General features: G+C 36.7%; 34 protein-coding genes, 7 pseudogenes and 1 other annotated feature (1 of these 42 running past the window's edge). Of the genes and pseudogenes, 11 read left to right on the top strand and 30 right to left on the bottom strand.

All coding sequences use genetic code 11. The annotated features are described in order from the left end of the window. Positions 1 to 1,143: 1,143 nt before the first annotated feature. Both GRQ40_RS02805 and GRQ40_RS02800 read right to left on the bottom strand, forming a co-directional pair. Complete coding sequence (locus tag GRQ40_RS02805) at positions 1,144 to 1,614, bottom strand: CBO0543 family protein (protein ID WP_159719334.1); 471 nt, start codon at positions 1,612 to 1,614, stop codon at positions 1,144 to 1,146. Between the two features lie 45 nt (positions 1,615 to 1,659). Then, entirely contained in the window at positions 1,660 to 2,133 is a 474-nt protein-coding gene (locus tag GRQ40_RS02800) for a hypothetical protein (protein WP_338079025.1), read from the bottom strand. A 355-nt stretch (positions 2,134 to 2,488) separates the two neighbouring features. On the opposite strand from GRQ40_RS02800, the gene GRQ40_RS02795 reads away from it, so the two are divergent. Beyond that, positions 2,489 to 2,956: a hypothetical protein gene (locus GRQ40_RS02795; RefSeq protein ID WP_066146731.1), complete on the top strand. Its 468-nt coding sequence runs from the start codon at positions 2,489 to 2,491 to the stop codon at positions 2,954 to 2,956. 505 nt (positions 2,957 to 3,461) lie between these two features. Here GRQ40_RS02795 and GRQ40_RS02790 read toward each other — a convergent pair. The 6 genes and pseudogenes from GRQ40_RS02790 to GRQ40_RS02765 form a co-directional block, all read right to left on the bottom strand. Continuing rightward, positions 3,462 to 3,794, bottom strand: coding sequence for a DUF3147 family protein (locus tag GRQ40_RS02790; RefSeq protein WP_044741762.1), 333 nt, complete (start codon positions 3,792 to 3,794; stop codon positions 3,462 to 3,464). Next, on the bottom strand, positions 3,782 to 4,207 hold the full coding sequence (locus tag GRQ40_RS02785; protein WP_044741763.1) for a MarR family winged helix-turn-helix transcriptional regulator: 426 nt from the start codon (positions 4,205 to 4,207) through the stop codon (positions 3,782 to 3,784). Before GRQ40_RS02785 ends, GRQ40_RS02790 begins: the two co-directional genes overlap by 13 nt. A gap of 185 nt (positions 4,208 to 4,392) precedes the next feature. Then, entirely contained in the window at positions 4,393 to 5,847 is a 1,455-nt protein-coding gene (locus GRQ40_RS02780) for a protein adenylyltransferase SelO (protein WP_066146724.1), read from the bottom strand. A gap of 274 nt (positions 5,848 to 6,121) precedes the next feature. Then, positions 6,122 to 6,589 (bottom strand): annotated as a pseudogene (locus GRQ40_RS02775) (RNA-guided endonuclease InsQ/TnpB family protein); the annotation flags it as partial. 184 nt (positions 6,590 to 6,773) lie between these two features. Beyond that, positions 6,774 to 6,956 (bottom strand): hypothetical protein, encoded by a 183-nt coding sequence (locus GRQ40_RS02770; protein WP_159719332.1) that lies wholly within the window; start codon positions 6,954 to 6,956, stop codon positions 6,774 to 6,776. A 384-nt stretch (positions 6,957 to 7,340) separates the two neighbouring features. Further along, complete coding sequence (locus GRQ40_RS02765) at positions 7,341 to 7,925, bottom strand: DedA family protein (RefSeq protein WP_159719331.1); 585 nt, start codon at positions 7,923 to 7,925, stop codon at positions 7,341 to 7,343. A 637-nt stretch (positions 7,926 to 8,562) separates the two neighbouring features. Here GRQ40_RS02765 and GRQ40_RS02760 point away from each other — a divergent pair. The 3 genes and pseudogenes from GRQ40_RS02760 to istB all read left to right on the top strand — a co-directional run bounded on the left by GRQ40_RS02760 (position 8,563) and on the right by istB (position 12,723). Then, positions 8,563 to 9,442: pseudogene (locus tag GRQ40_RS02760) on the top strand (IS982 family transposase). 1,257 nt (positions 9,443 to 10,699) lie between these two features. Then, positions 10,700 to 11,962, top strand: a complete 1,263-nt coding sequence (gene istA, locus GRQ40_RS02755) for an IS21 family transposase (RefSeq protein ID WP_066329642.1) — start codon at positions 10,700 to 10,702, stop codon at positions 11,960 to 11,962. Further along, positions 11,959 to 12,723 carry an IS21-like element helper ATPase IstB gene (istB, locus tag GRQ40_RS02750; RefSeq protein WP_066329639.1) on the top strand — a complete coding sequence of 255 codons (765 nt, stop codon included), beginning with the start codon at positions 11,959 to 11,961 and terminating at the stop codon, positions 12,721 to 12,723. Before istA ends, istB begins: the two co-directional genes overlap by 4 nt. Before the next feature lie 74 nt (positions 12,724 to 12,797). On the opposite strand, the pseudogene GRQ40_RS18425 reads toward istB, so the two are convergent. After that, a pseudogene (locus GRQ40_RS18425) lies at positions 12,798 to 13,004 on the bottom strand (transposase); the annotation flags it as partial. 114 nt (positions 13,005 to 13,118) lie between these two features. Between GRQ40_RS18425 and GRQ40_RS02745 the strand changes: the two are divergent. The 3 genes and pseudogenes from GRQ40_RS02745 to GRQ40_RS02735 all read left to right on the top strand — a co-directional run. Continuing rightward, positions 13,119 to 13,556, top strand: a pseudogene (locus GRQ40_RS02745) (transposase); the annotation flags it as partial. Positions 13,557 to 13,925: 369 nt separating this feature from the next. Next, positions 13,926 to 14,175 (top strand) — a binding site (T-box leader). A 68-nt stretch (positions 14,176 to 14,243) separates the two neighbouring features. Next, positions 14,244 to 15,470, top strand: coding sequence for an MFS transporter (locus GRQ40_RS02740; protein WP_201295976.1), 1,227 nt, complete (start codon positions 14,244 to 14,246; stop codon positions 15,468 to 15,470). Between the two features lie 296 nt (positions 15,471 to 15,766). After that, complete coding sequence (locus GRQ40_RS02735; protein ID WP_159719330.1) at positions 15,767 to 17,002, top strand: ISL3 family transposase; 1,236 nt, start codon at positions 15,767 to 15,769, stop codon at positions 17,000 to 17,002. 597 nt (positions 17,003 to 17,599) lie between these two features. Here GRQ40_RS02735 and GRQ40_RS02730 read toward each other — a convergent pair. From GRQ40_RS02730 to GRQ40_RS02670, 13 genes and pseudogenes are all read right to left on the bottom strand, one after another. Next, positions 17,600 to 18,361: a thioesterase II family protein gene (locus GRQ40_RS02730; RefSeq protein ID WP_159719329.1), complete on the bottom strand. Its 762-nt coding sequence runs from the start codon at positions 18,359 to 18,361 to the stop codon at positions 17,600 to 17,602. A gap of 40 nt (positions 18,362 to 18,401) precedes the next feature. Further along, positions 18,402 to 19,124 (bottom strand): 4'-phosphopantetheinyl transferase family protein, encoded by a 723-nt coding sequence (locus GRQ40_RS02725; protein WP_159719328.1) that lies wholly within the window; start codon positions 19,122 to 19,124, stop codon positions 18,402 to 18,404. Between the two features lie 243 nt (positions 19,125 to 19,367). Beyond that, positions 19,368 to 22,148, bottom strand: coding sequence for an amino acid adenylation domain-containing protein (locus GRQ40_RS02720; RefSeq protein ID WP_159719327.1), 2,781 nt, complete (start codon positions 22,146 to 22,148; stop codon positions 19,368 to 19,370). A gap of 16 nt (positions 22,149 to 22,164) precedes the next feature. After that, a complete protein-coding gene (locus tag GRQ40_RS02715) occupies positions 22,165 to 23,289 on the bottom strand; it encodes an acyl-CoA dehydrogenase family protein (RefSeq protein ID WP_159719326.1) in 1,125 nt (374 codons plus the stop codon). Next, the gene (locus tag GRQ40_RS02710) at positions 23,270 to 24,451 is read right to left on the bottom strand and encodes an acyl-CoA dehydrogenase family protein (RefSeq protein WP_080862884.1); all 1,182 of its coding nucleotides are present in this window, start codon (positions 24,449 to 24,451) and stop codon (positions 23,270 to 23,272) included. Before GRQ40_RS02710 ends, GRQ40_RS02715 begins: the two co-directional genes overlap by 20 nt. 69 nt (positions 24,452 to 24,520) lie before the next feature. Beyond that, a complete protein-coding gene (locus GRQ40_RS02705; protein ID WP_159719325.1) occupies positions 24,521 to 26,272 on the bottom strand; it encodes a M20/M25/M40 family metallo-hydrolase in 1,752 nt (583 codons plus the stop codon). Between the two features lie 54 nt (positions 26,273 to 26,326). Beyond that, positions 26,327 to 28,927 carry a condensation domain-containing protein gene (locus tag GRQ40_RS02700; protein ID WP_159719324.1) on the bottom strand — a complete coding sequence of 867 codons (2,601 nt, stop codon included), beginning with the start codon at positions 28,925 to 28,927 and terminating at the stop codon, positions 26,327 to 26,329. 61 nt (positions 28,928 to 28,988) lie between these two features. Beyond that, positions 28,989 to 32,864, bottom strand: coding sequence for a condensation domain-containing protein (locus tag GRQ40_RS02695; RefSeq protein ID WP_159719323.1), 3,876 nt, complete (start codon positions 32,862 to 32,864; stop codon positions 28,989 to 28,991). Between the two features lie 135 nt (positions 32,865 to 32,999). Next, positions 33,000 to 33,879, bottom strand: a pseudogene (locus tag GRQ40_RS02690) (IS982 family transposase). Positions 33,880 to 34,333: 454 nt separating this feature from the next. Further along, positions 34,334 to 34,652 (bottom strand): annotated as a pseudogene (locus tag GRQ40_RS18420) (IS110 family transposase); the annotation flags it as partial. Positions 34,653 to 34,756: 104 nt separating this feature from the next. Next, positions 34,757 to 35,377 carry a phosphopantetheine-binding protein gene (locus tag GRQ40_RS02680; protein ID WP_080860002.1) on the bottom strand — a complete coding sequence of 207 codons (621 nt, stop codon included), beginning with the start codon at positions 35,375 to 35,377 and terminating at the stop codon, positions 34,757 to 34,759. 67 nt (positions 35,378 to 35,444) lie between these two features. Beyond that, positions 35,445 to 40,010, bottom strand: coding sequence for a non-ribosomal peptide synthetase (locus GRQ40_RS02675; RefSeq protein WP_159719322.1), 4,566 nt, complete (start codon positions 40,008 to 40,010; stop codon positions 35,445 to 35,447). Continuing rightward, the gene (locus tag GRQ40_RS02670; RefSeq protein ID WP_159719321.1) at positions 40,007 to 43,213 is read right to left on the bottom strand and encodes a non-ribosomal peptide synthetase; all 3,207 of its coding nucleotides are present in this window, start codon (positions 43,211 to 43,213) and stop codon (positions 40,007 to 40,009) included. Before GRQ40_RS02670 ends, GRQ40_RS02675 begins: the two co-directional genes overlap by 4 nt. Before the next feature lie 761 nt (positions 43,214 to 43,974). On the opposite strand from GRQ40_RS02670, the pseudogene GRQ40_RS02665 reads away from it, so the two are divergent. Continuing rightward, positions 43,975 to 44,830, top strand: a pseudogene (locus tag GRQ40_RS02665) (IS982 family transposase). A gap of 374 nt (positions 44,831 to 45,204) precedes the next feature. Next, complete coding sequence (locus GRQ40_RS02660; RefSeq protein ID WP_159719320.1) at positions 45,205 to 46,341, top strand: IS110 family RNA-guided transposase; 1,137 nt, start codon at positions 45,205 to 45,207, stop codon at positions 46,339 to 46,341. A gap of 1,370 nt (positions 46,342 to 47,711) precedes the next feature. On the opposite strand, the gene rlmD is transcribed toward GRQ40_RS02660, so the two are convergent. The 5 genes from rlmD to GRQ40_RS02635 form a co-directional block, all read right to left on the bottom strand. Next, positions 47,712 to 49,094, bottom strand: a complete 1,383-nt coding sequence (rlmD, locus tag GRQ40_RS02655) for a 23S rRNA (uracil(1939)-C(5))-methyltransferase RlmD (protein ID WP_159719319.1) — start codon at positions 49,092 to 49,094, stop codon at positions 47,712 to 47,714. Positions 49,095 to 49,105: 11 nt separating this feature from the next. After that, positions 49,106 to 49,972 (bottom strand): DNA-3-methyladenine glycosylase family protein, encoded by an 867-nt coding sequence (locus GRQ40_RS02650; protein WP_159719318.1) that lies wholly within the window; start codon positions 49,970 to 49,972, stop codon positions 49,106 to 49,108. Positions 49,973 to 50,028: 56 nt separating this feature from the next. Then, positions 50,029 to 50,799 carry a delta-lactam-biosynthetic de-N-acetylase gene (pdaA, locus tag GRQ40_RS02645; RefSeq protein WP_370514197.1) on the bottom strand — a complete coding sequence of 257 codons (771 nt, stop codon included), beginning with the start codon at positions 50,797 to 50,799 and terminating at the stop codon, positions 50,029 to 50,031. Positions 50,800 to 51,111: 312 nt separating this feature from the next. Continuing rightward, a complete protein-coding gene (locus tag GRQ40_RS02640; protein WP_066146708.1) occupies positions 51,112 to 52,659 on the bottom strand; it encodes a fumarate hydratase in 1,548 nt (515 codons plus the stop codon). A gap of 128 nt (positions 52,660 to 52,787) precedes the next feature. Beyond that, positions 52,788 to 52,970 (bottom strand): SE1561 family protein, encoded by a 183-nt coding sequence (locus GRQ40_RS02635; protein WP_066146705.1) that lies wholly within the window; start codon positions 52,968 to 52,970, stop codon positions 52,788 to 52,790. A gap of 102 nt (positions 52,971 to 53,072) precedes the next feature. Here GRQ40_RS02635 and yfkAB point away from each other — a divergent pair, with 102 nt between their 5' ends. Then, positions 53,073 to 54,197, top strand: a complete 1,125-nt coding sequence (gene yfkAB / locus GRQ40_RS02630; protein ID WP_159719316.1) for a radical SAM/CxCxxxxC motif protein YfkAB — start codon at positions 53,073 to 53,075, stop codon at positions 54,195 to 54,197. A 68-nt stretch (positions 54,198 to 54,265) separates the two neighbouring features. Further along, positions 54,266 to 54,469, top strand: a complete 204-nt coding sequence (locus tag GRQ40_RS18910; RefSeq protein WP_370514196.1) for a hypothetical protein — start codon at positions 54,266 to 54,268, stop codon at positions 54,467 to 54,469. A 45-nt stretch (positions 54,470 to 54,514) separates the two neighbouring features. Here GRQ40_RS18910 and GRQ40_RS02625 read toward each other — a convergent pair whose 3' ends face one another. From GRQ40_RS02625 to cax, 3 genes are all read right to left on the bottom strand, one after another. Next, positions 54,515 to 55,024 carry a DoxX family protein gene (locus GRQ40_RS02625; RefSeq protein ID WP_066146697.1) on the bottom strand — a complete coding sequence of 170 codons (510 nt, stop codon included), beginning with the start codon at positions 55,022 to 55,024 and terminating at the stop codon, positions 54,515 to 54,517. Between the two features lie 710 nt (positions 55,025 to 55,734). After that, the gene (locus tag GRQ40_RS02620) at positions 55,735 to 56,523 is read right to left on the bottom strand and encodes a YfkD famly protein (RefSeq protein ID WP_066146694.1); all 789 of its coding nucleotides are present in this window, start codon (positions 56,521 to 56,523) and stop codon (positions 55,735 to 55,737) included. Between the two features lie 229 nt (positions 56,524 to 56,752). Then, a protein-coding gene (gene cax, locus GRQ40_RS02615; RefSeq protein WP_066146691.1) for a calcium/proton exchanger crosses the window boundary here: on the bottom strand, positions 56,753 to 57,671 show its 3' portion. It continues 134 nt past the right edge of the window; the window shows 919 of its 1,053 coding nt (coding positions 135-1,053); the start codon falls outside the window, past its right edge; it ends in the stop codon at positions 56,753 to 56,755.

Genomic DNA, 57,671 nt, shown 5'->3' with positions numbered 1-57,671 from the left:
CAATTTATATGCTTAGGCTCCCGATCACATCATGTATTGAAAATATACGGCAATATAATGGCGCTTGTATTCCTTTGATCGAATACCAATAGACGAATGTTCACCAAGATATAGGTGATAACAAAAAGCTTACGGAACACGAATGATCCAATCAGTATTTGTTGCTACGCCAGCAAAATTTTATCGAACAGAATAGAATCTTTGATTCTCTGTTATCGTCATTTTCCCATATCTATTTAATATATTAGATGAAAAAAGTGAAATACCTTTTCTTTTTTACTCTTTCCTAACTTCATCGGTTTCCTTTGCGATTCTAGCAGTCTGATCATCAACACGCATCATTCTCTTTCCGTCCACAGTATTCTAGCAGACTTACATTTTCATAAGGTTTCAAATTGCTTTCATTTATGATACAGATTTTTATCACGATGTAAAAAACAATCCAGTTTTCGGAAAAATAGATCCCATATAGAGGCCCATAACTAAAAATTTCATCAACAACAGAAAAATGAAAATCACACTTTGCAGAATTCTCTCTACCTCCTTCCTATAAATTAAATAAATGGAATCAGGTGTGTTGATGATCCAATACCCCCCATTGACATTGCTTGATTCCCCGCTTTTCTGCTGTAGTCGGCAAGCTAGATTGCATGCCCTCCTCGAACAAGAACGCTGGCGTCTAGCTCATTCATTCCATGTTTTTAGTAAAATAACGGATTATTAACACTTGTAAAATGGAATATTTTTAGGATACCGTATCGTTTTTCGTCCAATGACTGGATCGAATCATAAACCGTTTCCTGAGCTATAGATAGCTCTGAAAGCAGCGTTGCTTTGAGCTTTTTGTAGCGTGTGACAAAAACTCTTCCGGTGATTTGTCTCCAGTTGCCAAAAAATCATTTATTTGATCTCCAATATACCGATGACATGATAAGGCATGATGATCGATATCACTTGCTCCCTCAACCTTTGATCCCATATGTGCGAGCGTTGATCATCCGCTTTCGCCGGTCGAAAGACAAGTCAGTGACTTGTTTTCCGACCACGAGCTTTAGCAGATACCGTTTATTCATCAGATGTATATAGAACGAGGGCAATAAATGTAGCCATTTTCTCTAGCGCTATGAGTCTTCAATATGTATATCATGATTTTGGTGAGATCATGTCAGCTTTGCTTAGCCTGCGGAAGAAAGAAACTTGAAGAAGAAGCATTCCATATAAAAAAGGATAGGAGATCGCTGAATACCATAAATTCCAATGATGATGATATAAAAAACCGACACGTACCGCTAACCACTCATAAAAAGTGGAAAAAATGCTCCAGCCCAACAGATATAAGCTTTTTTTCTTCCATGTTCCATCGTAAGGATACCAGTTAATAATGAGCATGGAAGCGGCAGGATATATTCCGAATAAAACCAATAACGTTTTGGCTTCGATCATAAAAGGATAGAAAAAACCATACAGATCATATTTTTCGGCAAATCGGTCGACGATCTCTGAAGTAAACAACGCAAATAAAATGCAGCTATAATATTCAATGCGCATTAATTTCTTTTTCATCATAATCGCAATAAGATTAAATACAATAATGGAAAAATAAGGAATCCACAATCAAAACCACTCCTACCATTTATTCTGCATTCTTTCTTATATTCTTTATGGTTTGTAGCTTTCCACTCTGCATATCCATTGATAATATTTTAAAATCAGTATGAGCAAAAAAGGATAGCTCAATGCAGAATAGATTAAATTCCACCAGCCGTAACGCAAATAGCCCCACGGTTCCGGCAATAAAGCACTCGCTTCGTATAAAACGATCAGAATCCAAAAACTTATAAAACAAACAACGCGTTTGGATAACGAATCTCTAAAAGGATACCAGCTTAAGAAGAGCATATTGACAGCTGGGATCAGCACTACTCTTGCAGGAAATGACTCCCATTTAATCTCTTTTGTAAAATACCAATACGCTTCGTATTTGGTGCTTAAATACAAATCGACAATATTCTGAAGCGCAATCGTAAAAGTCCAAATGTGTATGATTTGATTTTTTGTCAAGCGTTTATTTGTCATAAAAGCCGCACAATTAAACAAAAGAGCGGCAACAATTAATCCGAACACTCTATTCATCCTTTTTTTCTTTTTACTAACAGTTTCATCCTCTCTTGTGCAATTTATGCGAAAACTTAATAAAAACCAATCCTTCAAGCTTTATAAAGATATAGACATTTCGACGGGTGGGTCCTTGAACAACACCACCTTGTTTCCGACCATGGATTTTTACAGATATCGTTCATTCATATTTATATAACCCAATGACAACAAGTGAATCAATTTTATCTGACACCATAAATAGAAACTTATGGACACACTATCTTATGAGAATAAAAACTTTTCTCTATTTTTGTCGAATGGATTTATAAAATAAATAAAACTTGTCCAAAATCCTAATATAGATACCTTTTGAAAAGAGGAGCAAAAATATATGTTCAATCAAACCCTTCTTTGGATTTCGTTTATTTTTCCTTGGTTTCTGCTGCTATTTTTTCATAAACAAAAAATTAAACGATTTATGGCAACCGGCTTTCTTTGTGCGTTAATCATGACGATCATTTTTCAATTGGGCGAAAGGCTCCATTGGTGGACTGTCAAAGAAACCATTTTTCCTCTCACACATCTAACGCCGATGATTTACAGTTTCTATGTGGTTGCTCCCATCATTGTTTTGTATTTTACTTTCGGAAACTTTTGGTTTTACATGCTTGTCAATGCGGTGATGGATATCATCTATGCTGTCGGTCTCATGAAATGGTACGAATATCTAGGGATTATGGAGTACCACAATATCAACGACTTCTCAAGATTTTTGATTCTTCAAGCCGTCGCTATTCTTATTTACTGGTTTCAAAAATGGCATGACTCTTCCTCCCTTAGCGGTTCTCCCTACGCCTAATCATAACGGAGGATTCGCCAGACTAGATCAACGGAGCATCTCTGGATAGAATGGCAGCAGACGGTTTCGAAGGTCATGTCAAAAATAGGCATACACTTCCTTCTTCATGTAGGCGTGTGGCAAAGGCCTGAACAACACGTCCCCATGCAAGTCGGAGTGTTGTTTAGGCACTCGACCAGCGAAAAAATCATATAAAGCGACAAATGTTGAACGGCCAAGCTTTTCTCTGTAGTGGGAATGTTGCTTTGCGGTTGATTCACTCAAGGAATGACAGGATAGATGGACTACCAATGATAGGATACCTCTCCCACCTCTTAGCGGAGTGGAAATGGAGGAAATAGCTTTGCTTTAAGATTCCAGACCTTGACAGAACAATAACCGCCCCCTTTTTAACAGGGGGACGGTTATTGCTTTTTTATTTCTTCTTTATCACTTGTAATCACAGACTTCTTGAAAGAAAAGGCTTCATTCAGCATAAGATTAAAACCTAACCACCAGCACTGCGCTAGGAATGGGCCATTAGCTTTTGAATCGCTAAAAAGAGGCTCCAGGCCGCTACTCCTAATCCAATGGACAAAGCCAGTGGAAATGAAGCTCTCAAGGATAAAGCGACTATTAATAATAAACAAGCAGTCGCTGGAAGCCCCCATAAAACACCGAACGCAAACTCACTTAAACGCTTTGTTGGTTCACCTTGAACATAAAGCCAGCATAAGCTTAATAAACTGACTAACGGCAGTGCTGCTATAGCTCCGCCAAATGTAGGGAATCTTCTCGCCACTTCCGTTACAATCCCGATCATGATGGCAGAAATCACAATTTTCACTAACGAAAACATTTTTCTGCCTCCTCACTCAACATCGAAAAAGCCTTCCGTATCATTTCTAAGTCGGATGAACTAAAATTCTCTAATACTTTTCTTAGTTTGTCTCGATCAAGCCGAGTATGCCGATACAGCACGCGTCTCCCTTCTTCCGTTAAAGCCACAAACACTTTTCGTTCGTCTCTACTGCTTCTTTGTTTTGTTACAAACCCTTTTTGAATCAGCCTTTTTGTATGCTCAGAAGCGGTATTATGAGATATATGGAGATGTTCCGCCAAGTCTCCGATCGTCGCTTCCCCATTTTTTTCAATGTACTGAAGCAATCGAACCGCTTGATGAGTAAGCGGCTCTTCGTGAACGTAGTGCAGTAAATAATAAATATTTGTCCATTGTTCATTCATCGCTTCAATCATGTCATCCAATGACATTCAACATCCCCCCTCCTTTTATATCATATTATACGATATATTCTTAAAAAAAGACATATAAAAATCGTTACGCATAAAAAACGGGCCAAAAAGTAATAAACTGAGGGAATGAATGATCACTTTAACAAAAAATGAGAGCTCGAAACCGATCTCTCATCAACCACTTGCTTATTGAAGGTTTTCCATTACGTCCCACAAAACGTCCGATAAGGGCGATCGGACGGCGGAGGCAGTTGGGCATACTCATTTTGTTCCGAAGAATAAGCATAAGGATCGGAAAGAGCATGAAGCAGCCGCTCCATTACGCTGTAGTCCCCATGCTCAACCGCCGCTTCTAATGCTTCTTCAACCCGATGATTGCGCGGAATGATCGCCGGGTTGCTGTTGCGCATTAACTCATATACTTCTTCTTTTGCGTGCGGCTGTCTTTTAAGCCTTGCTTGCCACTTCTCATGCCAAGCGCGAAATTCTTTTGCGCAAAATAGCGGCATTCCTTCAAGCTGCCCCAGTGTCAATGATCGAAATGTATTCGTGTAATCCGCCTGATGTGTTTGCATCAGCTGCAATAGCTCGGTCATAAGAGCGGCGTCTTGCTCCTCCTCTGTGTACAGGCCCAGCTTCGCCCGCATTCCCGTGAGCCAATGCTGCTGATACAGGTTAGGAAATGCCGAAAGCGCCGCTTCAGCCGACTCGACGGCCTGTTCCTCCTCCTCATGCAATAACGGCAATAAACTCTCCGCCAGCCTTGCTAAATTCCAGCCGCCGATATATGGCTGGTGGCCGTATGCATAACGGCCTTGCGTATCAATCGAGCTAAACACCGTTGCTAAGTCATAGGTGTCCATAAAGGCACAAGGGCCATAATCTATCGTCTCGCCGCTGATCGTCATATTGTCCGTATTCATCACCCCATGCACAAAACCGACTAATTGCCACTTGGCAATCAGCTCGGCCTGACGCTTGATGACTTCCTCAAGCAAGAACAGATAACGGTTAGGCGCCGTCTCAAAGTTCGGAAAGTGCCGTTCCAGTGCATAGTCAGCCAACGTTCGAAGCTCTTCAACCGTTCCCCAATTGGCCGCATATTGAAACGTTCCGACGCGCAAATGGCTCGAAGCAACCCGGGTTAAAATCGCTCCCGGTAATTCGGTCTCGCGAAAAATGGTCTCACCCGTTGTCACAACGGCTAAGCTGCGCGTAGTCGGGATGCCAAGGGCATGCATCGCCTCGCTAATGATATACTCTCTAAGCATGGGGCCAAGCGCCGCACGCCCATCCCCGCCACGGGAATATGGTGTCCGCCCTGAACCTTTGAGCTGAATATCCAATCGTTCGCCCTGAGGCGTGATTTGCTCCCCAAGCAAAATCGCTCTTCCATCCCCTAACATCGTAAAATAGCCGAATTGATGCCCCGCATAGGCTTGCGCGAGAGGCTCCGCTCCCTCTGGAACCTGGTTTCCGGCAAGTACGGCGACTCCTTCCTCACTTGCAAGCGCTTCATCATTTAATCCGAGCGAAACAGCTAATGGGCGATTCAGTATAACCAGCTCCGGAGAACCAACAGGAGTCGGAAGAAGCTTGCTGAAGAAACGATTGGGCAAGCGCGCGTAGCTATTATCAAAATTCCATCCCTCGTTCAATCATCTCATCTCCTTTTGCGGCAGATCGATGCCGCGGTTCGTTAAGCTTATTTTACGTTTGTTATGATGATTATATAAAGAAAAAATGTCTATTTCTTCTTTCGTGAATTAGAAGATAAATCGTTCATTTTCTATGCTCAACCTATGCTATAAGTGAACTACCCACCCACTTATCAACCTTACGATTTGATTGAAGTGGGGGCTTCTCGGGTAATCCCGTCTAGTGACAGGAAAATGGACCGAGCGAATCTTCTCGTTCCAAGAGTTATATTTTTTATGCTAACACCAGTAAGCGTAATCCTTCGTTTTTAATACTGATCGCTGAATTGTGATCTCGATCTAATACAGCGCCGCAAGAACACTTGTACACACGTTCGGATAACGGCATTTCTTGTTCTTTACCGCAACAAGAACACTTTTTCGTTGAAGGGAACCACTTATCGATTTTAATCAGTTGTTTTCCTCGCTCTTTTATTTTGTATTCTAAAAATTTTGTGAACATACCCCAACCGTTATCATGAACGCTTTTCCGGGAATGAAGGGCTTGAGACATCCCTTTCATGTCCAAGTCCTCAATGATCACAGCATCGTAAGTTATGACTAATTCTTTTGACTTGTGATGAAGAAAGTTCATTCGTTGATTTGCTACTTTTTCATGTAGTTTAGCCACTTTTAAGCGCTGTTTTCCCCAGCGTGCAGAACCTTTCTTTCTCCGCGAAAGAATCCGTTGTGCCTTTGCTATATTGTATCGCCAATGGCAGTGATTATAAAAAAACAAAGCCGATTTTGCTAATTACATTTACTACTCCAATACCAATAGGAATTTATGTTGATGATATATCTTTCCTGTCACCTTTGCTTTGCGATTATCATGGTCAAATGCTGTAAAAACAAAGCGACCTTCGCATATAGGTCGCCCGATAACATCAAATACTTTCTTTTGTCTTTTTCATATACCGCAACAAAATAGCCGTGCCTCCCATATTCATGATAATGCTTGCTCCAAGTAAAACCGACCATAGTATGGTAGGCATCGATAAAGTTAATGATAGCATGAAGAAAATCAAGCCGATCGACACACAAATAAGCCCTTGAAGCAGTTTAGACAAGTGAATGCCCCCCTTTTTTTAATTTTATTTTATCACACATTCGTCCCATCATTATAAAATATTGTTAAAAATTGTTTGGATCGGGGCAATAAACCAACTTTGAATGTTTATTGCAAAATAAAAATGCAGAGCTTTGCAGAGAATTTGGCTTATGCCAACTTTACATGGAGTGGTGGGCGTGATAGCCTTGTTAGGCGAAGCCAGCCCTTGATATTGCTGGCTTTCTGGCTTTTTAATCACGCCCACAGAGGCTTCATGTCAAGTTGCAATTCTCTGCACTTTTCTTTGCAAAACTCTGTATTTTTTCTTTGCTAAAAACATTTGAATGTTATTTTATTATTACTTGCTTTCTTCAGTGGTGTTCATGAAAATAAACTGAATGGTTTACTTTAGCATTCTTTTTCTAATAAACAGAATAGCAAGACAAAGAAACAATAAGGCTAAAATGGCATAAACCACATTGGAATAGATATCCATGTAACCCACAACAGTTTCCCACGATCCACCAACTGCAGCACCAATATTAACAAGAGCTAAATTCCAAATCAATGTTCCTATCGTAGTCAATACTAGAAAGACGCCAAAATTCATATGTGCCATTCCCGCTGGCAAGGAGATCAAGCTTCTAATTAAAGGGATGAAACGACAGAAAAAAACCGTCCAAACTCCATACTTCGCGAACCGTTCATTTGCTTTATGAATATCTTTCTTTGTCAACCGAAGTAGATGTCCCCACTTCTCCACGATTTTCTCGATTCGCTTTACATCAACAAGTAATCCAATACCGTAAAGAACAATCGCTCCTGCTACCGATCCAATAGTAGAAACTACAGTTACCCCAAAAACACTTAAGTTGGTATGATTAGTCATAAACCCTCCAAATGTCAATATAACCTCCGATGGAATTGGCGGGAATAGATTTTCTAAAGTAATCAACAAAAAAATCCCCAAATAACCAAATTGCTCCATTATATTCGTAATCCAGTTCGTATCACCCTTTTAATAATCAGAAATTTTCAACATATTTTATGCAGTCAATGACTGTATCAATCATTCCCATACACAAAAAAGATACCGAAACAACAAAATAATACTATCTAGACGTATTTTATTGCTCCTATAACACGGTTTCCTTTCTCTCCAGAACTTTTTACCATTCCGGCGGTCGTTTTCCCGTTATTCATCATTCTATGTACATAATTGGACACTTTCATCTACCATGCATAGCATCTTCATCAACCATCGTGGCTTTCCTGTCCCCCATGAAGATGAGAGTGTCCCCTGTTTCAATGGCAAGTATAGCGTTGCTTCTTGAATTTCAAGTTCACCCTCAGTCTTCTCTTTAACGGGTTTAGAAATTTTGCATTCGTACCTTTCTTTCTTATTCTTTCACTACAGAAAGAATAAGGAGAGCGATATTTCCTTTTAATCATTCTTTGTTCAGCTCGCAAACTCCCATTGAATTACTTAACATTATCAAATATATTTCGATTATAAATTATACCCGTGGTGCTAGATAATTTTGAATAAGCAAAAAAAAAGAGCCCTTGCTTGTGGATCTCCTTTAAAATGAAAGTGCGACCAACCATTCGAAAGGAGAATCCCCATGCAAGAGCACTTTCATTTTACTACAAACCAAGCAAACATTCAAAAACAATACGAGGCGATTCTGTCTTTTGTTTCCACTCAACTTTCGCTTATGGATTCATATCTTCAACGTCACAATCGCCACTTGATGAAACCAAAAGATGAGGTGATCATCGCTATTCATATCCTTGGGAAACTGTTTGGATTTACTTCTGAGCGCGCGTGGCATCGCTTTGTGATTGGGAATTTGTTTTCAGTTGATGATTTTCCCAAACGTTCCCGTTACAATCGTCGCGCTCGAGCCCTTCGTTTCGCCATCAAATGGATTCGTCAACAGGTAGCCAAGCGTGGACAGCACCATGCCTATGCCGTAATCGATAGCCTCCCCCTAGAATGGTGTCATGCAGCTAGAGTGTATCGTGTGAAACGGTTTCAAGGCATGGCAAATATCGGCTATTGTGCGTCCAAAAAGCAGCGTTATTATGGATTCAAATTTCATCTGCAGGTGACAAATCAAGGTCTACCTATGGGGTATGTGGTAACCGAAGCACTTTGCCATGATAAAGCGGTAGCCGAAACCGTGATGACACAAGTTCCACACCCCTATACCTTAGGAGATAAGGGATATATCAGCGATGTATTACAAAAAAAAGCTATACAAGGAATATCAAATGGCACTGTGGACGCCTACTCGGAAGAATCAGAAGAAGCGCAAATTAAAACGATGGGAACAGTGGATCAAGCAAAAGCGCAAAGTCGTCGAAACCGTGTTTTTTGTTCTCGTTGGTCAGTACCGCATAACAGAGATTCGCGCTAACTCTATTGCAGGTTTTGAAGTTGCGCTAGATGGCATCTTGTTGGCCTATTCACTTGTTATACTCGGGCTAGTTGAGCGTTAATGTTCAACTAGCACCACGGGTTAATTATATGATTTAAATCCAGCAACATCGAATCCCTTTTTTGGCTTTTTATAACCGTTTCAGAGTAATCGGGTTTAGCCACTTTTGCTGATAATATTACAAAGCAGGCGGTTTATATCTTCACCATCCTCAATGATGGGAATATTGATTGAATCATTCATCTTGCTGATCCGCACAAATGATGATGATTCACTAAATAAGACCTTCTCATGCCAGATTTCGCTATACCAGTTCTGCCGCTTCCGCAGAGGCCACATTCCAGCTTATTGCTGAAAGCAAATTTTCTGCTTGTCTTTCACACCGCCTTCGGTTCTCGCCTTTTCGATGCAATATGTCCTACACTCCCTTGCTGCCAATCGGCTCGCGATAACTTTTTGACATAAAACGAATCTCCTCGCCGTAATTGCCCAGTTTTCTTTTGAACATTAAATCGACGGTAACGTCCCTTCTTGGCAACAAAGCGCCTTTACACTTCACATGTACCCTGCCATTCGAATCTTCCGTACTTGGTTTTACCTCCCCCCATTCCGTTTCTTTGTAATAACATAAGCGCCGATTCCGACCATAAGGCAATCGAAAGGATAATAGCGTAAATCCCGAAAGCACATATCCATGATATGTAAACAGATAAAACCCCCTTTCGGCCTTCAATTTTTCAGGAGAATAAAGCTTGCGAACCGTCAAAGCCCTGCAGCTCTACTCAATTAACAAATGTCTCTCACTAAGCAACCGGTAAACTCTTACGTACGTTAATCACTTACCACAACAACTCTTTCATCGTCATGATCAAACTCTCCATTTAATTCATTTTGAATAGCCGATTCATTACAATGATCTTATGCGGTCTAAATTGGGCTACCGTATAAGAGGATACCACCCCCCTTCTCATTCATCATTCTTCCGATTCGGGGTAACGATTAACCCCTGCTTCTTTAACTCAGCTTTTATTTTACGAGTTCCATAATTCTGGCGTGGGAGATCCCAATGATTTTAGAAGTTAAATCATCCTTGGATGCCCTTTCTTTCGCTTCATAATATAAGTACTTCTTGGTAGTTGTAGGACTTTGCACATTGCTGATATCGGATATTTGTGCCTGTTATTCTTGATCACATTTACTTTCGTCCTAGTACCAGTGTAATCACCGGTGATAAAATCCCCAATAACAGCGGTTTAAAATTCCCCAAAAATAACAGATAATCGTTTCGAAACAACATCTTAAATGGAGTGGAGAAACGATGCTGAAGGTAGGGGAGTTTTTTATGATTCGAGAGTTATATCAGAAAGGCTGGACTCAAACAGCGATTGCCAAAGAAACAGGTTTTGATCGGAAAACCATTCGTAAGTATCTAAAGGGGGACAAGCTTCCAGAGCGTAAAGTCAGTGAGAAAAAAAGAAAAAGCAAACTAGATCCTTATAAAAGCTATCTTCTTCAACGAATACAAGAAGGTACGACGAATTGTGTTGTTCTCCTTGAGGAGATCCAAGCGATGGGATACACTGGCAAGATGACGATATTAAGAGATTTTGTTCGACCGTATCGAGAACAGCCAAAGAAACAAGCTACCTTACGGTATGAAACACCACCAGGCAAACAAGCTCAAATGGACTGGGCCTATGTGGGAAAGTACTTGGTGGATGGTCAATATCAAGATATTTATGCTTTCGTGATGGTACTTGGTTATTCCCGAATGAAGTATGTGGAGTTTACGACCAATATGAATGTAGAAACATTAATGAAATGTCATATGAACGCATTTGCTTACTTTAACGGCATTCCTGAACAGATTCTTTATGACAATATGAAAACCGTTGTTCTGAAACATAGTCCCATCGAAATTCGATTTAACCGGACGTTCGAGGATTTTCTAGCGTATTACGGTATTGTTCCAAAAGCATGTCGGCCGAAACGTCCACAAACAAAGGGAAAAGTAGAAAGAGTGGTAAAGTATTTGAAAGATAATTTCTTTCAGCGAAAACACGAACCTACTCTCTATGCATTAAATGAAGCTGTTCGTACATGGCTGGATCAAGTGGCCAATCGAAAGCCGAATCAAACGACGAATGAACCGCCAATTCAACGTTTGGAACAGGAACAGAAGTTCCTTCAAGCATGGGGAGTCAAACCATTATTCCCGACATGTCGCTGGGAGACACGAGAGGTAAGTCGAGATTGTTTTGTTTCATACAGAGGAAAAAAATATTCCGTTCCGTATCGCTATGCAGGACAGGTTGTAAAAGTGAAAGAAACTCTCGACCATCATATCGAGATTTATGATGAACAGGAGTGTATTGCCAAACATCCGATTTTGACAGGAAAAGCAACTGCTCATATTCAAATGGAACATTATGAGGGCTTACATACAAAAGAAAAAGGACAGAGAAGAAAAGGCGTTCAAGGTTTGGCGACCAACGACCTTTCTTCTTCTGCCCCATCTCCTAAAGTAGAACAACGCCCTCTCGCTGCTTACGCAGCATTGGAAGAAGGTGAGACTGTATGATGAACGAGCTGTTAATCGAACGCTTAAAAAAGCTTGGTTGGCACCACACAGCCCACCAACTAGATAGTTTATTAGAAGACGCTTCTAGAGATAATGTATCATATTCTGAGTTTCTAAACACTATTGTTTTACAAGAAATTGAATATCAAGAGTCTCAACAACTAGAAAAGCGAATGAAACGAGCCAAATTACCTTCTATCAAAACGATTCATGACTTTGATTTTTCCTTTCAACCGAGTATCAGTGAAAAGAGAGTCAAAGAAACGCTGACCTGTCGGTTTATTGCCAACGGGGAAAATCGAATCTTACTAGGCCCACCGGGTGTTGGAAAAACGCATTTAGCGATTTCCTTTGCGGTGGAAGCTATCACTCAAGGGTATACCGCTTTATTTTTAACCGCAGACGATGTAGTGGCTGAATGCCGAAAGGCAAACGAAAAAGGGACTCTCCAGCGATTAGTGAATCGTTGGAGTCGTCCAGATGTACTCATTATGGATGAGGTCGGTTACTTTCCTTTTGATGAGCTAACGGCGAATGTCTTTTTTCAGGTCGTATCGAAACGATATGAACAAGGCTCTATGATCCTCACATCGAATAAATCCTATCTCGAATGGGGGAAAGTATTCGGTGATGATGTACTAGCGACAGCGATTTTAGATCGCCTATTACATCACGCCATTACCTTTAATATCAAAGGTGATTCTTATCGTCTACGAGAAAAGAAAAAAGCAGGAGTTTATCCTGCCCAGTTGCCTAATTAAACGTTCATAATGGGGAATTTCATTTCGTTGAAATTGGGGAATTTTAAATCGTTATTGACAACCAGCGCAGCTTGCTTTAAAATGTCGTTCTCCATTTCCAGTTGCTTATTTCGTTTTCGCTGTTCAATTAGTTCCTTTTGTTCTGCTATTAAATGGTCTTTTTCTTTAAAAGAACCCGAGTTTTGATTCTGCTTCAGCCACTTATCTAAGGAAGAAGAAGTAAAATCATACTCACAAATAATCTCCTTTCTGAGCTTACCATTTTGATAGAGTTACACTATCCGTTGCTTAAATTCACCAGTAAATGTTCAACGTTCTCTTTTAGTCATTGCAGATTCTCCTTAAATGTATTATCTGTAGTCTACTTGACCTTATAATTATAGTCACTCCATTTTATTGTTCACAAAGTATGTAATATCTAAATCGTATTCGGAAAAAAGATCAATTGGAAGCCGCAGAAGATCTCAAACTCATTTATCGTGCGCCGAATAAGGAGTTAGCGTTACAGATGTTTCAATAGTTTGAGTCTAAATGGTCAAGCAATTATCCGAGGGAGTTCAACCTTGGGGCCATGAGTTGGATGTCCTCCTCACCTTTATGGACTACCCAAGCAGTATTCGAAGCATGATTTACACGACCAATGCGACGGAACGTACGATCAAGGAGATTCGGAAACGTCTCAAGCCCATGAACAGAGTAGCTTAGAAATTGCTGAAAAAATCGTGTATTTGATCATTCAAGACTTTAATGAGAAATGGGCAAGACGAAAGTTGCGAGGATTGGCTGAAGCTCATGAATCCCCTCAACGAATGTTTGAAGAACGTTATTGTTAACCAAATGTTGTAAATCAACAAAATAAGGGGATTCTTCCTTTCCACGCAGGAGACTGAATAATTTAGTCTCCTACGCGGAAGAAACAGCTCCCTCTATCCCAAATCCATTTCAGAAATATCCTATCTATCTTACATTACACATACACAAAATTCTTGATGGTACCTCAATTTTTACTCAACTAAGAAAAATTCATCTAAATATTGCCAAATTTCAATAAATATAATAATATAAATTCTATAATACCAAAAAATCTTAATTAAATAACAACTGAAATAAATATACAGAATTAAATTCCATTAAAATTTTTTTGAAGAAAATAGTAATCTTTCAAATGCTCTTAGAATAAGATATAATCACAATTCCATAAAATAAATGCAATGAAGAGAAGAGTAGGTAAAATTAATTCTTCACAGAGAGCTCCGATAGCTGAGAAGGAGTAAGAATATTTTACTGAACCAAGTCTCTGAGCAGCATTTTGGAACCTAGTTTAGGGGATAATGTGACAGGTGCTCCTGTTATAGAGCAAGGGTATAAATATTATTTATTGTACCTGATAAGGTTAATATGGTGACATATTAACAAATTGGGGTGGCACCGCGAGAAAATCTCGTCCCCAAGGCAGAAATGTCTTGGGGACGAGATTTTTTTATAAAAATTTAAAATAGGTAACATAAGGAGGAATCTTAATGAGTATTAAAAAAGTATTAGAAGCCTGGCGTTATCCATTAATCCTATTGCTGAGTATCGGCATATCTGGTGTAGGGAGTTGGGTTTATTTTATAGCACTAAATCTTATAGTACTTAATATTACTGAATCCGCACTTGCTGTAACAGGATTATATATTATTAGAGCTTTATCTACTTTGTTTACAAATATTTGGGCTGGTAGTCTCATAGATCGTTTGAATAAAAAATATCTAATGATCGCTCTCAATATCTTTCAAACAGTGTTAATAGTATTACTTCCATTATTTCCTTCTTTAGGATCGATTTATTGTATGGTATTTTTTATCACAATTGCTAGTTCTATGTATCATCCAACATCTATGACTTACATAACGAAATTAATACCAGCGGAACAAAGAAAAAGATTTAATTCATTGCGAAGTTTACTTGATTCCGGAGCTTTTGTGACAGGACCAGCAATTGCAGGAATGATGTTTACAATTGGAACACCTAACATGGCTATTTATATTAATGGCTTAGCTTTATTTATATCCGCATTAATCACTTTAGTGATGCCAAATGTTGAAGCCTCTACACAACTTGAAGGAGTTTCACAGAGAAAATTATCATTTACATTATTAAAAGAAGATTGGAGAGTTGTTATTAGATTTAGCCGTGAATACACACATATTATGATTGTATATTTTTTATTTAGTGCTATAGTAGTCTTGATGACTGCTACAGATTCTTTAGAAGCTGCTTTTGCAACTCAAGTATTAAATTTATCTGAAGGAGAATACGGGGTTTTAGTCAGTATTGCTGGTGTAGGTGTATTAATAGGCTCTTTAGCTAATACAATGATTGTTGAAAAGACTCCAACATCTTGGCTAATAGGCATGGGGTCAATGGTTATTTCAATTGGTTACTTAATTTTTACGTCTTCAAACACATTCCTTGTAGCATCCGTAGGATTTTTTCTTCTGTCATTTGCTACCGCATTTGCAAATACAGGATTCTATACTTTTTATCAAAATAATATTCCAGTGGATGTTATGGGGAGGATTGGAAGTGCATACGGTTTTGTTGAAGCATTCTTAATAATCTTATTTACAGCTATTTTCGGGTTTGCTTCTGAACAATTATCTATTAGGTTCGTTGTATTTTCAGGCTCATCAATTATGTTATTAGTCTCTCTCGCACTTTTTATATTCATAGTTCAACCTTCCAAAGCAAAATTAAACACTTAATTTTCAGAGCTTGAAAAATCGTTCAGTAATATACCTCTAATAAAAAGTTTATTAAATAGTTAGCTGTCCTACAATCAAGCAGACAGTCAAATGAAAATGTTAAAACAGCCTTGTCTGTTTTCTGCAACTAAAAAGTTAAGCGAAACGCAAGACTTTTTTCAGCACCCCAAGCCTTTTCATTTTATATGTTCATATAAGAATTGTCAATAACGATTTAAAATTGGTTCTCCCGCAATTTTGGTGAAACCCTCTCGTGGTCATTATAGTAGTAAACTATTACCACGGGAGGGTTTATTTTGGAACTGCAAACATTCTATAAGGATTGGAAGTTGCTATTTTATTCTGTTGATCGTTCGTGCGTCAAGTTGTATGTCCAATCTCAACAAAAATTGAATCTTTGTCCATCATGTAACATGCCTTCTTCGCGTGTCCACAGCCGATACTGGCGTGTGATTCAAGATGTAACTATTTTCTCGTTACAAGTATTTCTGTATGTACGTGCAAGGAAATTCTTTTGTGATCATTCTGCCTGTTCACAACGTATTTTTACGGAGCGAACTCCAGATTGGTGGTCTCCTTATGCTAGACGTACCAGTCGCTTGACCGCCTTTCTCAAGCATCTTGCCTTTACCCTAAGTGCAGAGACTGCTAGTAAAGTTTCTAAGCAGTATGGGATTCCTACAAGTGCAGATAGTTTTCTGTATTTGATTCGTAAGGAAGAAATACCTCCTATTACAGAACCTACTATCATTGGAATTGACGACTGGGCCATGAAAAGAGGGCAACGATACGGAAGTATCGTTTGTGACTTACAAACCCAAAAGCCGATGGCGTTATTGGAACATCGAACGGTACAAGAGGTGTCTAACTGGCTGCGAAAGTATCCTTCTATTCAAGTTGTAACTCGTGATGGTTCCACGGAATACGCGAAAGGAATTCGTGAAGGATGCCCTCATGCGGTACAGATTACAGACCACTGGCATCTCTTTCACAACTTAACGCAAAAGGTGGAGCAGTTTTTAAAAAAGTGCTTTCCTCGTCCTATTTCTATTTGTGTTGCAGAGTCGGATGACTACAGACCTTCTAGACAAGAGTGCCATTCTCTCACTGCTAGTGAGAAGAAAAAATGGGCGCTGATTCAGCAAGTACAACTACGGTATAAGGAAGGACAACGTAAAGCAGACATCATAAGGGAGTTTGGCATGGATAGAAAAACATTAGACAAATACTTACAGCTGAAAAAGCCCCCGAAGTATATACGGCGTGGTAGACATCGTGCCGATCTCTACCGTTCGGAAATCCTAGAGCTTCTACAAGCACAGGCAACGGTCAATCATATCTTTTCTGTGATACAAAAACAGGGATATGATCAGTCATTGTCTACATTACAGGACTATATTGCAAGGCTAAGAAAGCGGGAGATGAATGAAAAAAACACAAACAAGATTCGTATTTCTAGATATAAACTACAAGCATACTTGTGGTCCCAACTTCCCCCTACGCAGGAGGAACCAATCCTCTTTGACAAGTGATGAAACAACATCAAGCTTTGCATCGGCTAAAATCCGTTATTCAGGCCTTCCAGAAGCTGATGAACGAACAAAAGAATGAACAAGCACTTCAGGAATGGCTCTTACAGGCTGAAGACAGTAAGATACATGAAGTACAACAATTTATCAAATACATACGATCAGATATAGAATCGGTCAAACACGCATGATCCTACTCTTGGAGCAACAGCATTGTAGAAGGACAAGTAAACCGTCTAAAGGTCATCAAACGCCAAATGTATGGGCGAGCCAAGTTCGATTTACTGAGCAAAAAGGTCCTTTACCCATTCGTTTAATACTTTTCTAAAAAAATATTAGTTAACCACATGAATCTATCCTTGATTTCTTCACCAAAATTGCGGGAGAACCATTTTATCACCGTTGATTACACCATACCGTCTATATTCTTTTCAATAACACTATATCCACTTTTATTTTGCAAAATACATCTCTGGGTTTAAGAATGTTTTTGTTTTCTTTATATATCTATCTAATTAGAAACTTCCTTTTTTAAAGATTAGTTGGAAAACTGAATAATCATATGCTTATAATAAGGTAGATCTTTTAAATTATAACTAATTATTTGACTATTCGGTATTTTATATTCGACTGAATGACATTTAAAATTTTGTTCTTATGAATGTTCAAATAAAAATGGTCTCCTTCGTATATTGTATAAGAAAATTCATTAGTATAATGCTTCCATTCTAATAAATCATTTAAGTTTACAACATCATTATCCCCTATAAAACACGTAATCGGTACTGGTAACAGAAACGGCACGGACCTATAATAGGATTCAACTATTTTAAAATCAGAAATAATTGTAGGTAAATAAATATCCCTAAATGATTGATTTTCTAATATTTCTTTAGGTGTACCGTTTAATTCCTTCAACTCTTCAATAAATTCATCATGTGGTAAGTTATGTAATTTTTCATTACATGGAATATGAGGAGCCCTACAACTAGATAAATACAAATGATTAGGAGTAGGATTATTTGCATTCACTAAATACTTACAAACCTCATAACTTACTATGCTCCCCATACTATGTCCAAAAAACGCATATGGTTTGTCTAATAATAAACTTATTTCACTTGAAAGCATTCCGACTATTTCTTCAATGCTATCTAATGGGGTTTCATTTATCCTTCTTTCTCTTCCAGGGAGTTGTAATGCTATTAATTCTATATCTTTTGGAACATGTGCAAGCCAAGAATTAAAGAATGAGCTACTTCCTCCTGCATGAGGAAAACAAAACAGTCTAAATGGAGCATTATCTATCGGATTAATGCTTACCAAACTATTTGAAATAAATTTCTGTTTAATAAAAACCACATCCTTTCATCTTTCAACGCTTTAACTCTGTATAGATTAATTAATAAAGGTTCCCCAAATTCAAACTATTCACAATATACTTAATGTTACCGTAGCCTTTGTTATTTTTAACAGCAATCGAAAAGACATATTCATTAGAAAAATTATGTGTATAAAATAAAACTCGTCTATCTTCGTCTTCGTCCAAGATAGCTGGTACTGAAAAAGATAAAGGATCTAACGAAAAACCTTTGCCAATCATTTTCATATAAGCTTCTTTCCTAGTCCAAATTTTATAAAAAGCATTAATTTTACAGAGCCGATTATTAAATGAATTTACATATCGTATTTCTTCTGGCGTAAAAACAAGATTCATTATTTCAAGAAAATTTTTATCGTTTTTTTCGATATCAACGCCTATTTTTCCTATTTTAGTGATTCCACATAAAATCATATTATCGGTATGTGATAAATTGAAATAAACTTCCTTCTCATATAATTTATTTATGAACAGTTTTCCATATTTATTTTTAATTAGAGAAACTTGTGATGGATTTACTCCCAAAAACTTGCCCAATAACCCTTTTAAAACATACCTACCTACTAGAAACTCTATTTTTTTCCTTTGTATTTTATATCTTTTAAATTGAATCAAATCGTTACTATCTAGAATATACATAAATTTATTTAACTTTTCTTCTGGCATTGATTCTGGTATGCTAGTAAAATTTAATAGTACAGCAGAATTGAGATTGGAAAATTCATTTACTTGAAAGTTATTCATAAAAATTCTCTCATCTCCACTACGTTAATCTAAATACACATCTATATGTAAAAAAAGAAAATATTCAGAGAGAATCTCCCTATAACATAATATTAGCCTTTGTTTAGCCAAAAATAAGAATTATTATTCAATAAGTATCTTAGTACACATTCCTTAGTTTTGTATAAAATAGTAATTGCTTCCCGCAAAATATTATTAATAGTGGGTGAAGAAAATAATCCCCACCCATTCAAAAAAGTGTTACTAACATGTTGTGGTTGCTTGAGCTATGGTTTCAATAATTGAATATAAGACTATATCCTCATGCTCTTGTAAAAAGAAATGTCCTCCATCGAACAATTTTATTTCACAATTCGCTGAGCTTAATTCGGTCCAGTCCTCAAGTTCAGCTATTTCAATTCTGTCATCTTTACCTCCATAGATTGAAATTGGGAAAGGAAGAATCTTTAACTCCCCTTTGTAAAGATAAGTTTCAGCTAACTTTTCATCAGCCCGCATGGTAGGAATCATCAATGACAATAATTCTTTATTTTTTAATAATTCATCAGACAAACCACCAAATTCATTTACTCGAGTTAGAAACTCACTATCGGGTAAGTGATATCTAGGTGGGTCTTTTAATTCAACGTGAGGAGCTCTACTAGCTAGTGCAAACAACCTATTAATTCTGATTCCCTTCTTTAATAATATACGACAAGTTTCAAAGGCTAAAATGGCACCTCCACTATGACCTAGAAATATTAGTGGCTTGTCAGAGTACAATTCTATTTCAGATGCTAAGCGATTAGCTACTTCAAAAGCAGAATCAAATGGTTTCTCTTTAATCTTTGTTCCATGACCTGGTAAATCAATAGTTATTATTTCAAAATCGGGTGCTAAAAGTTCTGGCCATCTCTTAAAGAGGTATCCACTTGCTCCGGCATATGGAAAACAAACTATACGGTATTTAGCTTGAGGAGCTTCATGAACCTTAAGCCATGATTGTTCTATCTCATTTAGTTCTCTGATTAAATCTTTACGTTTGTTTTTGTTGAATGTTTCTTTTTGTTTAACTAGATTTGCTAAGTTCTCTACAGTTGGTGATTGAAAGAAATCAATCAAATTAATATCCACATCAAATCTATTTCTAATTTGAGAAACAACCATTGTCGCTTGTAAAGAGTTTCCACCAAGATCAAAAAAATTATCATTAATCCCTATATTTTTTACACCAAGAATTGGACATAGAATTTCATCACATATCATTAATTCTGTTTCATCTCTTGGTAACAAATGATTAGAGCTTTCTGGTATTAACTCAGAAGGTCTAGGTAAGGATTTTCTATCTATTTTCCCATTAGGAGTTAGAGGAATTTCATCAATCTCAATAAATCTAGACGGAACCATATAACTAGGTAAATTCCCCTTTAAACTTTCACGTAGCTCTTTAATATCTATTGCAGCCCCTTTTTCTAAGACTATATATGCGATTATTTGAATATCGTTATTAATTTCATCACTAACATCAACTACAGCCTGTTTTATATTTGGTAGTCTTATTAAGTTGGACTCTATCTCTTCAAGTTCTACTCTAAACCCTCTAATTTTTATTTGTCGGTCTGATCTACCTAGGATTTCAAGATTCCCATCTGGTAACCACCTTACAAGATCTCCTGTTTTGTATAATTTGGAATTCTTATCGTTACTAAAAGGGTTATTAACAAATCTTTGGGAATTAAGTTCATTACGATTTAAGTATCCTCTCGCTAAACAAGCTCCTCCAATATATAGTTCCCCAGGTACCCCAATAGGTACAGGTTGTAAATTATTATTTAGTACATATGTTTCAATATTATACATTGGTTTACCTATTGGGGGATTGGTATTCCATTTACCTTTACAATCAAAAAGAGTAACAGCAACTGTTGTCTCCGTAGGCCCATATCCATTTACAAAGCGTCTCTTTGGTGATGACCATATGCTAACAAGATCTCCAGAAAACTTCTCTCCTCCAACAGATAATAGTCGCAACATTGGAAAATCCTTTGGATTAAGTAATGGTAATAAAGCTGGAGGAAGTTCAGCTACAGTAACTCCGTATTTCCTCATTAATTCAGTAAGCTTTTCAGGTGACTTTCTTTCTTCCTCACTAGCTATACAAAGTGTTGCACCATTACATAAAGAAGTAAAAATATCGAACACTGAGACATCAAAGCCAATTGAAGCGAATTGTATAATTACATCATTTTTGGTAATCTCGTATTCTTTAGAGATAGAAAAAATAAAATTGGTTAACGACCTATGTTCAATCATTACCCCTTTTGGAGTTCCAGTACTTCCTGATGTATAAATTACATAAGCCAAGTTATTTAAGTTTACATTTCCTTTAGGGTTTTGAGAGGGGGTGGTTAATATTTGTTTTTCAAGCATTTCAATTTTAATTAATTTTGTATTTAAGTTTACGTTATTAATATTTTTACTTAATTTATCATTTGTAATAACAAGACCTGCTTGTGAATCCTCTAAAATTTGATTTACTCGATCTTTAGGATAGGATGGGTCTATTGGTAAATATGCTCCACCTGCTTTTAATATTGCTAAAATAGTAATAATCATATCTAAAGATCTCTCTAAAAACACCGCAACAATTGTTTCCTGATGAACTCCTTGCGTATTTAAGTAATGAGCTAATTTATTAGCTTTATTATTTAATTCGGTATAAGACAATGATTTATCATTAAAAATTACAGCATTTTTGTGAGGGTTTTTAATTACTTGTTCCTCGAACAACTGATATGTAGTCATCTTCGGAAATTCACAAGTTTTCCCTTTGCTCCACACTTCAGTAACTAAACGGTACTCATTCTCTCCAATGTTATAGTTTTTATCAAGATCTATATCATTGTCTACATTTAAATTTGGAGCTTTGACCGAATTAATTTTTTTATTAATAACATCATTATTAATAATATTATTTCTAATTATCTCCAAAATAGGTTTACTTTTATCGATTGGTAAACGTTTCAACCTTGAAGTCAAATCCATAACGATACTCCTCCATTTATTTTGTACTATTGTGAAAAGAATGTAAGTTAAGCTTACCCGCTTCAATCCAAAGTGATTTTGGGGTACCTAACCTTACAGACTCAAAAGCAATAAATCGATAATATTTTTCTATTTTTGCTAGTTTAGTCATTCCAAATGCCCCATGTAAATGTAAAGATTCTCTGGAGATTTGTAGTGATAACTCAGAAATGTATGCTAACGCCTCCGTTGCTAGTTGTATTAAATCATCCCTTTCAATATCTAAAGATGCGGTATAATGAATTTTAAGTTTAGCAGCCTCAAGTTGCCCTAGTAGAGATGCTAATTTAAAACCTATACTTTGATTATCTATTAGTTTTTTTCCAAATTGCCTTCTAATATTTACATATTTAATTGCCTCACTTAATGCGCCTCTTGATAACCCAAGTAGATATGAAGCCTGACGAAGTCTAGCAGAAGCAAGTATTTTTTTTAATTCATGTTGTTCTATTTTTACCATGTCTTCTTTATGTAGTGTTAAGTTCTTAAACTCTAAACTGTAGATAGTTTCATTAGTTATACTATTTTGTGGGGTAGCAATGATCCCATTTCTTTCGATAGGTATTAAAAATACATTGTTATCTACTACAATAATTAGCTTACTTAATTCGCTGAGGTTTATAGCGAAATTATTTCTTCCACTAATAGTCCATTCAAAATCAGCTTTTTTTAATAATGTATTTTTTGAGGTATTATTTATCCCTATAACTGACATGAACAAATCTCCAGATACAATTTGCTCAATTTCATTTTCAAATAGTTCAGGAGTCTCAGATTTAGTTAAAATATCTGCGGCAATCATAGTATCTAAATAAGGACTTCTAAAAAGGTGTTTCCCCATGCTTTCACATATCATCAGTACCACTTCTGTTCCCAGTTCATATCCACCATCTTTCAAGGGAATATTGTAACCGGGAACACCTATATCTTTAAGATTATTCCAAATTTCTGATTGATTTGTTTCATCTTGATAGTAGTCTTTAACATTAGAAATAAATTCTAGACCATTTATTAAATTAACAGATTCTCTCTGAACAATATTGTTTATTACTTGTTCTAAACCTTCCAACATAGGTGATTGATTATATAACATTTTCATCATTCCTTTTTTCACTTATATTTAATTGAAACTTTGAAATACTTTCTAAAAGTATTTCAGAGGTACCTGCTGAAAGTGTCAAACCAGGCGCCTCCCTATACGCAGCTTCTAAACTTCCATAAAGAGGATTGTATCCATGTTCTTCACTTAAAGAAGCTTTTATTCCTCTTAGTTCTAATCCTTTCCACACAATTTCGCAGGCAAGTTCACTTGAATACCATTTTGAGATAGCTGCTAGAGATTCATCCACAGATCCTGTACTCTCTAATTGGTCTAAAACTTTGTATGTTAAGTATCTTGATGAGTCAAGCTTACATTTTAAGCGTGAGAACTCAATTAAGAAATTCTCACTTTCAACTTCATTATCCATAATTGCACGTTCAAAAATTAAATTAAACCATCTAATTGCTCTAACGTAGTAGTCAAGACCAGTTCTTTCAACTGAAAGGGCTTTGTTTATAATTGACCATCCTTCATCTTTTTTTCCAATAATATCATCTTCGGTAACAGTCACACCATCAAGTATTACTTCAAATAATGACTCATCACTTAAGCTTGGAATAGCGTTTATAGTGACTCCTTTGCTATCCAATGGCACCATAAATAAAGTTAAACCTTCGTATTTTGAGGACTTATTTGAAGTCCTAGCAGCACATAAACCATAGTCAGATAAGTGTGTTTTCATACTATATACTTTCCGTCCATAAAGTTGATAAGTACCATCTTTACAAAGAGATGCCTTAGTTTCTAGTGCACTTAAATCTGATCCTATTTTGGGCTCTGAATATAGGATGCAAGCAAATTTTTCGCCTGTAGCAAGTTCCGGTAAATATTTTTGTTTTTGTACTTTGGTAGCAGAAAGGTACAGCAGATTTGCAACTATTAAAACTGAAAGTACATGTAGAGATTCTGGTACCCCATTCAAAGACATTTCTTCAATTAAGGCTGCTGTTTCAAATAAAGATTTGTCTAATCCACCATATTCTTTTGGTAAATTTGGCGCTAACAAGCCTTGTTCACCTAAAATTTGATAAATTTTTCTTGGATCATAATCTTTATTGCCTGACCTTACCTCATCAATGAGCTTTTTCATCTCTGCTGATTGAAAAAGATCTTTAATTCTTTTTCTAAATTTTTCTTGCTCTATCATATTTAGTGATTGCAAAAAAATCCCCTCCGAAAATACCGAAATAAATTTAATATTCAGTTTATTGGTGATATAGCTTCATAAAACTTAAAAGTGTAAATGTTCATTATCCTCAATATAAACTGGCCTGTCCAGCTTATGAGAATTAACCCATCCTGTAACTAGCAGAATAATAATTATTGTTGATAATAAACTAATTTGCAACTTTTTGTTCCTATTAAATAATTTGTATATTGGTTCAAGGAAAGATAAAAGTATCGATGTTAAGATTGTTAACCCTATATTTAAATAAGGAGGTAAACCAATAAACAATAATTTATAGACTGTAGTGAAAAGCACAATTGGGAAAAATGAAATGATTAACATTGTTAGTAAACTATTAATGACCTTAAATGGGTTACTACATCTGATTGCTATACTTAAAACCATACCATTAATCAACAAAGGTATTAAAAATAGATAGCTCGCTCCAGGAAGATATATAACTGTTCCGATTAAAGCTGTTAAGAACAGCAAGGTTCCTGCAAACATGTTTTCAAATTCATTTGTTTTTCTAAAATGGTTAGAAACTATACAACTCATTAAAAAAGTTACAAGCACAAAGGACGTATTGTATAATATCGAGTCATATGTCGCATCAGTAGATAAAGTCATTTTTTTTACCCAAATATTGTTAATCACTATCCATAATGAAATCGATGTGATTAAGGATGTTAAAATAATTATCAATATTTTAAGAGTACTCAATAATACACCTTTATATGTAATAATTCCTCTGTTAATACTTGTACTAAAAATAGTTATTATAAATAATGTTAATAGGATACTAAGTGGAATAACATATGATTGGGGGAAGTGTATCATTTTCCCCAACAAACTAAAATAGATTTCATTAGGTGACTCCAAGTTTTCTAAATTTAGGTTCCCAAAATGTTTAGCCATTGATAGAGCATTTTCCCCTTGGTGTTGTAAAGAAGATTTGTCAACGTTGTCTATATTATCATAAGGTGTATGATAATATTCCCATCCATCAATGTATGCAAAGTTAAGTCCAGGAATACCAGCATCTAATGAAATTGTTAGATCTGTATCATTAGGCATTTTCTTATAAATGTCACCCATAAAAGAATTAGCTAATGGTTTAGGGGCAACTTTTGAAAATTCTTGAATAAGAGTCCCATTATGGTCGCTTGTTTGATACATCATAGAAGGCCCTTTTGAGCCTCTACTTTCAAAATTAATCACTAAACCAATCGCATTTCTATAGCTATCTTTTTTCCAAAATATTTCAGCACCAAGTAGTCCAAGTTCCTCGCCATCAGTAAAAACGAACCATACATCGTTCTTTAATTTATCACTGTTTTTTAGCGCTCTTGCAGTTTCAAGAAGAGCAGCTACACTAGCCCCGTTATCATTTGCACCTGATCCATTAGGGACTGAATCATAGTGGGCAGATAGCATAAGCGCTTTTCCATCTTCAGTTCCCTTTAAGATACCGATAATGTTATTCAACTCAATGTCTCCATTAAAATATTTTGTTGATAAATCCCCACTAAAAGTATCAACTATTGTATACAGCTCAAGTTTTTCTAATTCTTGTAAAATGTATTCCCTTACTAAATAGTTTTCATACGATCCTGTAGGATGGGGGTGTTTTGCTATGTGCCTTATATGTTGAAAAGCTCTCTCTGCAGAAAAGCTATCAATAGCAGTTTCATTATCTTTTGGATTTGGAGGCATCTCCAAAAATATAGTTATAGATATAAGAAAAGCAATGTATAAAAGTATAAACACAGATTTAGTTTTGGAAATGTTAATCTGTAAAAAGGCTTTCTTCAATTTATTCCCCTTCCCATCTCAATTAGAAAAATCACATGATCAAAGCTTCTAGGTTCATGAATCAATAATTTCTTTCAAAGTATCTATATAATACTTAATGAGTTGTTCTACTGTAGATTTCTTATATCTTTTATTACTATACGACCATCTTAAAATGTATTTCTTATTTGATACCCAGCTACTAATATCAAACTCTACATTTCGCTTGTTTCTTGGGTCTCTTTCATTACCAACAGATTCATCTGATGGTGTGAGTAGTAAATCCCTATTTAGCCCACTATCTACATGCCCTTGGTAATCAAAACCAATTATAGGCTTTGGAAACTTTGATAATTTCTGTTTAATATCTTGATCATCATGAAGATATCTTAATAATCCGTAGTTAAATCCATTATTAGGAATATTTGATAACTGATTTTTTACACTTTGGATAGTTTGAATGATATCTTTATCTTGATCGTATAGTTCTAAATAAACAGGATAATTGGTTGTGAACCAGCCTGCTGTTCTTGAAAGGTCTATATTGTTTGAAATTACTTCTCTTCCGTGGGAACCCGTTTCAACTAAAATATGTTTGTTCCCTGTCCATTTATTGATCGTCATTAATAAAGCTGTGAAGGATACAACTCGCATATCTACTCTTAAATCTCTATGGACTTTAGAAAGCAAAGATTCTGTATCTTTTTGATTTAAACTAGCAAAAAGTAACTCCGTATTTAATTCAGTATTCTCGCCTTCTTCAAAGTCTATAGGTATGTAAAAAGGCTTATTGAAGATATCACTTTGCCAGTATTTTTTTTCACTTATATCTATATCTGTGTTTGCATATTCAATTAATTTATTCGTCCAGTCATAATAAGAGGTTGTTTTTTCAGGAAAGCTTGGATTTTTACCATTCAAAAGTTGAGAGTATACTAATTGAAAGTCCTCCGCAAATATTTTCATTGTAATTGTGTCTGAGATAAGCCTATGGCTAATTATTAATAAGCGATCCGGAACATTTCCACCTAGCGAAATTAGGACAACCCTTAATAACGGACCATTGTTTATATCAAGTAAAGTTTGATGATAATTAGCTAAATCTTCTATTTTTTTCTTCTGATGTTTAATATCAACATCTGACCAATCATAATAGCTAAAGGCTATCGTATGTTCGGTATCAGAAAAATATTGTTTCCATCCATCTGAAGTTTTTTTAAAGAACAAACGAAGAGCATCATGATGATTGGATATAAATTTTAGTGTTTTCTCAACAATATTAGGGTTTAACTTAATATTCACTTTAAATATCCATGAATTGTTAAAATGATGATAATTATGTAATTCTTTTTCGAAAAATCTTAGTTGTGGTGGAGTTAATGGAGCAATTCCAGATTTCTTTTCTTGTTCTGTATTTAAGTTAACCCCCTCTTTTACAATTTGAGATAACTCTGCTATTGTTGGATGTGAAATAATATCTTTAGGACTTAGAGTAAAGCCTGCTTTTTTCATTTCAGAATACGTTTGAATAGATAAAATGGAATCTCCACCAATTTCAAAAAAGTTATCAAACACCCCAATATTTTCTATATAAAGTACACTGGACCAAATTTTTGAGATTTTCTCTTCAATTTCATTTCTTGGGGGAATTTTATTTTTTTTCGAATCAGTCTGTGTTACTTCATTTAGAAAATCGCTATTTAATAGATCAATTTCATCATCAATCCATATGAACTCTACTGGTATCATTTCCTCAGGTAACCTTTTCAACAAATAGCTTTTCAACAAATGATTAGATCTGACTTGATTCGGTTTACTTAATAAGTAAGCGACTATTCCCCCCCCTTTATTTAATTGTATTATCGCATCTTGGATTAAAGGGCTTTCTTTAATTGCATTTTGAATATATTGTAAATCTACTCTTTCTTCTGCTTTTTCTTGATTATCATAGTTTATATTAAAACTAATTTCTGGAAGTTCATTAATTACACTATTAATATTTGATAACATTTGCTCTAGCATCAAATTAATGTGATTTACAAATTGTGTAATAATGTCCCTAGAAAACATTAAAGAATTATATTCTACAACGCCGGTAAAGACATCTGAATCATCTAATTGTATAGTAAGGTTTTTACTAGCGAAATCCGGCAGGTCGAGATGTATATTATTCATACTTATTAATACACTGTATAAAGGATTATCATATTTAGAATACTCAATATTTAATTCATTAATAAGTAAATTGAATGGATATTGTTGATTATCGTATGCATCCAATAATGATTGTCTGACATTTACCATTAATTCTTTACAAGTCATTTGGTTAGTTATTCTGTCCATTATCACCAATACATTTCCTTGTGAGTTTGAAGTTTTCCCTTTTCTTGAGGGACTTCCAACTGTAACAAATTCAGTATTATTATATTTAAACAAACAAATTTTAACTGCAGTCATTACAATTACATACTTAAGAAATGAAGAGCCCCCACTTAAGTCATTTATTTTCTCAACTAAAGAATCTTTTAAAGTGAACTCTATTTCATTTGGTACAAACCCTTCATCAGTATTATCACCAATTCTCACAGGTAAGCCGGACTTAACCGTCTTACCTGTGAGCTTTTCTATCCAATAATTTTTAGCATTTATCAGATTTTTATCAAATATTAAAACCATATCTATTTATCTCCCTTCAAATAAGTCAAGGTAATTCTTCTTTCAAAGTTTAGAGAAAAAATCAAAAATTGAAATTATCTTTGTAATCAGAGTTATCCGAATTAACAACGATTAAATTTTGACTCTCGGTCAGAGGAATATCGATAAGTTTTATAGAAGGATTATCTACCACATACTTTAAAAGCTTTAGATATAAACTCACCAATATTTTCATATCATCTTCTTCAAAAATATCTGTATTAAAAATTAATAATCCTTCTGTTTTTTCTCTACCGTTCATGATTACCATTTCTAAATCACACTTAACTTTATCGATGTATTCCTTTAGAGGAGTTACTGAAAGATCTGGTATTATAAGTTCCTTAATCATACTATTATGATGATAATCAAACATTACCTGAAACACTGGAGTATAACTTAAGCTTCTAGTGATGTTAAGTTTATCGACAACCAAATTAAAAGGTAAGTCACTATAATTAATGGAATCTGATACCTCTCTTCTAATATTTTTTAATAATTCCTTAAATGACATGTTTTCAGATAATCGACTCCGTACGGCAACAGAGTTTACAAAGTTTCCTATTATACCTTCGGTTGCGACTTTCCTTCCTGCGACAGGCATTCCAATTACTATATCTTCTTGTCCAGAGTACCTGTAAAGTAAAGTTTTCCACCCAGCTAATAAAGTCATATATAGTGTAGTTCCTTCTTTGTTACTTAAATTAGTTAGCTTATTTATTAATTGAGTAGGTATATTAAATGCATAGGTACTTCCTTCAAAAGATTGTACCTTTGGACGTCTTTTCTTTGAAGGGAGTACAAGTAACTCCGGTGCTCCAGATAACTTTTCTTTCCAAAAATTTATATATTTTTCTATTTCCTTTTCGGACATTCTTTTTCTTTGCTCGATAGCGAACTCACTATATTGCATTTTAATTTCTTCAAGAGATAAAGTTGATTTATTAGATATTGTTTGATATAGAGTTACTAATTCTTTTAGGAATATTTGATATGACCAATTATCAGATATTAGATGGTGCATATTGAAAATAAGAATATGACAGTCTGACCTTATTTTCAATAAAGTAGCTCTAAACAATGGACCTTCTTCAACATTAAACGGTCTTAGAGATTCTTCTTTATTTATACGATCTACTTCTTCTTCTTTTAAATTTTCATCTAAAGTCTGTAAATCAACTATTTTTAAAGAAAAATGTGCATCGTTATTAATTAAAGCTATTGGTTTTCCGTCCCTTAGAGGAAACACAGTTCTTAAACTTTCATGTCTTTTAATAATTTCTATAATACTTTTCTCTAAAATATTTATATCTAAATTCCCAACTAATCTTATCGCACACGGTATATTGTACGACGAAGAATTTGGATCGAGATAATTTAAATACCAAATACCCTCTTGTGCAAAAGATAGTGGATATTGATTTATTTCCTCAATTATTTTATTTTCATTTTTTAAATCCTCCGTATGATTTCCTTCTTCTATTAAAGATAATAAGTATTGGCTTAATTCACGAACTGTCGGATAATCTAAAATAATGTCATAATCAAGTTCTATATTAAATTCATTCTCGAGTTTTTCAATAATATGAATTGAAATTAATGAATTCCCACCAATTTCAAAAAAGTTATCTTCCACATTCAATTGGTCTAGGTTTAGTGCTGTGCACCAAATTTCCTTAATCTTTTTCTGGATGTGCATATCATTATTAATAATTGTTCGAGTTTCGTTTGAGTTTAACTCATTCTTGGGAGATATATTATTAAAAGATAAATTACAGTTGTTTTCATTAAAATCTAACCAACATTTGGTTTTCTCAAACGGATAAGTTGGAATTTCTAATCTCTGAAAATGTTGTCCCTCGTAGTATTTATCCCAATTAATATTTCCCCCAATAGAATAAATATCTGAAATAGCTTTGATTAAAGAGCAATAATTATCTTCTTCATAAGAAGCAATTGAACTTACAAAATCCAACTCATTTCTAATCTCAAGAAGCTCTTTGAATAGTTCGCCATCCTTATTCATTCCTAAAAATATTGGATTAGATTTTTCATTAAATGATAAAATGAGATTTTTAAATCTATTTTTGTCAAATGTTATAGTTTCATCAAAATCAGTAGCATTTAAAATAGCTTCCTCAAGAGTTATCTTACCCATAATTACTTTGACAACAAGATTTCCTAACCCAACACCTATAACTTTTTCAGGTATTATTCCTTTTGAAATCCAATAAAAATATAATAAATATTGGAAAATAAATTTTCTCACACTCTCATTATCATTAGATGGAAATTTTACGAAATATTGATTATATATATCTTTGCATCGTGGATGATCAATTGTTAAGTATTGAAATATATTTTCAGGAATCTCAAAGTCGTGAGAAAATAGAAAAATAATAGAAGGATTCTCTAAGCATCTTTCTGTTACATTGATTTTATTAAGCTTTTCTATTAGTTCATGTCTACTACTAGCGACACAAGAGATTCTATAGTTATAATCATCTCTTCCTTTATTTAGAACATAGCTAATGTTTTTTAAATTATCTCTACTATTTTTTAAATAAGAAATAAGTAATTTTTTATACTTTTTTAAAGAGTCAGTAGATTTAGCCGAAAATGTAAACAAATAAGGTCCCTTTTCTTCCTCTTCATCTTGATAGTTAATTACTGGAGCTTCTTCCAAAACCACATGTACATTGGTACCACTCATCCCAAATGAACTAACTCCAGCTCTTCTTTTCCCATTATTCTCTATATTCCAATCCCTAAGTTCAGTATTTACCATTACAGCAGAATTTTCAAAGTCAATATGTCTGTTTAATTTTTTTATGTGTAAAGATGGAAAAATTTTTTTGTGTTTCAATGATAGAATAGCTTTAATAACACCCGCTATACCTGCCGCTTCTGCTAGGTGACCAATATTTGACTTTAAAGAACCAATATAACAAAAGTTCCTTTTGTCAGTAAATTGATTAAAGGCATCTGTCAATCCTTGAATTTCTATTGGATCCCCCAGTTTTGTACCAGTTCCATGCGCCTCAATATAAGAGATAGTTTCAGGATTAACGTTAGCTTTTTTCCATGCACTAATAATGACTTCAGTCTGAGCCTGAGGACTAGGAGCTGTAATTCCATTTGACAAGTTGCCATCTTGATTCGAAGCACTTCCTTTAATAACTGCATGAATAACATCCTTATCTTTAATTGCCTTCTCTAATGGCTTTAATAATAAAATTCCTCCACCTTCTCCTCCAACAACTCCATCTGCAGAATCATCAAATGCCTTACACATATTACTCTTCGATTCCATTCCAAATTTGATATCAGATGGAAAGTTTAAATTCGAAAGAAGTCTAACTCCCCCTGTGATTGCATATTCTACTTCTCCGAGGATTAGTTTATTGCATGATTCATGTAATGCTGTTAATGAAGAGGAACAAGAAGTATCTATAATCATTGATGGTCCTCTTAATCCAAGAAAATAAGAAATTCTCCCTGCACTAATGGCATATGAGTTACCAGTTAATAGTGTTGGATGAAATTTACTAGCTAAGTGTATATATTCAGGTTTAGGTCCACCAAAACCACTTAAAATTAAAGATGTTTTACTCCCCTTAAAATCCTCTAATCTGTATCCTGCATTTTCTATCGCACTGCAAACCAATTGTAATAATATTCTTTGATGGGGATCCATATGATCTGCCTCAGATTTTGAAATATTAAAAAAATTATAGTCAAATTCATCTATTTGTTCTAAGTACCCAAAAAGAGCAGATTGATTACTACCTGATGTTTCCTTACGTCTTAAAGGAAGTTTTTTTACACTAAAGATACCATTACTTAAATTTTCATAAAATTTATCTAAATTTTCTGCATCAGGGAAAATTCCACTCACTCCTATAACTGCAATATCCATCCTATACTACCTCTCCCTCTATAAAATAAGGATTTTCTCATTATTTCGTTAAATTTCTTCAATTTTTATAAGCATCCATGTATCGTAGGCATCAGAAATAATGAAATATAATTAACCCGTGGTGCTAGTTGAACATTAACGCTCAACTAGCCCGAGTATAACAAGTGAATAGGCCAACAAGATGCCATCTAGCGCAACTTCAAAACCTGCAATAGAGTTAGCGCGAATCTCTGTTATGCGGTACTGACCAACGAGAACAAAAAACACGGTTTCGACGACTTTGCGCTTTTGCTTGATCCACTGTTCCCATCGTTTTAATTTGCGCTTCTTCTGATTCTTCCGAGTAGGCGTCCACAGTGCCATTTGATATTCCTTGTATAGCTTTTTTTTGTAATACATCGCTGATATATCCCTTATCTCCTAAGGTATAGGGGTGTGGAACTTGTGTCATCACGGTTTCGGCTACCGCTTTATCATGGCAAGGTGCTTCGGTTACCACATACCCCATAGGTAGACCTTGATTTGTCACCTGCAGATGAAATTTGAATCCATAATAACGCTGCTTTTTGGACGCACAATAGCCGATATTTGCCATGCCTTGAAACCGTTTCACACGATACACTCTAGCTGCATGACACCATTCTAGGGGGAGGCTATCGATTACGGCATAGGCATGGTGCTGTCCACGCTTGGCTACCTGTTGACGAATCCATTTGATGGCGAAACGAAGGGCTCGAGCGCGACGATTGTAACGGGAACGTTTGGGAAAATCATCAACTGAAAACAAATTCCCAATCACAAAGCGATGCCACGCGCGCTCAGAAGTAAATCCAAACAGTTTCCCAAGGATATGAATAGCGATGATCACCTCATCTTTTGGTTTCATCAAGTGGCGATTGTGACGTTGAAGATATGAATCCATAAGCGAAAGTTGAGTGGAAACAAAAGACAGAATCGCCTCGTATTGTTTTTGAATGTTTGCTTGGTTTGTAGTAAAATGAAAGTGCTCTTGCATGGGGATTCTCCTTTCGAATGGTTGGTCGCACTTTCATTTTAAAGGAGATCCACAAGCAAGGGCTCTTTTTTTGCTTATTCAAAATTATCTAGCACCACGGGTATAATTAATATTTATTAATACTTGAATAGGTAGGGTGTAGTAGGATAAACTCCATCATCCTTTTTTTTGAAAATGGAGGTCATTTCCCTATGATCGCACCTTTGGATCTTCATTTGTCTTATGGCGGTGTACCCTCCCAAGTCTCACGGAGTCCTTTTACTCCTACATTTCTTCATTCAACCTATCCATGAGGTGGAGATCGGGTGTATGCTCCATAGCTAGCTCTATGCCTGTATGGTGTGATAACGACCGACTTCTCCGTGCTTCTGATGTCTATCTTCGATACGTCTTTTCAGTTTTAGCGACTACCCGCAATGTCTTTAATTGTGGAATATCTTGTATCATTTTTTCTTTATTGAATGGGATCGGTTAATGGATTAACATGCCGTGTGCGATAGTACTCATGTAAGGCTTTAAAGACTCTGTTTTTCGCTGTTAGGGGCATCGCCACCCGAAATAAGTGCTCGCAGTCATTTTCTCCTCCGTTTACTAATCGACTCTTTCCCACGATGTTTCCCCGATTCATTCTTTTTTAGGTTCAGCTCCGCGAGCTTAATGATTTGGCATAGATGCCGGTATTGGTGGAGGTCGCCCACCTCAGCGAAAAAACCAACTACCGTCATTTCTCCGATTCCTTTGATGTCGCACATCTCTTTGGCACCTGGAATCTTTAAAACCTTTCCCCTAACTACTTTCCATACTGTTTCATTATGAAAAAGCTAATCAAAACATGGAATTTGTTCTTTTTCTTTATAAGAACATGTGTTTTTAATGTCTAGAGAGTATATCCATCAACTTTTCCAGTGTTTTTTTCTACACTCAATTTTTGATCAATATAAAAACTTAACTTTTCAACAGTGTTATATTTAAATAAGTCAACAAGAGTTACTGTATCAGGATATATTTGATTAATTAAATAAAATACTTGTGAACACTTTAATGAGTCTCCTCCAATTTCAAAGAAGACATCTTGGACACTTATCATTTCAACCCCCAACACACGTTTCCAGATTTCTGCAATTTGTTTTTCTGTTTCAGTTTTTGGTAGTACATAGTGTACTTTTTCGTTCTTCTTTCCTGTTTGTGTAATTTGTTGACTACGTTCAATATAATCCTTTAAACTACCACCAGGATTATCAACCCATATATAACGTGAAGGTAAAATACCACCAGGTAGCTGATTAGATAGATATCCACTTATTAATTGATTTGATCGTAACTTATCCGGCATACATACTAAATATGCTATAATATCTTCTTTGCCATCAGATTTATTTTCAGTTACAACTAGGGCATCTTGAACAATTGGGTGACTTTTTAGAACTTCTTCTATCCTTAATAAATTATCATTAGAATTTTCAATACAATTTTCTTTTAATGACTTAATTTCATCCAAACATATCACCTTTCCTAATTAAACATCGATTTTATTGTTATTTCTGTTTAATTCCTATTCAGATTATTTAATTCACAAATTGTTTTAAGCTATTTCGAAAACAGGAAATTTTTACCGTAGGATCTTCTAGGATTTTGTCAAAAACATCCAAATAATTAAATATAAGTTGGTTTATATCTTCCTCTCTAAATAAATCTGTACAAAACTCTATTCTACCCGAGATGATTTCTGAATCATCAAAAATTTCTGCAACTATATCATATTGAATAGATGTTAAATTAATAGGCATTACTTCTAATGTTAAATTATTTGAAATTTCAACTTTGCTTTTTGAGTAATGATATGTTAAGAATATTTGACATAATGGTGGTCTACTTGGATCTCTATGGGTTTTTATTGTATTTATAATTATTTCAAAAGGAACATCCTGATGAGAAAATGCTTCTAATATTGTTCTTTTAGAATCTTTTAATAATTCCAAAAAGGACCATTCCCCATCCAGCTTTGTCCTTATTGGGAGAGTATTTACAAAAAGACCAACTAGATCTTCGGTGTTATCGGTTCTTCCAGAAGCACTAGTACCAACTATAATGTCTTTCTGGCCAGTATAACTATAAAGCAGTAAATTCCATGCTGTCATGAACAACATGTACGGAGTAACTCCCTCTTTTTGTGCAAGTTCTCGTAACATTTGACTTTTTTCTCTAGAAATTTGAAAGTTGATGGATTTTCCATTGAAGCTTTGTACTTCTGGTCTAGGCTTTTCTATAGGTAATTTTATATATTGAGGTGCACCTTTTAACTTGTTCTTCCAATATAGTAATCGATTTTGAAACTCATCAGTATTAATATATTGGCTTTGCCAATGAGCAAAATCTGAATATTGAATTTTTAGTTCTGGTAAATTACAAGGATTTTTATTAACCATACTATTATAGATAGTGAAAGTCTCGTTTAATAAATTCTTAAATGATATAGCGTCTCCAATTATGTGATGAAGTGTAAAAATTAATATATGTTCTTCTTTACTTTTTCTTAAAAGCTTTATTCTAAAAATTGGTCCTTTTTCCAAGTCGAACGGCTTTTGCCCTTCTAATTGTATTTTTTGATATACAAATTCATCATTGACGTCATCAATTAATTCTACTTCCAAGTTAAATTCAGGTTCTTTTAATTTTTGTATTGGCAAACCATATTGATTAATAAAGACTGCTCTTAATGTTTCATGCCGCTGAATAATTTTGTTTATACTCTTTTCTAAAATACGAATATCTAATTTACCAATTACTTTAATTGGTAGTGACATATTGTAAACATTTGTATCTTTGTGGAGTTGTTCTTGAATCCAAATTCCTTTTTGTGCATATGACATTGGGTAACTTGCCTTATCTGGTCGCTCATGAATAATCATTTGTCTAAAATCTTTTCCAGTTAACTTATGCGAGTTGTAATTGATTAATTTCTCAATTGTCGGATGTGAGAAAACTGTCTGTATTGAAACATCAATTCCTAAATTTTTGCGCATTTTCGATACCAATTTCGCCGCTAGTAGTGAATGCCCGCCTACTTCAAAAAAATTATCGGTTATCCCGATTTTATCTGTTTCCAGTAACTCCTCCCATATTTTTACCATTCCCCTTTCAAGTACAGTCTTAGGTTTAACATAAATCTTATCTGCAGGCTGATGAAGTGTAGATGGACTTGGGAGTGCTGAACGATTTACTTTTCCGTTTGGAGTCAACGGAATATTCTCCATTTCAATGAAGTGTGCTGGAATCATATAATCGGGTAAACGCTTTTTAAGATATTTGCGAACATCGTATTGAAAATTAGCATCTTTATTAAATAACGAAACATAAGCTACTAAAGACTGATTTCCATTGGGTGTTTTATGTATTATAACTGCTAATTCTCTTACATTATTGTGTTGTCTTATTATAGACTCAATTTCACCTAATTCTACTCGAAATCCCCTTATTTTTACCTGATCATCTTTCCTACCAATATACTCAATATTTCCATCAGGGAGATAACGAGCTATATCTCCAGTTCTGTATAATCTATTTCCCTTACTAATTTCAGGTATCTCTAAAAATTTATCAGCTGTAAGCTCAGGGTTGTTAAAATACCCTCTAGCTACACTTTCTCCACCAATAAAAATTTCACCAGGTACACCTATTGGTACAGGCTGATAGTATTCGTCTAAAATATATATTTGGGTATTACTTATCGGTTTCCCAATTGGTACTGTATCAGTACTAAATTTTTGGTTAATGTTTTTCAGAACAAAATCTATTGTTCCAATAGTAGCTTCAGTGGGTCCATATTCATTTATAATGACACATGAATGTTCATAATTATAAATTCTTTCTATTAAATCAAAATGTAATGATTCACCACCTACTATTAAAAACCGTTTAGGCAGAATATATTTACCATCTTCATTAGATAATAATAACGATAAATGAGATGGAACAACCTTTAGGCAATCAATGCTATGGAGTTTAAAATATTCTGCCAATTTGCTAGTGTCTAATATTCTTTCTTGAGAAATGACATGTAAGTGCCCGCCTGTACATAATGAAAGAAAAATCGGGGTATTCCCTAAATCTGCAGCTAATGTTGATACAGTTGCATAACTAAGTCTTGGAGTTTCATTTAAATTTAGCTTAATAATCCGATCATAAACATAGTTTAGTAGCTGCTTATGTTCCACACATACACCTTTTGGTGTACCTGTAGAACCAGATGTATAAATCGTATATACTAGGTTACCAGAGTTACAATTAATTTCTAAATCCTTTTCACTCTCATTAGAAATACTATCTTTATTTTTATCCATTAGTATAATTTTATTTTTAGGTAACATAAATTTTTCTAAATATTTTTCTTGGGTTAAAACAATAGAAACTTTTGCATCTTTCACAACAAAGTTTAGTCTATCTGGTGGATGTTCAGGTTCCAGTGGGACATATGCCCCTCCAGCTTTTAATACTCCCAAAAGAGCAATTATCATGTCTAATGATCTTTCTAAGCAAATACCAACTAAACTTTCTTTGTGAAGTCCGTTTTTTAAAAGGTAGTTAGCTAACTGATTTGCACTAAAGTTTAACTCTTGATACGTTATCGATTGATTTTCATACGTAACAGCAATTTTGTTAGGGTTTAATTTCACTTGCTCTTCAAAAAGATGGTGTATACACTTTTCCTTTGAAAATTCTTTTTTAGTTCTATTCCATGTAACTAACAATTCCTTTTTTTCTTCATGTGTTAGAATAGATAAATAAGACACTTTTTTATCTGGATTATCAACAATATTTTCCAGTAAGGTAATAAAGTGACGTGTCCATCTTTCAATTGTAGATGATTTAAATAATTCATTATTATACTCAAAAACACATTCCATTCCGTTTTTCGATTCTGTTACTTCCAGAGTTAAATCGTACTTACATGTACCATTATAATTTCTAGATGTTTCTATTGTTAAATTATGCAAATTCAGTTTCTGCTTAGGAGTGTTTTGAAAAACAAACATTACTTGAAAGATTGGTGAGTAACTATTGTTCCTTTTAAAATTAACTTTTTGTAGTATTTTTTCAAAGGGTACTTCTTGATTACTTAATGCACTTGTTGTGTTCTTTTTTGTTAGATTTAATAATTCACGAAATGTTGGATTACCCGACAAATCTGTACGAAGGACCAAATTATTAACAAAACATCCTATCAATTGCTCAACTTCTTCCGTATTTCTATTCGCAATTGGAGACCCTACTATTATGTCTTTTTGCCCTGATAAGCGATAAAGTAAAATTTTAAAAGCTGAAAGGAGTGTCATATAAATAGTTGAACCTTCTTTGAAGCTAATTTTTTTTAATGATTCCGACAATTCTAATGGGATTTCAAACTTAAATAACGCGCCTTTATAACTTTGTTGGAGTGGTCTAGGCATATCTGTGGGTAGTTCTAATATTGGCAATTCCCCCCCAAGATAATCAGACCAAAACTCCAGTTTACTTTTCATTTGATCGGACTTTAATAAATCTCTTTCCCAAACACTATAGTCTCCATATTGAATAGATAAATCTGAAAGATTATCAGTTGTACCGGAGTATAACGAATTGTATATAACTGACATTTCTTCCATAAGTAACCCTAGAGACCAACCATCTGCAATAATATGATGTAAAGTAATGAATAATTTAAATTTTTCTGGAGCAACTTGAACTAATAACACTTTAATTAAATTAGAATTAGGGTCATTTAAATTAAACTGATGGTTGGCTTCTTTTTCTGCGAGAAGTGAACATTCTCTTTCTATAGATTCCTTTGTTAGATGTTGTAAATCTACATATTCAATTTCTATTTCTTGACTAGGCTTAACGATTTGTAATAATTCACCGTCATCCATTTCAAAATAGGTTCTTAATATTTCATGTCGTTCAACAATCCTATTTAAGCTTTTCGTTAAAATTTCAATATCTAAATTACCAGTGACATCAATACAAGAGGAAATATTATAGACAGATTTATTTTCTAGGATTTTATCTATTAACCACAATCTTTGTTGGGAAAAAGAAGCTGGAAAAACATACTCATGGCTACTTAAATGCTCATTAATATTTTCTCTACTCATTTTTTCACCTCATTTCGACGGATACGAGAAGATCGGTCTACCTTTTTTATTTTCCTTTCTATTTGAAAAGTGCCCTTTTTACTATCTACCAATTTAGCTAACTTTCTAATATTTGAGTTTTCTAAAAATTCTTTAAGTGAAATTTCCAAGCCAAAATGATTTTTAATTCTTAAAAGGATTCTAGTAGCTAAAAGAGAATGACCACCTAAATCAAAAAAATCAACAGTTACCCCTATATTTTTTATCCCTAGCACCTCACACCAAATTGATGTGATTTTCTTTTCTGTATCTGTTATAGGTGTTATGAATTTTGTTTCTAATTCTACAAAATTAGTATTATACTGTAATTGTTTTCTATCCACCTTCCCATTTATTGTCAATGGAATCTCTTTTAAAAAAACAAACTTCGTAGGTATCATATAATCTGGTAAATATACTCTTAAGTAATCTATTATTTTAGAAATGTCTATTTCTTTAGAATCTTTTGTTACTAAATATGCCACTAAAAAAGTTTCTTCTTGTATAGAATGGCTTAGAACTACTACCTCCATTATTCCATTAAATAATGATAATCGTGACTCAATCTCTCCTAATTCAATTCTGTGCCCTCTGATTTTTACTTGATGATCTATTCGTCCCAAGTATTCTACATTACCATCAGGCAGCCACATTGCTAAATCTCCAGTTTTATACATTCGATTGTTTGGTAAAAAAGGGTTTGAGATAAACTTCTCTTCTGTTAGCTTTTGATTATTCATGTAACCCCTTGCTAAACACTTACCAGAAATACACAATTCCCCTGGAACACCAATAGGTTTTAGGTTGTTATGTGCGTCAATAATATAAAAGTGAACATTTTGAATTGGCTTTCCAATAGGTACGGTACTTAACTCAGTATTCGTAGGGCAATGAAAAGAAGATACCTCAATTGTTGCCTCGGTAGGACCATATAGATTAACTAAGTTAATTTTTAAATGTTTATTTACTAACTTATTAAAACGACTAACATGTTTAGGTTGTAAAGCCTCGCCACTACAGAAAACAAACTTTAAGCTTTGTAAATGAGATAGTAGTGTTGAATCTATCAATACATCCAAAAAGCTACGCAACATAGATGGAACAAAGTGAATAATTGTTATTTTCTCTTCAGCAATTTTTTCAATTATTCTCCTAGGATCCCTTTCATCACCGTGACCTAAAAGGCATACTCGAGCACCTATAAACATTCCAATGAACAGTTCCCATACTGATACATCAAATACATATGGAGTTTTTTGTAATATTGTTTCATTTTCGGTAAATTGATATTGCTCGACCATCCATTCCATTCGATTAATAACTGAATGATGTTCAATCATTACACCCTTAGGATTACCTGTTGATCCAGATGTATAAATCACATACGCGAGACTTTTCTCACTATGAATTGGTTCTGGATTTTCATGATTTACATTTTCAAATGATAAAATGTCTATAGGCCATACTTCTCCAGTGAAAAAGTCTAACCGCTCTTTATAATTTTTATGAGTCAGTACAATTTTTACTTTACTATCTTTTAAAATATAATCGATACGGTTTTTGGGATAATCAGTCATTATTGGTAGATAAGCTCCACCTGCTTTTAATATTCCAAATATACCTATTATCATATCAAGGGAACGTTCCATAAAAATTCCTACAACACTATCTTCTCCAACACCTTTGGTCCTTAGTAAATTGGCAAGTTGATTTGCTTTAATATTTAACTCTTTATAAGTCAATGACGTATCATTAAATGTATATGCAATTTTGTTTGGTGTTCTTTTCACTTGTTCTTCAAAAATATGGGTCAAAGTCTTTCCTCTAATTAAAGGTACACTTGTCCGGTTAAAATCATATAATATCTTACTTTGTTCTTCTTTTGGTAAAATATTATATTCATCAAAATTTTTAAAAGGGTTTCTTAAAATATCACATATAAGTGTATACAAACGTCTATAGTGATTATCAATTTCATTTCTTGAAAAATATTCTGTCCAAAAATCTAAATCTATTGAAATTTGGCCTCTTTCTTCTCTATCATTTATGTGGATGATAAATGGATATTCTTGATATCCATTAAAATACCACCTAGTTTTGAAGTCATTCTCATTATTAATAAATTTTGAATTTTGATATGAATAAAGAATTTTAAAATAGTTTTGAATAGATGTTTTATGTTTATCTCTAATATCTTCGGCAAAAAAGTTAAATGGATATCTTTGATGCTTGAAGGTCGACAGTTGCTCCCTTTCAACTTCTTTAATGAACTTCGAAAAGTTGCAATCATGTGGAACATGTACCCTAAATGGTAATGTACTAATAAACATTCCCAATAAGTTCTTTTCTTTAGAAGAAGTCCTATTATGTACACTAGTTAATAAAGAGATATCATTTACTTCTGTAATTCTTTGAAGATAAAGGGTTAAAACAGATAAGAAAAATGTGTTTGTAGATATGTTTTCTTTTTTACAATAATCTTGAATCTCATTTGTCAAGCTATTTTCAATTGTATATGATAATCGCTCGGCTCTTAAACTTGATACAGGTTTTGTTTGATAAGTTAATGTGGTAGGTTTCTCAGGCAATTCACTGAACTTATTTGACCAATACTCTTTATCTTTAAAAAACCTTTTAGAGGAGAAATACATTAACTCTTTCTCAACAAAGTCTTTGTATGAATTTACACAATCGTTAGATACTTCCTTTCCTTGTAGTAAATAAAAATAGTTTTTCAATATTAAATCTCCAATGAGAGTCATAGTCCACGCATCCGATATCAGGTGGTGCATTTTGACATAGAACCCTGTCTCGTAATTTCCTAGCGTAAATATTACAGCTTCAATAAGAGCATTATCAAAAATATCAAAAGGTATCTTAGTTTGTTCATTTGCCCATTTATCTAATTGCTCTTCATTTATGAAATGATAAGTGGGGACTTCAATATTTTTGTAATCATATATATATTGCACAGGTCTTCCATTCTTTTCTGTAATCCGAAGACGTAATGTGTCATGGTTTTGAAAAAGAAGTTGAACAGATTGTTCTAACAACTTCAGATCCAAATTCCTTTTTATTCTCATTGATCCTGCAATAACTCCTATAGAAGTATTGGGATACAATTTTTCAGAATACCATATCCTCATCTGAGGTTGAGATAGAGGAAAATAGTTATTAGCTTCCATAATTTCACCACTCTCAATATATTCTGTTTTTTAGTTATCTCTATTACTTTTTAAATAACTATTATTAATAAACCCTTAGTTTTATTGATTCAAAGCTCTAACAGTTAATTAATTTTAGGATTGTAAATGGAAGAAGTTTATTTATTAAGAACGTTTTGCAAAAAGCATGATGAATACATAAATGCACCAGCTTAAAAGTCATACACAGTGACAAAAAACACAATTCGAGACGGCAGACATTTTTTATCTCCCATCTAACTAAAGAACATGAATTCATAGGTGATATTCTTTTGAACACATTGTTTAAATATATGGATCAGCTTTCCACCTATATGACAGGAAGATCACCCATACCGAAAAAACACTGCACAAATTTTAGACTTTCCAACAATTCTCATATATCAACTTTTTCTCAAGTTAGTAAATATTTTCAATAACAAAGTTTTTGGGGTTTCACAACCAACTGGTGACCGATTTAGGAATTCAGCAGCCTCCCATTGCCTTATTGAAAGTACAACATCGATCAGAAAAATATACCTTTTATCTCAATACTTTTAGACCACATTTTCTGTCAATATAAAATTTTAAATCAATTCACACAACATATTTTTACTATTTTTTTTTATTTTTGTCAATTTGTTTTTTAAAAAGAAAATAACTACCCGTAGTGCTAGATCAAATCAGACAAGCATAAAAATAGCCCTTGCATGAGGATCTCCTTAAAATGAAAGTGCGACCAAACATTGAAAAGGAGAATTCCCATGCAAGAGCACTTTCATTTTACAACAGATCGAGCCAAACTTCAAAAACAATATGAAGCGATTTTGTTCTTTGTATCGACTCAACTATCGAGTATCCAGATTCATCTTCAACGTCGAAATCGTCATTTGTTGAAACAGAAAGACGAAGTCATCATCACCATCCATGTCTTTGGAAAGTTGTGGGGCTTCACTTCCGAACGGGCTTGGCACTGGCTTGTGATCGGGAATTTGTTTTCCAAGGACTTGTTCCATGAACATTCTCGATACAACCGTCGCTGCCGAGCGCTTCGCTTGGCGATCAAGTGGATTCGGCACCAGCTGGCCAAACGTGGACAACACCATGCGTATGCGGTCGTGGACAGTTTGCCGGTCGAACTGTGTCATTCCGCTCGAATGGATCGCGTCAAACGATTCCTTGGAATGGTCGATAGGGGCGATTGTGCTTCCAAAAGGATCACGTTCTATGGGTGGAAACTTCACCTGCAGGTTACCGACCAAGGGCTTCCGATGGGATAGGTTGTCACCGAAGCGTCTTGTCACGACCGGATGGCCGCGGAAACCGTCATAACGCAAATTCCACATCCGTATAACCTAGGTGACAAAGGATATATCAGCCAAAAGCTTGCAAGAGAAGCTGTACGAAGAGTACCGAATCTCTTTTTGGACGCCCGTTCGAAAAAATCAGCGAATTCGCCAATCGGACGTATGGAAACAATGGCTGAAACGAAAACGCAAAGTGATTGAAACCGTGTTTTCGATTTGAGTCGATTTGTATCGGATCACCGAGATTCGAGCGAGCTCGGTTTCTGGATTTGAAACGTCACTGGATGGTACTCGCTTGTTGTTCTTAGGCTAGTTGAGTGTTAAAGCTCAACTAGCACCACGGGTAAATAATTATTAAATATTAAATTTTATGGCTATTAATCACAAAATGTACTTTACAAACAGCTGTTTTTTTGATCAAGAATAAACATCCATGAGTAAATTTTACTCCCCACCCATGCATGAAAATCAAGCCTTCCTTCCCATAATGAATATTAACGCAAACCGTTTTGAAAGACGTTCTTTTTTATGGTGGTTCGACCCTGTAGAATAAACTGTTTGAGTCCATTTGGTGCTCCACCCATTGTGAGCCCTTTCCCTATGGAAAAGGTGACTACGAACAGAAAAATGCCTAACACACAAATGGACTCTCTGTTTGCGAATTCATCCATGAAAGGAGTAAGGATGATGGATGTTCTTTATCATCGTTGCGCGGGCTTAGATGTCCACGCGGAAACCATTGTCGTTTGTGCACTAGTTGGGGAGGAAGAGCACATTCAGAAAGAAATCGAACCCTTCCCTACCTTCACGAAAGATTTGTTTCGCCTTCTGAAATGGCTAGAGGATCGTAGGATTACTCACATTGCGATGGAGAGCACAGGTGTGTATGGGAAACCGGTCTTTAACATTTTAGAGGACTACTTTGACATTACCCTTGCCAACGCGCAACGAATCAAAAATGTACCGGGGAGAAAAACCGATGTATTGGATGCCGAATGGATGGCCAAATTGTTACGTCATGGATTGATTGAAAAGGGTTTTGTGCCACCTGCGGATATTCGTGAGTTGCGGGATTTGACCCGTTTGCGCAAAAAGTGGATGGGGCAATTGACTGCAGAGAAGAACCTAATTCACAAAGTATTGGAATGTTCCAATATCAAGCTTAGCGCCGTGATTTCCGATATCTTTGGGGCATCTGGCCGGAAATTGCTCGATCGTTTAATGAAACAAGGGTATATCGAAGAGTGGGAAATCGACGCTTGCATTCACGGAAGGATGAAAGAAAAAAAGGCACAAATTCAGGAATCGCTCTTTGGTACATTAACGGCGCATCAATTGTTCATGATTCGGCAATCGTGGAAGCACATCGAGTATTTGGAAAGCTTAATTCAGGAGATGGACCATCGAATCGACCAACTCTTACAAGCGGATCAGCAGGAGTTGGAACTTCTGATGACGATCCCAGGAGTCAAAAAAGAAACGGCCGCCGTCATCATCGCGGAAATTGGCGTGGATATGGGACAATTTCCGACTTCCCAGCACCTCGCCTCATGGGCAGGGGTCGCTCCAGGCAATCACGAAAGTGCCGGAAAACGAAAAAGCACGCGAACAACCAAAGGGAATCCTCATATCAAATCGGCTTTATGCGAGGCAGCATGGGCGTTATCACGATGTAAGAATCAGCGTTTGGCGGCAAAGTTTTGGTCATTGAAATCACGGAGAGGAACGAAAAAAGCACTCGTTGCGATCGCGCACCGAGTACTTATCATTGTGTACTACATGCTTTCTCGAAAAGAACCGTTTCGAGAACAGCCAACTCACTAGTATAACCAAAAAGAATAAGAACTATACAAGATACCTAAAAATAAGGTAGCTCTGCTTTCTTATTGCCTTTTTTGGTCATTAACAGGGTGTCCCATTTGATCGAGGAATATATACCACTTCGGCCATGGTTCGTTGATTTTCACAGAAAAAAAGGCGGAATTTCCTGCATGGTAAAGGTACCAAACCATTCACCATAGGAGGAAATTCAACATGCAATCTCAGTTTACCAAAGATTTGATCACTTTACTATGCTTTCTTATTCAAGGAGAACGAAAAGAGAGGGATCGATGGACTTTTGAACTTTCCTTCTCTCTTCATTGCTCAATCTGCCCGACTGATTTCGGACGGACCACTCAAACGTTATGAAAACAAAAACAATAGGTTCATAACTATACAAATACGGTCGATTCATTTTTTGATTGAACTTCCCATAGAAAGACGACGTTGCCAAGCCTGTTTTCTGACGTTCACAGTTTCTTATACGGGACTTCCGTCTAACCGGCATCGCGACGCAATCGTTTCAACTTTTGGGTTGCTCAGATATTTATCGGAAAAAACGACTCAAGAAGTCACTCGTTTGTTACAACTCTCCTACATGACAGTAGAACGGTAGAACGCTAGTTTTATCAATCCCCCGGCTCATCGAATCCCACAGTAAGTAATAGGTATGGATGAATTCGTTTTTCCAAAGAAACATCATGACGGAGTAGCGGTGATGGAAGCACAGACTCAGTTGACGGGATTCGATATACACAACGCTTCACTTCCTGTATCAATTCTTCTCGACACTCTTGTCTAGCATTTTTAAGGCAATTACGCCACTTAATAATAACCTCTTAGAGAAACTTTCAATACTTCGCACCTTTTCCCCAATTGGTAATCGAAGCGATGTTCATGGATATATGATACCAAGAACGGTTGTGCCCTGCCATTCGACTCTTCCGTACTTGGTTTTACATCCCCCCTCATCCAGTTTCTTTGTAATAACATAATCGCCGATTCCGACCACAAGGCAATCGAAAGGATAATAGCGTAAATCCTGAAAGCATATATCCATGATATGTAAACAGATAAAGACCCCTTTCGCGAGGGGCCTTCAATTTTTCAGCAGGATGAAGCTTGCAAAACGTCAAAGCCCTGCAGCTCTACTCAATTAACAAGTGGCTCTCACTAAGCAACCAATGACTCTCCTGCATCGAAATATTCAATTGAACTCATTTAGTGAATGAATATCTGTACGCACCCGACGTCCAAATCCAGGGCCCAAACACCAGAACCCCCCATTTTATTTTTGAATGCCTTATTTTTGAAGTCGCTGCCGTCTGCAGTAACAGCCATAAACCGCGCAAAGTATTGAAAATAAAGGATTTCTACGTATCAACTCGTTGCATTGCTACCACACACTCCACATGCGCGGTGTGCGGGAACATGTCGACGGGCTGGATGTAGTCGACTTGATACGTTTTGGATAGCCGGTCAATGTCGCGCGCGAGGCTTGATGGGTTACAGGAGACGTAGACGATTTTGGATGGCTTGACCTGAAGAATGGTGCGCAATAAAGCTTCGTCACAGCCGGTGCGCGGCGGGTCGACGATCACCACATCAGGGCGCCAGCCTTCTTTCACCCACTTTGGCAGAATATGTTCTGCTTTTCCGACCGTATATACCGCGTGGTGAAATCCGTGGCGCGCAGCGTTTTTGCGTGCATCCTCAATCGCTTCACGAATCGTGTCCATTCCGCGCACTTCCCCGGCATCTTTCGCGAGCCAAAGCCCGATCGTCCCGACACCGCAATATGCATCAACCACTTTTTCGTGTCCTGTCAGCCTTGCTGCTTTTTTCACTTCATCATAGAGCTTGACGGTTTGCACAGGATTCAATTGAAAAAAAGCGCGAGCCGAGAGCTCGAATGAAAGATCGCCAAGCACCTCTTGAATGTACTCTTCCCCTTCAAGCAAAAATGTCTCTTCGCCAAAAATAAGCGATGTTTTCTGGCCGTTCACGTTTTGCATGATCGACTTCACCTCCGGAAGCCGGCGCTGAATCTCTGAAATCAGCAGCTCTTTTCGTGGCAGTTCTTTTTTGGCGGTAATGAACACAAGCTGCACTTCTTTTGTGTGAAAGCCAACTCTGACAACAATGGTGCGCACAATTCCCGTCCGTTTCCGTTCGTTGTAAATCGGGATGCGTAAATCCTCTAAAATCGTTTTGACGATCGCCGTTACTCGATTTGTAGCTTGATGCTGGATGACGCATTCCGCGATATCAATTAATTGATGGGAGCCCATTCCATACAGACCGGCAATGACGTTTTCATTCCGCTTTCCGACTTGAAATTGGCTTTTATTGCGGTAATGCCATGGGTCTTCCATGCCGATGGTCGGCTTGATCTCCAACGCTTCCACAGGAATGCGGCAGTGTCGTTCAAACGCTTGGATGACAATATCACGCTTCGCCTCAAGCTGCGCTTGATAATCGAAATGCTGAAGCTGGCAACCGCCGCACTGCTCGTAAACGGGACAACGCGGAGTGACGCGATGAGCGGACGGTCTGCGTATTTTTTTAATCTTCGCCTCAGCGTATTTTGGATGAATAGTTGTCGCCTCTACCACGACCTCTTCTCCTGGAAGCGCTCCTGGCACAAAAACAACCTGCTTTTTAAAATAACCGACTCCTTCCCCATTGATGCCAAGCCGCTTAATCGTCAACGGAAACTGTTGTCCTTTCTGAATGGTAATCGCTGTTTTCCCCATGCTTTCAACTCCTATTCGATGCTTCTCCATAAATACAGCGAGGCATAGCTTAAATACGGCTCCCATTTTTGAGCAAGCGCCTCCATTTGCTCTGGAGAAGGCTTGGTTTCTAAGTGAAGTAATTTTTGAATGGCTCGCTGCAGCCCGATATCGGCTTTTGGAAACAGATTAGGGCGTCCAAGTCCAAACAAAAGAAAATTTTGCACTGTCCATGGACCAATGCCGCGAATCGGGAGCAGCATGTTGGCCACTTCCGCGTCCTCCGCATGCCGCAGTTCGCCCAAGCGCAGCTTCCCTTCCACCATCAGCCGCGATGTATGGATGATGTATTCCGCCTTTTTACCGCTGAGTTGCAATGACCGCAGATCATCATAATGAAGCGCGGCAATTTTCTCGGGCCGCGGATAAAACCAGATTCCCTCTCTTTCCGTTCCAAAAGCTTTCACAAACCGTTCGGTTAAACGATAGGCCACTTTTAAATGAAGCTGTTGGTGAATAAAGCACTTCATCAGACAAAAATAAAGATCGAAGTCCAAAATGAGCGGTGTTCCTTCATGCTCAAGAAACAGCTCGCGCAATTCTGTTTGCAAAAAATGTTGGTGAATCGGCGCAAGCGGCACATTCAATTGGAAAATATCAGAAATTCTTTTGACAATTTCCTCCTTCAGCTCTTCGTGTTCCGCTTCAACCAAAAACGCCGGATTGTTTTTATCACCGATGCTTTGTACGAAAACCGCCACTGGAACATCACGGATATAAAGCGGTACAGCCAGTCGCTGTCGTTCAACATCGGCCACTGTGAGAGGGTCTAACGCCAACCTTTCCAATACGCGTGAAAAATCATAAGGAGCGCTTACTTTTATGTGTTGCTGCCACATGTCCGTTCCTTCCTCTTTTCTTTCATTATACGAAACAAAACCCTTTGAACAAAAGCTCAAAGGGTAAAGAGCAACGGATGAAAACGCATTTTTTCTGCCATTAAGTCATCGAGACTTTTAAAAGTATACCCTTGCTTGCGCAAATCATCAATTACTTTGGCAAGCGCATCCGCATTATCTTTAGAAACGGTATGAAGCAAAATAATCGCTCCTGGATGAATTTGCTTCATAATCTGATCATAAGAATATTTCCAGCCTTTTTGCTGGTCGGTATTCCAGTCGACAAAGGCAAGCGACCAAAAGACATGGTAATAGCCGAGCTCACGAGCGACGGCCATCGTTCGCTCACTGAAAATGCCCCGTGGAGGACGAAGGTACATCATGCCTTTTTGTCCTGTCAATTCCGCTGTTCTTTGCCGTACGGATTCCAATTCTTTGCGCAGGCGCTCATCGCTTACTTGCGTTAAATCAGGATGATGCCAAGAGTGATTACCGACGATATGCCCTTCTTTCACCATGCGTTTGACCAAATCAGGCGCCGTTTCTAAATAATGTCCTGTCACAAAAAAGGTGGCTGGTACCCTCTTTTGCTTAAGTACATCTAAAATTTGTGCCGTATAGCCATTTTCATATCCGTTATCAAAAGTTAAATAAATCTCCTTTTTTTGCGTATTTCCTATATAAAAACCATCGTATTTGACAAGCAGTTCGCTCCATTCCTTTCCGGCAGACGGCGGCTGATGATCTTTGCTTTTGGCAAATCCCCAATGAATGGGGGTATTGGCAGTTGCGTAAGCCGTCTGTGACATGAGCGGAATGGCCACCATCCATAAAGATAAAAATAAAACAAGTCGCTTCATTGTTTCTCTCCCCTAAAAATAAATTCGCTATAATTAGGGTTTTCTTTATACGAGCTGCTTAGTCAATCCATTTTCTTCAAAAAAACCGCTAGCGTTGATCGCTAGCGGTTCAGACTGTTATCAAACACTTTCATGATGCTTCCTTGATTCGTTTTCTCGCTCGGCTGTGTTTCTTATCGGCCAAGCCTTGTCAAGTTAGGACGATCAGGAATGGATGATGCGTAAAGTGGTTACAGACAAGCTCAACATGGATTTTGTCTACACCCTTGTTTTTTCCGCTTATTTAAATACCGGCTCTTTAAATTGCGCCAATGTTTCTAATGATGATTTTTCTACATCCTCGTGAAGGCTGTTGCCATGAGAGTCCATTGTCACGACAGCGGTAAAGTTTTCCACTTTCAAATGCCACATCGCTTCCGGTATACCAAATTCCAACAGATTGACACCCTCGACCGATTTGATACAGTCCGCATAATATTGTGCTGCTCCACCGATCGCATTTAAGTAAACGCCGCCATGTTCTTTTAATGCGGACAATGTTTTCGCTCCCATGCCGCCCTTTCCAATCACCGCGCGAATGCCGAATTTTTTCATAATGTCACCTTGATAAGGTTCCTCGCGAATGCTTGTTGTCGGTCCTGCCGCCTTCACATGCCATTTGCCTTCTTTATCTTTCAGCATAACCGGACCGCAATGATAAATAATTTGTCCATTTAAATCAACCGGAGCATCATGATCCATTAAATATTTATGGATCGCATCACGTCCTGTATAGATCATGCCATTAATGCGAACCACATCGCCGACTTTCAACTGGCGAATCTGCTCTTCTGTAATCGGCGCTTCGAGCACAATTTCACGTGATTCTCCCACTCCTGTCGAAGCTTTTTCTTCCACCTTCTCTAATTCTTCGGCAAAATCCACATCTTCTCCGTCTTGATAGAGCCATTCTTGAATTTCCCCTGTTTCTGGATGAATCTTCACTCCAAGACGACGGAATGCCCAGCAATTATAGGCAACAGAAACGAAGAAGCTAGCCGGAATACGATGCATCACACCAATTTTACAGCCAAGAAGCGTCGTTTCACCGCCAAATCCCATTGTGCCGATGCCAAGCTTATTAGCATTTTCCATAATATATTCTTCTAACTGGCGAAGTTCTTCGTTCGGATTGACATCATCCACAGAACGAAAGAGCTGTTCCTTTGCCAGATCATATCCGGAAGAACGGTCGCCGCCGATGCCAACACCGATGAATCCGGCACTGCATCCTTGGCCTTGCGCTTGATATACGGAATGCAAAATACATTTGCGGATTCCATCTAAATCGCGTCCGGCTCGTCCAAGTCCTTCCAATTCGCAAGGCAAGCTATATTGAATATTTTTATTTTCACAGCCGCCGCCTTTTAAAATGAGACGAACATCAATATAGTCCTTTTCCCATTGCTCGAATTTTATGACTGGGACACCTACTCCTAAGTTGTCGCCGCTATTTTCTCCTGTTAGCGAATCGACGGAGTTTGGCCGAAGCTTTCCATCTTTTGTCGCTTGCACGACCGCCTGGCGAATCGCCTCTTTCATTTGAATTTGATTCACTCCGACAGGAACCTTAATTTTAAATGTTGGCAGCCCTGTATCCTGACAGATAGGCGATACATTTTCATCAGCCATTTTTATATTCCCAGCAATGGTCGATAGAGCCATTGCGGCACGAGTTCCGGCATTTTCTCTTGCTTTGGCGCGAGCGATGGCCCGCCGAACATCTTTTGGAAGCTTCGTTGATGTCTCAACAATAAGCTGGTACATACTTTCTTGAAATTTTTCCATCCTAAACGCCCCTTCCCCTTTGTTCATCATATGTATCCATCGTTCGACTTCTTTTTTATTATACTCCTTTTTAGTGATGGATGAAAACGGATGGCATTGGAAAAAAGAAAAAAGCCGTAGACGGCTTTTTACCAGCTTTTTTTGAATTGTTCATATTTCATTTCGAGCGAATCAATGACGGCAATGAGCCGATCAATATCCTCTAAATCCGCAGCCTCTGGATCTAGAGAATCAAGCATGTGCAGCAGCATGTTGAAACGCTCCTCTAGATATTTCAATTGTTTTTCTTTCTCATAAACGGCATTACCCACTACGTTTCTCTCCTTTCTCCCTTTCATCGTACATGATTGTTCAAGAAATGACAATCAACTATAATGAAGATGAATGGACTTTAAATAGTAAAGGAGAATGATATGGCTCGTTTAACACTGGAACCGATTAGCCCATCCTTTGACCCATGGGAGGCCTATCTGGATGTTCAGCAATACGGTTCATTGCAGTTAACCAATGTCGAATTTACGACCACCACATTATGTAATATGCGCTGTGAACATTGCGCTGTTGGTTATACATTACAAACGAAAGATCCTAAAGCATTGCCTCTTGATCTGCTTATCCGGCGTCTGGAAGAAATTCCATATTTACGTTCGTTAAGTATTACAGGCGGAGAACCGATGCTTTCGCTCAAGTCGGTTAACGAGTATGTCGTTCCATTATTGAAATATGCCCGCGAACGCGGAGTGCGGACACAAATCAACTCCAACTTAACGCTGGATTTGGAGCGCTATGAAAAAATTATTCCATATTTAGATGTGCTTCATATTTCTCATAACTGGGGCACGATGGAGGATTTTGTTGAAGGCGGGTTTGCCATGATGGAACGAAAGCCAAACATCCGCCAGCGCGAAGCCTACTTTGAACGAATGATTGAAAACGCCAAAGCTCTTTCACAAATGGGAGTTATCGTCTCTGCCGAAACGATGCTCAATAAACGGACATTGCCGCATTTAAAAAACATTCATAATCAAATTGTTCATGAAATGCAATGTAAGCGGCATGAGGTGCATCCGATGTACCCGAGCGACTTTGCCAGTGCGCTAGAAGCGCTGTCGCTTGATGAGCTGCGGAAAGCCATTCATTATTTGCTGGATATTCGCGATGAAAACGTCTGGATGCTCTTCGGAACGCTGCCATTTTATCCTTGCAGCAGTAACGAAGACGATCTCGCCTTACTGAAACGGCTATATGCCAGCAAAAATGTGACTGTGCGCAATGATCCAGATGGTCGGTCCCGCTTAAATGTCAACATTTTTACTGGAGAAATTATTGTAACGGACTTCGGCGACGAACCATCACTCGGCAATATCCAGCATCACTCTCTGCTTGAGGCCTATGAAAGATGGATGGATTCTTCGCTTGCCCAACAACTGAATTGCCACTGTCCATCGGTGCAATGCCTCGGCCCAAATGTTCTTGTTAAGAATAGCTATTATTGCGATGTTGATTTTACCAATAGAGCTGCGCGCATCATCAAATAAACATCGTATTCATCCTAGATATTGTAAAATGGCAGACAAAGCCGAAAAGGACTTTGTCTGCCACTAAAATGAAATCAAAGACAAAAGTAGCCCTCAATGACGAACAGAAGGCAGATCTTTATGCGAAGAGTAAAGTGGATATAGAAGATGCGTTCGGAAACATTAAGGGCAATCTGTCGTTTACTCGATTTCTGTTCGGTAGACTGGAAAAGGTGCAAACAGGATTCAGGATAGTGGCAATACCCCCCCTTCTGAAATTAGCAGACATCTGACACGCTCTTTTGGGACGAGTCCATTCTAAGGAGGAGAGCATTTCCTTAATGTGCAGTTGCGCGTTTTTGTTGAGCTGTTCGTGTTCTACGTTGACCAATGTATTGCTTCAAAGCTGGTATCGCAAATCGATCTACTCCAAAATAGTAAGCCCCTGCTCCTACAAATAGTAATATAACTGCCGCTGTTAATAAAACGGGATTTGTGCTCACAGTACCCGCTAATAAGAAGTTTAAGTTCATAAACGCTCCTGCGAGCAATGCTGGAATCGTTGCCGCTCCAATGATTAACCCTACCCCAACAAGCACTTCACCATATGGGATTAGAATATTAAATAGCTTGACATTTGGAATCGCAACATTTTCAAGAAAAGCAGCATACCATCCTTGAACAGCTGGATTTTCTCCTGTCGCTTTTGCCAGAGCACCTTGTAAAAAGCCACTCGCATCAAATTCCCCTGTCACCTTATGAAGTCCTGCTTCCAACCACTGAATTCCCAACCATACTCTCATCACGGTCCAAATAACAGCTGCTTGAGGAGTCTGATACCATCTCATTTTTTATTCCTCCCAAATTTTATTTGTGAAATATTTCACATAACATACCAAAAAAATAAGTGTATAAAGTTCTGTTCTTTTGTATTAGTTTGTGAAACATTTCACTAATTCATTACATCTTTAGTGTAATTTATTTTTACTTTATTTGCAATATCGTTCACGTGATTGTCATAATAAAACCATTTACATGAGAAGCGGCAAATCCTTTGAAGCTATACACAGAGTAGAGAAGTTATTCACAAAAAGCATATTTATATCTTTGTGAATTATGTGTATAACTAGGAAAAATCTCAGCAAATCAATATGGTTTTTGTGGATAAATATGTGAACACAATCATTACGAGCTCTTTTCTCTATTTAACACATCCAGCGGGAAGCTTTCCACCTCTAAACGAAGTGAAGGGGAAGAGGTTTATATTTAGGGAAACCATTGAAAAAGAGTACCCGTTTATCAAAATGGAAATTTCCTGAAATTAAGAGATGAGCAAATCACACGACATTTATTACTATGTTCTATGTACGAATCTATCCACACGAGCGACACAAGCTTCTTCGTTTAGCTAGTTGGGGCGCTCCTCTATTCCAACCAAGGAATCGGTTCATGTTTGCAGGCATCCGCCACGTGAACTTCAGAAAAAAGAAAAAGAGCAAATGGAAAAATAAACTATTTTCCCATCCACTCTTTTGTAAAGGTTTTTGAACAAGCCCCCTTATCTTGGTTGATCGCTGATCACATAAGAAAAAGAGAGGCGGTCCTGGACTGGAATCCAGGCACCGATTCCTTGTGTCGTCACATTTTTTACCATGATTTTTTTCTTGTTTCCTTTGAGGACAATATATACTTCTCCATATGTGACCTTTCCTTTTTCATTCACCGCTGGAGCATATGCATATAAGTAGCCCATTTTCTTCGCTGGCACTTGATACGACTGGTCTTTTTTCGTTCCGATGCCGATCACCGTACTAAATGACAATGGCAAGCTGGTTTTTTTCATTGCCGTTAGCAACATCATCTTTTTGACCGCTTCCTCGCTTGGAACTTGCGCTGTTAATCCGCCGCGAATTTGCTTTTGCATTTCTTGTCTATAATGCAGCTTTTGCGCTGCTTTGCCGCCGCGGTTATCCAAAAAGTTTGTATTCACCTTTTGATATTCCCAGTTTGTTGAGGTCTCTAGCGATTGATAGTTAAGCGGCCATTGACCCAAATAAATCGTTGCTCGATATCCAATAGAGAACGGAGTGCTTGATATTGATGATTCATTTAATAAACGAATCAGTTCTGGATTTTCAATTTTAACATTGGCAGATTGAAGCAATTGTTTAGCGAGAGAGCTCGGCTGTAAATAAGGCAAATCCTGCGTCGAATTCGGATACGTATTTTCCTTTGATATATCGACAGCGGAATTGCCCAGCACTTGTTTCAATGCAGCGGCGTGGGCTAAAATAGGCGAATATATCATTAGAACGCTCATTACACAACTAATGATCCACTTTTTCATTGCACCAACTCCTTTCCATTGCTGCTTTCTTCGTTATTTTTTTCAAAAAAAGAACGTTTATCCATCCTAAAAAAATTTATTATTATTCATTTTAATGTTAAAAATATTCAAATAATATGATATACTATCTGATAGATGTGCTGTTTTTCCTCCTATTGATGCAATACCGCCATCGCTTGGTCGATTAGGACAAGCGAAAAAAGACTCTGCAAACGCAGAGTCTTTTTTTTTACAACAAGTAAAAGCCGATTCCCATAATAATATAAGCAGCCAAAAGCGTAGCTCCTTCAAACCAGTTGGTGTCTCCGTCATTTGAAAGAACGATAATCAGCAATACAGATGTAGCCATCGCCGCCAATTCAGGAAGCGAAAAAACAAGCGGCATGCTTGTCGGGAAGCACAGAGAAATAAGAACAAGCACGGGAGCGACAAACATGGCGATTTGCAGTGTAGACCCAATAGCAATTTCAACTGCCACATTCATTTTGTTTTTATACGCCATAATGATGGCAGAAGCATGCTCTGCCGCATTTCCGACAATCGCAACGATGATGATTCCGATAAACAGCTCGCTCCAGCCAAACGATTCAGCCACTGTTTCAAATGTATGAACAAGCCTTTCCGATATGTAAGCAACCGCTACAGTAGCGAGAGCTAAAATCGTAATCGCTTTTCCTTTGCCCCATTCCGGCTCTTCATGATGCTCTGCTTCGTCCGATTTGTGCTGATAGACGCCGCGATGCGTCACCAGCTTAAAGTACAGAGCGGCCAAATAAAGAATAATCATAATGACGGAAATACCAATGCTTAGCGATAAGGTTTTCGTTTGCGACATATTCGTCGAAAATACTTCCGGGATCACAAACGCCACTAAAATAGCAAATGTTAGCAACCCTGCGTTATGACGGGCATCATACACATTAAACTCTTGACGCTTATACTTGAGTCCCCCCACAAAAAACGATAACCCCGCAACCAATAACAGATTGCCTAATACCGAGCCTGTTAAGGAAGCTAGTACTACTTCTACCAGTCCCGCTTTCAATGCAAAAACCGAGATAATCAACTCCACCGCATTGCCAAACGTTGCATTTAGCAGTCCACCAATACGCGGACCTGTCACAATGGCCAAGCTCTCCGTCGCCCGG

Source organism: Anoxybacillus sp. PDR2, assembly GCF_009834045.1.
GTDB lineage: Bacteria > Bacillota > Bacilli > Bacillales > Anoxybacillaceae > Anoxybacteroides > Anoxybacteroides rupiense.
Note: the sequence above shows the minus strand (reverse complement) of the source record. Positions and strands in the feature narration are given on the sequence as shown.

Bases quoted from the DNA above. Each gene is read 5' to 3' on its own strand.
- GRQ40_RS02800 (WP_338079025.1), bottom strand. From the start codon at position 2,133: ATGAATAGAGTGTTCGGATTAATTGTTGCCGCTCTTTTGTTTAATTGT.
- GRQ40_RS02795 (WP_066146731.1), top strand. From the start codon at position 2,489: ATGTTCAATCAAACCCTTCTTTGGATTTCGTTTATTTTTCCTTGGTTT.
- GRQ40_RS02790 (WP_044741762.1), bottom strand. From the start codon at position 3,794: ATGTTTTCGTTAGTGAAAATTGTGATTTCTGCCATCATGATCGGGATT.
- GRQ40_RS02785 (WP_044741763.1), bottom strand. From the start codon at position 4,207: ATGTCATTGGATGACATGATTGAAGCGATGAATGAACAATGGACAAAT.
- GRQ40_RS02765 (WP_159719331.1), bottom strand. From the start codon at position 7,925: ATGGAGCAATTTGGTTATTTGGGGATTTTTTTGTTGATTACTTTAGAA.
- istA (WP_066329642.1), top strand. From the start codon at position 10,700: ATGCTGAAGGTAGGGGAGTTTTTTATGATTCGAGAGTTATATCAGAAA.
- istB (WP_066329639.1), top strand. From the start codon at position 11,959: ATGATGAACGAGCTGTTAATCGAACGCTTAAAAAAGCTTGGTTGGCAC.
- GRQ40_RS02740 (WP_201295976.1), top strand. From the start codon at position 14,244: ATGAGTATTAAAAAAGTATTAGAAGCCTGGCGTTATCCATTAATCCTA.
- GRQ40_RS02725 (WP_159719328.1), bottom strand. From the start codon at position 19,124: ATGAATAACTTTCAAGTAAATGAATTTTCCAATCTCAATTCTGCTGTA.
- GRQ40_RS02720 (WP_159719327.1), bottom strand. From the start codon at position 22,148: ATGGATTTGACTTCAAGGTTGAAACGTTTACCAATCGATAAAAGTAAA.
- GRQ40_RS02715 (WP_159719326.1), bottom strand. From the start codon at position 23,289: ATGATGAAAATGTTATATAATCAATCACCTATGTTGGAAGGTTTAGAA.
- GRQ40_RS02700 (WP_159719324.1), bottom strand. From the start codon at position 28,927: ATGGTTTTAATATTTGATAAAAATCTGATAAATGCTAAAAATTATTGG.
- GRQ40_RS02695 (WP_159719323.1), bottom strand. From the start codon at position 32,864: ATGGATATTGCAGTTATAGGAGTGAGTGGAATTTTCCCTGATGCAGAA.
- GRQ40_RS02675 (WP_159719322.1), bottom strand. From the start codon at position 40,010: ATGAGTAGAGAAAATATTAATGAGCATTTAAGTAGCCATGAGTATGTT.
- GRQ40_RS02670 (WP_159719321.1), bottom strand. From the start codon at position 43,213: ATGGAAGCTAATAACTATTTTCCTCTATCTCAACCTCAGATGAGGATA.
- GRQ40_RS02660 (WP_159719320.1), top strand. From the start codon at position 45,205: ATGGATGTTCTTTATCATCGTTGCGCGGGCTTAGATGTCCACGCGGAA.
- rlmD (WP_159719319.1), bottom strand. From the start codon at position 49,094: ATGGGGAAAACAGCGATTACCATTCAGAAAGGACAACAGTTTCCGTTG.
- GRQ40_RS02650 (WP_159719318.1), bottom strand. From the start codon at position 49,972: ATGTGGCAGCAACACATAAAAGTAAGCGCTCCTTATGATTTTTCACGC.
- pdaA (WP_370514197.1), bottom strand. From the start codon at position 50,799: ATGGTGGCCATTCCGCTCATGTCACAGACGGCTTACGCAACTGCCAAT.
- GRQ40_RS02640 (WP_066146708.1), bottom strand. From the start codon at position 52,659: ATGGAAAAATTTCAAGAAAGTATGTACCAGCTTATTGTTGAGACATCA.
- yfkAB (WP_159719316.1), top strand. From the start codon at position 53,073: ATGGCTCGTTTAACACTGGAACCGATTAGCCCATCCTTTGACCCATGG.
- GRQ40_RS18910 (WP_370514196.1), top strand. From the start codon at position 54,266: ATGAAATCAAAGACAAAAGTAGCCCTCAATGACGAACAGAAGGCAGAT.
- GRQ40_RS02625 (WP_066146697.1), bottom strand. From the start codon at position 55,024: ATGAGATGGTATCAGACTCCTCAAGCAGCTGTTATTTGGACCGTGATG.
- GRQ40_RS02620 (WP_066146694.1), bottom strand. From the start codon at position 56,523: ATGAAAAAGTGGATCATTAGTTGTGTAATGAGCGTTCTAATGATATAT.